The following is a 57,671-nucleotide window of genomic DNA, read 5'->3' on the forward strand; positions in this document are numbered from 1 at the left end:
TTCATTAAAGGCGGTAACTTCTACACCACCAGAAAAACTGTCAATATCAATTTCAAAATAAACCGACATGGCTTTTGCCCAAGCTTGCGTTAGTTGACTCCTGCGCGAGTTGTGGGTGCAAATAAAATTGAGTTTTGCCACTTCATTATTGTCATGTTTACCCTGAATGTAGTTAATCAAGGGTTGAAGAACAGCTTTGCGTTCTGGTGAAATAAGATCTACCGAAATTGAAGAAGTGAAGTCTTCAAGAATCGGTAGAAGTTGTGTGATGGGATTCTTTGTCATGATTAGGTTGATTTATGGATTAGCAGCATCCACCACCCGGTGTGCATGCTCCAGCAGTTTGAACTTCGCTTAGTTTGACTTTTGGCTTTTCAGCAGGAATACCACATTTGTCCATTGCCAAGCAAGCAGTTTGTTTTGTAGTCAAAAGGAAGTTAGTGCCATTGAAGTCTAAGCCATACTTGCCAATAGTAGCACCTTGATATTCCACCTCAATTTCTAAATCCTTCAAGCCAAGAATTCTCTCTGAAAGCTCAATAATATGAACTAGTTTTTCTGGGTGAAGTCTGTGATCATAGTCATTGGCTTCCCAAAGTTGAAAATTGGCTACTTCTTCAGTTCTTACTGTGCCACCACAATCAATGAAATGTTTGCTGACTTGTCCGACCTCTGTTACGTGAAAGTGACTCGGAACTAAGCTGCCATCAGGCAATTCAAAAGCGATTTGATCTAAGGCGCTGAGGTGATTTTTGATTTCTGAGATTTTCATAATATTATTTATTGCAATGTTACGATTGATAAAAACTATTTTTTAGCAACACCCGTCAGGGGTATCGAAGTTTGGGTTTAAAAACTGACTGAATAACTCTTGCATGTTTGCCCAAGCTTCTTGGTCAATACAATAGCAAACGCTTGTTCCTTCTACATTTCCTTTGATCAATCCCAAGTTTTTGAGCTCTTTCAAATGTTGGGAAATGGTAGGTTGCGCCAGACCAATTTCTTCCACTAAATCACCACAAACACAAGTGTTCATTTTAAAAAGGTGTTGAAGAATAGCGACCCTGGCCGGATGACCAAAGGCTTTCGCAATCATGGAAATCTTGTTTTGCTCTTCAGTAAATATTTCAGACTTAGTAACGCCCATGCTTAATTATTTATTCATTGCAATATTACGATAGAGTTTTGGTTTCACAATACACTATTGCTTATTTTTTAAACACAGCTCGCTGATTGCACTGATTCCCCCTTAGAAAAAGGGGGCTAGGGGGATTAGATGGATGTTTTTTGACACTAAAATCAATCCTCCCAACCTCCTTCTCCAAGGAGGAGTGTTCGCACTATTATGCAGCATCTGCTAGAAATAAGCTTAGAAAAAAGAGGTTAGTGGGATTGGCTAACTTTTATAATAATTGTTCTTATGGTCGAAAATCTTATTCACCCATAACTCTTAACCAATTTACCAATAACTACCTCTCCGCCCATCCCTCTTTCAAATACCTAAATGCATTCTCAAGGGCTTCTTTCGCTGGGGTAGGGTTAAAGCCTAATTCTTTTCTGGCTTTACTGATGTCATAGTCAACCTTTAAACCATAGAACATATCTAGGTAGTGACGTTGTAATAATGGCTCTTTTCCAGTGATTTTACTTACCAACTCCATTCCGCCTGCCACCATGTAAAGCAAGAATTTTGGCACTTTCTTGGGGATTCTAAGTTTGAGTTCGGGATAGAGATTTGCTGCAATTTGAACCGATTCTTTCACTGTAGTATGTTTCTCATTGGCCAGCGTATAACGTTCACCATCTCTGCCTTTTTGCATGGCATTGTAGCTACCCATTGCTACATCTTTCACGTCAATCCAGTTGAGCGAAATATTAGTTTCTACAGGCACATCACCTTGAAGAATCTGCCATACCAATCGGTTGCTGTAATTCAAGCGATGCGCCACACTACCAATCATGGCAGAAGGAAGCACCAACACCGTTCTGATTCCATATTCTTTCCCCAGCGAAAGTGCCAGTTGGTCAGAGTCGTTTTTTGATTTGTAATACCAGCTATTACGGTCGTCATTATAGCCGTTTTTCTCTTGTGCCGGAAGAATGGAATGGTTCAACGCTGCAATTGAACTGATGTACAGAATACTCTTAACGCCTGCTTCAGCGGCTGCTTCAAATAGGTTTCTGGTGCCAGTGACATTATTCTCATACACGTCCTTTTGTGGATTTTTTGACCACATTTTGAAAGTGGCCCCTACCGCATACAGGTGAGTAACACCTTCAAATGCCTTAACTAAGGAAGCTTTGTCCATTAAGTCGGCATGTTGCACTTCGCAGTCTAATTGGTTTAAAGCATCTGCGTTTTTTAGGTTTCTCAGCGTAGCTCGAACCGTATGTCCTTTAGAAAGTAGAAGACGAGTCAAATTATAGCCCAAATGGCCGTTTGCTCCAGTAACGAGCAATATTTCTTTGTTCATGCGTGGCTTTCTGAAAGGTGAATATGCAATGCGTCTTTTTGGTAAACCATAGCCCTATAATGCTAAAATACACTGAATTGTTTCGAACGATATTGATGTCAAAGGGATCAGGTGCTTATTGAATTTTCGCCAAAAGTAGAGATTATAAATTCCGGAATGCGTTTTCTACCTCATTATGGTCTGCGAGTCTCAATATTTTTATCGAGTTTTACACTGTGCTTTCAGATTGATGGCATACCTTAAGTCAATTGTTTGAAAGATCTTCTACTCATTACACCTCCATTCACCCAGCTGAATACGCCTTATCCAGCAACGGCTTACCTCAAGGGTTTTTTAAATACCAAGTCGATTTCTTCCTTTCAAATGGATTTGGGTATTGAAGTGATTTTGGAATTATTCTCGAAGGAAAGTCTTCAATATTTATTCATTTACGCTGAAGAGAACGATCGAATCAATACTGAAAATTCGGAACGAATTTATGCTTTACGAGAGGAGTACCTGAATACGATAGAAGGCGTAATATCCTTTCTACAAGGCAAAAATCAAACTTTTGCTCGTCAGATTTGCTCTGAATCCTTTTTGCCTGAAGCAGCAAGGTTCGAACAAGTAGACGATCTGGATTGGGCCTTTGGTGCTATGGGGATGCAAGACCGCGGCAAGCATTTGGCGACTTTGTACCTTGAAGATATATCTGATTTCATTATTGAATGTATTGACGAGAACTTCGGTTTCAGTCGCTACGCGGAAAGGCTTGGTCAAAGTGCCAATGCCTTCGATGAGCTTTATACGCAACTCCAGGCTCCGCTCACTTATATCGATAAAATCACTATTAAAATCTTGGAGCAGAGGCTGAAAATACACAAACCTAAACTGGTTTGTATTTCGGTCCCTTTCCCCGGTAACCTGTACAGCGCTTTCCGCTGTGCGCAGTTTATCAAGACCAATTACCCCGCGATCAAAGTGTCGATGGGCGGTGGTTTTCCCAATACCGAATTAAGAACGGTGAAGGATGTACGCGTTTTTGACTTCTTCGATTACATTACCTTGGACGATGGAGAACTACCGATTGCGCTTTTAACTTCGAACATACTGAATCCAAAGCCTGAAAATCCAGACTTCAATATCTTTAAAAGAACTTTTCTGAAGGAAAATGGAGAAGTGGTTTACAACGACAGTTCCATTCAAAACGATTTTCCGCAGAGCCAATTGGGTACACCTGATTATATAGACCTATTGCTCGATCAGTACATTTCAGTGATTGAAATTGCCAATCCAATGCACAGTCTTTGGAGCGATGGCCGATGGAATAAGCTCACCATGGCGCATGGTTGCTATTGGGGGAAATGTACTTTCTGCGATATTTCCCTTGATTATATCAAGCGTTATGAGCCGCTCACCGCCAAGCTTTTGGTAGACAGGGTGGAAGAATTGATTGCGCAAACAGGGGAGAGGGGATTTCATTTTGTGGATGAAGCTGCACCACCAGCCTTGATGCGAGAAATGGCGATTGAGATCATCAGACGCAAGCTTACCATCACTTGGTGGACAAACATCCGCTTCGAAAAGAGCTTTACAGCCGATCTTTGCACTTTGCTCAAGGCATCGGGTTGCATTGCGGTTTCTGGTGGTTTAGAAGTTGCTTCCGACCGACTTTTGGCACTGATTGATAAAGGCGTAACGGTGGAACAAGTAGCCGCAGTCACCAGAAACTTCACAGAAACGGGTATTATGGTGCATTCCTATTTAATGTATGGTTACCCAAGCCAAACCGTGCAAGAAACCATCGACAGCCTTGAAATGGTACGCCAGATGTTTGAGTTAGGGATTATTCAGTCTGGTTTTTGGCATCAATTTGCGCTGACTGCCCATAGTCCTGTTGGGCTCAATCCTTCGGAATACGGAATTACACCCAATTACAAATCCATTTCATTTGCGAATAACGATGTGATGTTCAAGGACAAAACAGGAATTGATCATGAGCAATTTAGCTTTGGTTTAAAGAAGTCACTTTTCAACTTTATGCATGGCATTGGTTTCGATATGCCGCTTCAAGAGTGGTTCGAATTTAAAATTCCAAAAACAAAAATAGCGCACGACTTCATCATCAACAGTTTGGAAAACGAACCGATGCTAGTGACCCGCCCAACAGCCAAAATAGTATGGCTGGGCGGAACCCCTTTGGTTTCTTTTCAGGCCAAAACCAAAAAAGGAGTAACTCGAGAAAGGGCACAGCTCACCTTTTTCACCAAGCGAGAAAGTTTCGACATCACCACCGAGCGCGAAAAAGCAGAGTGGCTTATTCACATCCTAGAGCAGTTAAAAATTGGTGCTGAACCTCTGCTGACTTACGCACAAATCAAAGCCGACTACGAAACCCATTTCGAGGACTTCGAACTCTTTTGGGTATCTAAACCCATTAATACGCTCAGAGAACAGGGTTTATTGGTGTTGTAGTTTATCTACCTTTCGTTTTCTTCAAAGCTGGTAACCACGTCAAGAAGATTTCTCCACAAATGATTGGTACAAATGAAAAGAAGTATTCATTTACAGTTCTACCAAATGTTGGGTCGTCTATTTGCCCGAATAAAAAGTCTAATGGAACAATTCCTCCTATTCTTACCGCTATGAATGATAGCACACAGATGTAGCTTCTAACCATGAATTGTTGATGGGCTTTAATGTTTTTGTTTTTTATACACCACCATGCTGAAAATGTAGTGAAGAGAACCAAAACAGCTAAAATGAGAAGCGAAACCCGACAGGTTACACATGTGCTTATTAATGATAATCGAAGGGCAGATAACCCTGCAATGAAAGCTCCAATAATATATATTTTACCTGAAAGCCTGTGAAAGGTCACATATTTGGTTCTAAGCCATTTTGAAAATTGAAATGGCCCTAACAATAGGGCTAAGGTGCCACCTATTAGGTGTGTACTTACCCAAAGTGGATTACTGGTATAACTGTCACTTCTATATCCTGTGAAATAAACACCTACATTTTCGATAAAAAAATAGATGGATAAACCTATGATGATTATCCATGAAATGAAGGATAGGAATCGTTCAACTTGTTTCATTTAGTACAAAGGTTTTGGTTGTTTGTCATTAAGCTCCAGCGCTTTGGAAGGCCAGTGAAGTTAAGAATACTTTTTGGCTTATTGATAGCGTAAGTTTATGCTAAGCGACACGGTAGCCTTGACTTGTGAAGTGTGAAATAACGAAGCCTAGGAATCTATGGTGTATTCCTACCAGATGTATGGTTACCCAAGCCAAACCGTGCAAGAAACGATTGATAGCCTAGAAATGGTGCGTCAGATGTTCGAATTAGGGATTATTCAGTCTGGGTTTTGGTATCAATTTGCGCTGACTGCCCATAGTCCTGTTGGGCTTAATCCTTCGGAATATGGAATTACACCCAATTACAAATCGATTTTATTTGCGAATAATGATGTGATGTTCAAGGGCAAAACGGGGTTGGACCATGAGCAATTTAGCTTTGGGTTGAAGAAGTCGCTTTTCAACTTTATGCATGGCATTGGTTTCGATATGCCGCTACAAGAGTGATTCGAATTTAAAATTCCAAAAACGAAAATAGTGCGAGACTTCATTATCAACAGCTTAGAAAATGAGCCCATATTAGTGACCCGATCCACCGCTAAAATTGTATGGTTAGGAGGAACCCCGTTGGTTTCTTTTCAAGCCAAAACGAAAAAGGGAATTACCCGAGAAAGGGCACAGCTCACCTTTTTCACCAAGCGAGAAAGTTTCGATATCACCACAGAGGGTGAAAAAGCAGAATGGCTTATTCACATCCTTGAGCAACTAAAAATTGGTGCTGAACCTTTGCTCGCCTACGCACAAATCAAAGCCGATTATGAAACCCATTTCGAAGATTTCGAACTCTTTTGGGTATCTAAACCTATCAATACGCTCAGAGAACAAGGTTTGCTAGTTTTATAAAGTTTAACGAAAAGAACGCGGAGTAACGCCCTTTCAGGGCTGAGATCAGCTTAATGCTTGCACAAACTCCAAGCCCCGTTGGGGCGAGACCTTTGTAGCCCCAACGGGGCGAAATATCAAAGGAATGGGTATAGCCCATTCCTTATCAGTATATAATTATTAAGTCCTGAAAGGGCGGAATAGTTTAGTTCCTTCGCTTCTCATCGGCAAAAGATCCTGCGAACGGTACCCCTCAGTATGAAAAGGAGAGTGCAAATAGCTTGCTTCTCAGTCATCCCTGTAGGCCCCGAGAAGTTCGGGGTTTTTCAGTAACACAATGGCTTTAACCATTTTGGCGAACAGAGTCTTTGATTAATAGTTTGTCGCAAGTTCTGCCAAAGGACAGATAAATCGGAGAACATGTGACAGGGTCTATATGGTAAGACAGCCTTAAACACTAAACTCTAAACTCTCCAACATCCTTTTAAACTCACTTTGGTAATCGGCTTTAATCTTAATTTTTTCACCAGAAACCGGATGTTCAAATTCTATTTCAATGGCATGGAGCAGCATTTCGGTTAAATTCCACTTTTCTAGAAAGAGCTTGTTCTGTTTGTTGCAGCCATGAGGGCGGTCGCCAATAATGGGATGAAGGATGTGGGCGAAATGCTTTCGGATCTGGTGCATTCGACCTGTTTCTGGATATACTTCCACCAAAGAATAGCGTGAGGTGGCATGCTTACCAAAAGCTACGGGCACTTCCGTGCGTTCTAAGGTTTTGTAGCGGGTAATGGCCTCTTGCGTTTTACCTTTGTCGTTGGTCAGTGGGTAATCAATAAGTCCTTCATCCTCCGTATAACCCCGAACAATGGCGTGATATGTTTTGTCAACCGTTCTATTTTCAAACTGAGACTGTAAGTGGGTGAGGCTTTCGGGGTTCAGCGCAAACAAGAGGACGCCAGAAGTCTTTCTATCCAGTCTATGAGCAGGGGAAACCTTCTGCCCAATTTGGTTTCTGAGTTCTTGCACCGCAAAAACATTGGTATTGGTAGCAATAGGGGATCGATGTACCAGTAAGCCATTGGGTTTATTAATGGCCACCATCACTTCATCTTGATAAAGAATTTCTAGCGGTGTTGAATCTTGGGGGACTTGAGTAACTTCTTCCATATAAAAAAGCCTGAACCTGAATGTAAGTTGGTTTCAAACTGAATGATGGAAAGGTATCTTAAAGCCCATTTAATTTCAAGCTTTAAGGCTTTCTATTTTGTCGTAGGTTCGTTTCCCTCTTTTCTGGTGAAGATGTACATCCAAAGTATTCGGGAAAATTTGTAGTTGGGGAAAATTAAAATCAAGATTACAGCGACAATGACACCCATTGTGCCATCAACTGAGAGGTTTAGGTTGAATATTTGTATAATTATAAAAGTTACCAAAGCTTCTGCCATGGTAATTCCGTAACTCATGAACATGGCACCATAGAAATAACCCGGCTCACGCTCAAACTTATAGTTGCAATGGGGGCAGTTTTCGTGCATTATTGGCCCTTTTAGTTTGAGAATGTTTCCATTGGTGATAAAAACTTTCCCCGTTTCACATTTTGGGCATTTGCCTTTCCTTAGTGCGGTGAATCTGCTCATAGGTTATCAATTATGCCACAAAGGTAAAATGTACTGTTTAAATAAGCTGTTACAAAGAACGCTATTAATAGGACAATCAAGACATTTTTATGAAATTGCACCATGCCGAATATTCCTGTATTACATCTCGATCAATTTTTGCTCAGTCAAGGAAATGGGGTGTATGTGAATGATTTGAAAAATCATCTTATCGATCACCATAGCATGATTTTTCTTCCGCATAAGCATGATTTCTACTTAAATGTATTGTTTACTGAAGGGACAGGAGTTCACGAAATAGACTTTCAAAGCTATAATGTGGGGCCGGGGAGTTTCTTTGTTTTAACCCCGGGCCAAATGCACCAATGGAAACTGTCAGATGATGTGAAAGGCTATGTGTTTTCTCATTCCAAAGAGTTTTACCTGCTCAGGGACAATCAGTTTGAATTGGACAGATTTCCCTTTTTCTATTCGAATCAAAATACACCTGAAATTATTTTAGATGCTGAAAAGCGGGCTTCTTTGGCAGAGATTTGTCAAACCATGCTGGAGGAGTTTCATGAGGATAGGGAGCATAAATCTCTTCGAATCCATGCGTTGATTACTTTGATTTATGTGGCTTTAACCCGCGCTTATAGCTCTTCCAGCAATAAGGTGGAAGGAGTTTCTCGATATGGCAGCACAATCAAGACTTTCGAACAACTGGTTGAAGCGCAGTTTTTACATCGTAAATCGCCAACGGAATATGCTGAATTACTCAATGTTTCACTAAAACACTTAAACCGAATTTGTAATCAAGTTTTGGGAATCTCCGTCAGTCAAGTGATTACGGGGCGCGTACTGCTGGAGTCCAAGCGCTTATTGATGATCAAGGATTTGAGTATTGCTGAAATCGCAAATAGGTTGGGTTATAACGACTATTCCTACTTCTCGAGACTGTTCAAAAAGAACACGGGTCAGACCCCTCAAGAGTTTAGGAAGAGTTATATTATTTAAGGGATGAAGGTTAAATTATTCTATTCTCGCACTTTGTAAAGTAAACTCGGGGGTTTCTACAACGTTGCTGCGGTGCAATGCCCTGTCTTGAATTTGGAAAACTATCTTAATTGTGTCAGTTCTAAAAACAGGAAGAAAAAGCCCTGATTTCATATCGTACTTAATTACTCCTTCAATGGGGCCAGCGTTTTTAGATACTGCTGAGCATGGATCATCTTCATTTGAAAGGCATGGGATTCGACTATCGAAAGGAATTTCTCCACACAAGGTAATTCCATTGGCCGATTCTGGTATTCTTCGAAAATTCAACTCTTCATATGTACCGTTCTTTTTTACAAAAAAATCAATAAAGAAATTGAAACGGTCTTCATTCAATTCTATTCTTAGGGTATCTGTAACGGTACCATTACCATTCAAATCAAGGCCATTGTCTCCTTCTCCAGCTTCTCTAATGTAATCTACGCAGGTAAAGGGAGGGTCTTCTGGCCTTTCACCAAACTTTACGATCTCTCCATTGGGGTAAGTGACAAAGTCATAATCGGGCCCAGTATCTCCTCCATCAATGCCGATGTCGCCATCACCATCTGAAATATTGAATGACAAACTCAGTTGGCCAGTTCTAATTTCAACGCCAGCAGAACCAATCACTTCAACTATTTCTTTGAACTCTACCTTATTAAAGCCAATTGAAGGCTCTAAGGGTAAATCTGGGGGGCGATTACAGGCCAGTACAAGCCCAAATAGCGTAATTGAAAGAATGATTTTATAATGTTTTTGAAAACTTAACTCCATCAGCTTTTATAACTCAATACAATTATAAGCATATTTGCCCTAATGCTCTATTAAGGGCCGATTGATTAACGAATGGATGCTGTGAAAAGTTTATATGAGCAAGTTTTTTCTGTCGATGAAAACTCATTTGAAGCATTGGCCTTGGATATTTTCAGGGCTCAGCACGAAATGAATTCTATTTATCGGGATTTTGTGAATCACTTGGGCGTATCTCCTGAGTTGGTCACTAAGCTTGAGCAAGTCCCTTTTCTCCCCATTGAGTTTTTCAAAACGCATACGATTAAATCAGGCGATTGGCAATCTGATGTTTGCTATGAAAGTAGTGGGACTACGGGCCAAATCACCAGTAAACATTGGGTGGCCGATGAAGAATTTTATTTGAAAATAGCTGAACAGATTTTCGCTAAAACCTATGGTGACGTAAAGAATTATACGGTTTTGGCCTTGCTTCCTTCTTATTTAGAAAGGAGTAATTCTAGCCTTGTAGCGATGGCCAACAGGTTTATTCAAATTTCAAAAGACCCATCTTCTGGCTTCTTCCTTAATAATTCACAAGAACTTTATGACACACTTCTAAAATGTAAAGCCGAAGGTAGAAAGACGATTTTGTTGGGTGTCACTTTCGGCTTGCTTGATTTCGTTGAGCAGTTTCAAATGGATTTCCCTGAACTGATAGTGATGGAAACAGGTGGAATGAAGGGCAGGAGGGAAGAGCTGGTTAGAGACGAGGTGCATGAATTTTTGAAAGCAGGGTTTGGCGTGGAGAATATCCATTCAGAATATGGAATGACTGAGTTGCTATCGCAAGGCTATTCACAAGGAAAAGGGATTTTTCGTTGCGGTTACACCATGAGAATTCTAACGAGGGACATTAATGACCCGCTTACGGTAACGAATCAAGTGCGCAGTGGTGGTATTAATATTATCGATTTGGCTAATCTACACAGTTGTTCCTTTATCGAAACCAAGGATTTGGGCAAGGTATATTCAGATGGTACATTCGAGGTGCTTGGAAGGCTCGACAATTCGGATGTTCGAGGTTGTAATCTAATGGTGGGTTGAAATATTATCTACTTCAACCCGTTCTGATTGAAAATTGAGATTTTACTATTGAAACCATAATAAATTTTTAAATTTGCTATTCAAAATTGAGTGATGAAGAGATTTAAGTTAGTAGCCCTTTTGTTAGCAGTTGTGATTCTTGGCGTTTCGTCTTGTACCCAAGCTGCGTGCCCTGCCTATACTAAGGCAGATATGGAGTATCAAAAGGACGTGAAGAAAGCCCGTTTCTAATTATACAAGGTACTTCTTTACATCTTCGGCACCAATCACATCACCAGCCATAATGATCAATCGTTCGGTTACGTTGCGTAATTCACGAATGTTCCCTGACCAATCGTATTTTTGAAGTTCTTCAATCGCGCTGTCGTCAATCGCCTTCTTTTTGTTGCCGTATTCGTTGGCAATGTCTTGCAGAAATTTATCTACCAAAAGCGGAATGTCTTCTTTTCTATCTTTCAAGGCAGGTACAGCAATAAGAATTACGCCCAATCTGTGATACAAATCTTCACGAAAACGACCTTCAGCAATTTCCTTTTTTAAGTCTTTATTGGTGGCCGCCAATACACGAACATTCACGTTGATGTCTTTGTCGCCACCCACTCGGTTAATCTTGTGTTCTTGCAAGGCACGTAATACTTTGGCCTGTGCCGAAAGGCTCATGTCTCCAATTTCATCCAAGAAAAGTGTTCCGTCATTGGCTTGTTCAAATTTACCAATGCGCTGTTTGATAGCAGAAGTAAACGATCCTTTTTCGTGTCCAAATAATTCACTTTCAATGAGTTCAGAAGGAATTGCAGCGCAGTTGACTTCTACAAATGGCGCTTTTGCACGATTGCTTCTTTCATGAACTCCATGAGCGACCAATTCCTTACCCGTTCCATTTGGGCCAGTAATCAAAACGCGGGCATCGGTAGGGCCTACCTTGTCCATCATTTCAATAATGTCTTTCAAAGCGGCAGATTCACCCACCATCTCATACTTTTTGGAAAGTCGCTTTTTGAGGGTTTTGGTTTCCGTAACTAAAGATGATTTCTCTAGCGCATTTTTCACCGTAAGCAAAAGTCGGTTTAAATCTGGCGGCTTCGGTACAAAGTCAAAAGCACCCATTTTCGTAGCGTCCACAGCTGTTTCTATGGTGCCATGTGCCGAGATCATGATGAACTGGGTGTCGATGCCTGCCATCTGAACGCGCTCCAAAAGCTCAATTCCGTCCATTTTAGGCATTTTAACATCGCAAAGGGCAATGTCGTATTTGTCGGCAATAAGTTTCTCTAAACCTTCCTGGCCGTCTTTGGCTTCATCGATAGTGTAGTTTTCGTATTCAAGAATTTCGCGCAAGGTGCTGCGGATACTTTGTTCGTCATCGATGATTAGAATTTTTGCCATTTTCTGATGGGTTAGTGTTTTGGAAAAATTAGATTGACATTCTTCGTGCCAACAATAAGCGAAATTAATGTTTCTGCTTAGAACTCAAATGGAATTATATGCGGATTGCTAATATAAACCCAAAGAGAAAAAAAAGATACAAGCCGATAAGCCGGGTTCTGTTCCTCAACTAGGTCAAGGCCCTTATCATTTATCTAGCCCCGTCATTACTGGCGGGATCCATCTGCCTACCCTCCTGCATTGGGCGGGAACCCTCAAAAGCAGGTATATGTGACATTTCACCGCATAGAGTTTACCTGGTTTCACTACAGCATTACCTGTACATACTTTCTGTTGCACTTGTCCTCTCCGCTTTCGCTAAAGCTAAGGCGGATGACGGCCGTTAGCCGCTATGCTTCCCTATGGTGCCCGGACTTTCCTCTCCGATTTTGATTACTCTAGTCGCAGCGATAAGGTGGCTTGTATCGGGGGCAAAGGTAGGGAAGTATTGCGAATAGACCTTTTAATGGTTGATAAACAATTCGGTTAAATCCATGGTGTAAGCTTCTGCATCGCCTACCGCAACAAAGGCTTGAGTGCTACAGTTTTGGGGCTTGAGTTCTATTGTTTTGTTCGTCCCTTCGCTACTTATTCTGAATTTACCACCCGTCATTTGGCCAACTCCTGATTTAAAACAATTGGAATTGTAAGTGACTTGGGTAAACGAATTGCTTTCAAAACTCACATTATTTCTATTCAAACCTGATTTTTGAAATTCAGTAACAAAGTAAAATTCGGTTTCAGTGATATCTGTAAAGTCCCATGTAGTGTTTCTTTCAGAACTGTAAGTATAAGAGCTGAGGTCATCGAAGGTTAAAATGCCATCATCAACTGTTGATTGAATTTCAGCATATTGCCTGTGCGTATCTCTGTTGTTTGTTATTGTTCTATTGCCTGATACGAGTACACTTTCGTATTGATAGTTTTCTAGTGTGATTTCTACTCTTCCAAAAACATTTTCTTTTCGTTCAAAGAGGTTAGCGGTCACTTTGCCAGCCTTAAACCTGCCCATTTCATCCCTACAGCCTGCGCCAAAATCGATAATCACTTGGGTGTTGTTATTGGTGGTAGTTTTTACTGCACAACGGGTTCTGAATTCGTAAGGGTTGTTTAATTCATGGGTTTGGGTTCCTGCAGCTACACCACGAGTGAGCGTGAAATTGAAGAGCTGAGAGAGTACCATTTTCTCAATATCATCATCAATAAACTCGGCAATAATTTCTGTGACTACTTCTGAATCATATTTTGGAGAGGGGAGCTCTTCTGGATCTTGGCGACATGATATGCAGGACATAGAGAGTAGAAGCAAGCCGTATTTCAGAGTTTTCATGATGGTTTATTAAGGCTGATGGTTAAATAACTCATATTCTAACGAATATATTACGCTACGCTTGAATTATTTAAATCAATGCGTAAGTGTATAGAATTGACTTTTTGGAAGTTCATAGTAGACTTTATGACTTTAATAGTTTTGAAAATATTTTGAGTTTCTGTTGCGAAGAAGATTTTTTTCTATTATTGTTGCAGTGTACTAGTTATCTAATACACTAAAATATGATCTCAGTTAAGAACTTATCATTTCATTACGCCAAGAAAAAGGAGCTATTTCATGAACTCAATCTTGAGTTGGGTCAAGGGAATATTGTTGGCTTATTGGGGAAGAATGGGGCGGGCAAAACAAGTCTCATTAAAATACTCACGGGTTTGCTTTACCCCAAAGCTGGTGAATGTCAAATGCTAGGGGAGACTCCTTCAAAGCGTAGTCCTCAGTTTTTAGGCAATGTTTATTTTCTGCCCGAAGAAATTGAAGAGTCTAACCTTCGAATGGACAAGCATGTGGCCCTTTATGCACCATTCTATCCCAAGTTCGATCATGAGGCATTTGCTTCAAACATGACCAGCTTCGGGATCGATCCATCCGAGAACCTTAAAAACTTATCCTACGGCCAGAAAAAACAGTTCTACATTTCATTCGGTCTAGCTTCTGGCTGTTCGTTGTTGGTATTTGATGAACCCACCAACGGATTGGATATACCTTCGAAAAGCGTATTCCGAAAATTGGTGGCCTCAAGCATGACGGATGACAAGCTTATTCTTATTTCTACCCATCAAGTGCGTGATTTGGGGAATCTAATTGACAGGGTTTTAGTGCTTAATAATGGCGCCATTATTTTCAACAAGAGCACGGAAGACATTTCTAATCAATACGACTTTGTGTCCACCGATACAGTTCCAGATTCTACCCAATGGCTCTACCATGAAAGGGGCTTAGGCAACGGAAAGGCCATTGTTCAATCACAAGGAAACCTGGAATCAAAAATTGATTTAGAATTACTCTTTTCTGGCATTGTTGCTCATCCCGAAAAATTCAAAACAACAGCTCATGAATAATTCAACGATTAGTCTGCAAAGGTTAAGCAGCTTAGTAAAGCTCACACTTCATCTCAACCTAAAACGAATGCTCTATACTGCCTGTATTGGTTTGGGCTTTGCCATATTATTTATAGTGATATACTGGAATATGGATGTTTACTACAATGATATGGTCTTCAGTCGACATGAATACTTGTTTGTTCTGTCACTCTATATTTCAGGCTTTATTTTCACTGGTAGTTGCTTTATTCGTTTCCGCTCTAAGCAAGGAACTATTGACTATTTAATGCTCCCAGCCAGTAATACAGAAAAGTTTATTAGCGAGTTTTTACTTGCCACTTTGGTTTACCCCTTGTTCTTTTTACTAAGCTATTGGCTGTTTTCAGTTATCGTGAATGGTGTTTTGAATAATATTTCTCAAGCCTTTTTTATGCCTTTTAGTTTCAATATAGCACCCTATGGTTTAGACTTTATGGTTTACTTTTTCATTCAAACCATATTTCTTTTTGGGGCAGCCTGTTTTCAAAAGATTCCTTTGATGAAAATAGTATTATGGGCTTTATTGGTTGCTGCCATTATTGCTTTGTTATTCTATACTGCTTGGTTGAATTTTGATTATTCGAAAGGAACTGATGAACTGGCAATGAATAAAATCTTCTATAGTTCACTGGTCTATAACTGGCACTTTTTAACAATTCCAGTTGGCCTAGTTTTCTGGCTGTTGGCATTTTTGAAATTAAAGGAAAAAGAGGCTTAAGATGGAATTCGAAGATAACAAATCCATATTCCTTCAAATAGCTGATATCATGCTTTCTATGATTATCAGGAAGCAATGGAAAGAAAATGAAAGAATTCCTTCTGTACGTGACTTGGCTGTGGAGTTGGAGGTAAACCCGAATACTGTAATGCGCTCTTATACCCACCTTCAAGAATCTGAGATTATTTATAACAAAAGAGGAGTGGGGTATTTTGTAGAGAAGAATGGCTGTGCGAAGGCCAAAGGGCTAAAGAAAGCTGAATTTTTGACCCAAGACTTACCGCAAATTTTTGATAAAATGGATGTATTGGACATGTCCATGGATGAAATAGTTGAATTGTTTAACAACCGAAAATCATAATTATGAAGGCGTCTAAATTGGTACTCACTATTTTCTTTGGGTTTATTTTTATTACGGTTGCTTACTTGTGTTTCTACATGCTTTCCACAAATCATAATAGAGGAACGAAAGATGAAGTTCGTTATGATTCTTTTGAAACTCCTTTCAAACACTTGGTGGTAGAAGATGGCTGGCGCCTATCTGCCTTTATTGGTGATGACCCTGTGTTGTTTGATGATCTACACTGGTTTACAACTGATTCAGTTAAGATCAAGGAGGTTGAGGCCAAATTGGCCTCAAACGGAATGCTGATGACACAGTATTACCCTGTTTACGATGACAAAGAGCTTCTAAGTAGAATTGAGATTAAAAATGACACTTTGTTCTTTAGGAAAGTGAAAAGGATAACGTCATCTATTCGAACGATCAGGTTGAATTTGGTTGGTTTGAGCAGTGTGAAGGTTTCAGGAAAAAGCTCGGTTTCAATGTATTCTAAAAAGAGGTATACTGAAAAGAACTACTCTGATGAGAAGTATTTTAATTTGGGACGTTTTACAATAAACACTAGTGATCAATCATCTGCAAGTGCTAATCGATTAGTTTTTGATCAACTAACGGTACGGTCGCAGGATTTCTCTCAGGTGAGTCTAGAATATATGTTCCTTAATTTCCCTCAAGGGATAAAGGAGGTGCCACTTAATTCTGATGTTGAACTTTCAGACAATGCCACATTGAGAATTCGTCAGAAGGAAATCCTTTTAACTAAATATAAAATTAGTGACGAAGCTGTAATTCATTACCCAAACAAATCAATTGAAACGGTTTATGGTAAAAAGGATTCTAGATACCTGATCGAACTTAATAAGCAAACCAATGCATCTTCGACTTCTTCGAATTAAACTCGAATGCTGGTGCAGGAAGGTGAATACCATCTAAGATAAATAGCAGCGTTTTGAGCCACTTTTTATCGGTTTTAATGTAAGAAAGGTCGAAATCTATGCCCAAGTAAAGCTGACGGTAACTGTCAAAACCAGCTTGGTCGTTTTGGACAACTCTGGCGCGGATCATGTCTTCCGCCCCAAAACCAAGACCCAAGTTCAGCCATTTCGGGAAATTAGACTGCTTTGCAAAAGCATGAATATCTATACTGAACCAATAGGTTTGGCCATTGTAATCCTTAAAGAGTTCTTCGGCCAGCCCATTGCCTAAAAGGTGTCGGCTTTGCTGCGCTAAAGCGGTTCGGTGAAAGGAGAACTTGGGTTTTATACGTTGCTCGTTCCATAGTAAATCTTGTCCAAGGAAGAATGCTGAGCCGGCTGTATTGGCGATCATGTCGCCATAGGAAAAACCGAAATCAGGCGAAAACCCGTCCAATATTTCGATAGGAATGAGTAATCCAGTTCCAGCCACACTTGCCCAAAAAGCAGCTTTTTTCTCTTCAACGCCTGCCCATTGCAAAAATCCATCGCCAATGCGCGAAAACTGATAGGTGGAATAGAAATGCCCAAATTTATCTACCTGATGCCATTCTGCATTGTCATTGAAAAACTTGAACCTTTCGAAGCCTTGTTCTTTATACCAAACCTGACTGAGCCCGATTAATGTTGCCCCGTAAGTAACGCCACTAACGGTCAATACGGTGTTTAGCCGTTTATTTGGAATGCTGTCATTTTGGAAGGCATACGCTTTTGCCGTGAGCAGAAATGAGAATAGTAAAAGGGCAGTAAATCGCATGGGACAAAGGTAAAACGATTAAGTGTTCTTTTGGAGTGATTTTGAGAATTTAGACCCTTCCTGCGTCAGGGAAAGAAAACAGTCGTCTTTAGGCATTCGAAGCTAAGCCTTTACTTCTTTTTTCTTCGAAAAGAAAAGGACTTTCAACAACCCTAAGTTTACAACAATAATGAGGAGCAGAGCAGGTAAGCCACCTAAATTGGAGAGCATTTTTATGCCGTCAATTCCAGCCATACTTACCATGGTAAATGCCACGGCTCCAATGGTCAATCCCCAAACCACCTTAATGAAAATTGGTGGAGAAGGAGTTTCTGGAGAAATGCCTGTTGAACTGATGCCGCCCATGGCTTCAGTATTCGAATCTGCTGCGGTAACGTAAGAAAGAAAAGCAGTAAATAGAAACACTACGGCCACAATATTACTCCATGGCAATTCTTCAAATACCCGATAAATGATAGATTCTGGCCCTGCTGCTTCTAATAGTTCACCCAAACCAATCCCTTGGTTGATTTGCATATCAATGGCTGTTCCACTAAAAATGGACATCCAAATTACGCCAAACAGGCTGGGTAAAATCCAGTTGACCACCATAAACTGCTTTATCGTATAGCCATAACTCAATCGCCCAAGAAAGAGGGCAGTAATGGGTGCCCAAGCTAACCAGTTGGCCCAGTTAAACGATGTCCAGCTTTTAGGCCACGGGTCATCAGGGTGAAGCACCGAAATAAGGTTGAACTCTGGCAGGTTCTGAAAGTACAGCCCCAATGACTTAATGCTCTGAACCAATATACTTCCCGTAGGGCCAAACACGAATATGAAAATGGCTAGAATGATAAAGATCCGAATATTGAGGTCGGATAGAACACGGATGCCTTTCATTAAACCTGTAATGGCGGAAATGACAAAGGCGGCCACAATGGTCAGGGTGATGATCAATAAAACCGTGTCGGATTGATAACCAAAAAGGCTTTTGATTCCCCCAGAAAGGGTGAGGATTCCTGCACCTAATGAAGCCGCCATGCCGGCTACTAAAGCATATAGACAAATGCTATCAATGCCAATCCCCAACCATTTATGTCGGTTTGGGCCGATAAAAGGGTAGAGGGTGGATTTTAGACTAAAAGCTCTTTTCTCATTGTAAAAAGCCAAGGCAAACATGATGGCTGGAATGGTGTAAATGGCATAAGGTGTAAACGTCCAGTGCAAATACATGACAGATAATGCATAACTGCCAGCTGCTGGAGTATTGGCTTCAACGCCACTAAAACTGGGCGGTGACATCACATGGAAGATAGGTTCGGCTGTTCCCCAGAATATAATGCCCGTGGCAATGGTAGTGCAGATAACGATTGAGAACCATCGCCATTTGGTTAGTAAAGGTTTGGCGTCTTTTCCACCAATTCTTCTTTTCGAAATGGGGTGAAAAAAGATAATCAGGCAGGTGAGGAGCATCATTAAGGTGCCCAAGCTAAAAAGCCAACCAAACTTATCTAGAATGAAATTATTGATGTTGGAGGTGATTTCCAGAAATTGCTCTACATCCACCAAGCTATAAATGAGCGCTACCAAAAGCAGAATAAACGGTGGCCAAAACACCTGATGTCTAAAGCTTTTAAAAAGGGATTTTAATTGATGAGATGAACTGATGGTAGTATTAGTTTATTATTTAATTTAATAATTCTACTCTTCAAAGTATTCAAAAGCGTCTATTATATCCAGATAAACACCATCAAAACCAGCGGCTAAAATCTTTTTAAGGTAGGAGCTTTCATTACCGTAAATAATGGACTTCCAATCGCTGTCCCAATATTTCACTTTGTAATTTCCTTTCCATTCTGGGTTTTCAGGAGTCAACCATTTTGGTGAAGTGTTATACCAATCCTGTTGCCAATAATAACGGTAATCTTCCGCTTCACCAATGGATAAATATGAAATGACTAACCTACTTCCGCCATTAGCTTTGATTTTAAGTCGACTAACTTCATTAGCGCTGAAAGCCACAGCATCAAAGAAAAAGTCTATGATGATAAGATCATAATTTGTGGCTTCCATGGCGCTTATGAATGATTCCTTGGAATTGAAGTCCTCTGGATTGATGATGAAAATAAAGTTTTTGGCTTTAGAGATAAGGTCAATGTTTGAGTTGTTTTCGGCATAAATAGGGGAGGGATGGCTTGGGATATTGTTGAGCAAACGTTCATCTGCAGAGAAGGAAATAAATTCATTGGAGTGATTTTTCACATATGAATCATCCATTTTTGAATGAGTATAGCAGTAGTCAGTCACCAATATTCTGTTTCCTGACTTCTGTGAAATCTTAAGAAGGTTAATCAAACGATTGCTCTCGCTATTAGATGTTGATGTATTAACTCCTTCATAGCCATAAAATAAGCTCTCTTGCCCATTTGCATCTATGGCATTCAAGTAAGTATGATTGACAACACCGTTTTCTTCACTGACCAATTCAATTCCATTTTGTGGAATAATCAAAAAATCAGAATCAACCGCTTTGGCATATTCACTGATTTCTATCACGAAATTTCGCATTTCCTGTCTGTAATTTAGGGACGTATCTTTACTATCGTCTTTATCATTGCAAGAAGGAAGCATTGCGCTAAAGACTAAAATTAAAATGGAGTGAAAATAACTTTGCTTTATGAACATTGATTTGAGTTTAAATTATGACTCTTTGAATTTGGACTTACACTATTCTATAACCTGCTTTTTTGGGTTTCGATGCGCTATAATAATGAGAGCAATCATGATATGCATCGATATCGTTGAGGCTTTTATTGTACCAAGGTCTAATCCAACTTTGTCTAAAGGATTAGTTAAGAAATCTCCAAAAATTACTTTGCTATTCCCCTTATGGAGATACAAGATAGAATAAAAGCGAGGATGAAAACTATAGATTACAGGTTTATCAATGACCGAAGATTGATTTTCTCTTCAATATAGAGAGGGGTTAGTGAGCCCTTAAACACTGAATCATTTAAGCCTGGGAACTTAGTTATTTAGAACTAGGGCTTTTTATTTGTGCTGCTATTCAAGCCCTTTCCGTCATTCAAAGTGTGTTTACCGCTAGTGTATTTGGTGGGCAGGCTATAGTTTTAATGAGTAAATTATTGTTTTAAAACCTTCAGCCATGAAAAAGAACTTATTCTGTAGTACGCTTATTTGCTTGGGCCTACTGCTCTCATCAGGCTTATTCGCCCAAAAAACTAATTTCACAATTGCGGACGCCATCAACGTAAAGTCGCTTGGTAGCCAAACACTTTCGCCAAATGGTCAATTTTTGGCGGGTACTATTTCGGATGGCCGAAGCAGGTTCGGTACTGACCATTTTAGATTTCGCGACCCAAGCTATTTAAGAACCAGCGCAGGTGAATTGGTGATTATAGATACGAACACGGGGGCTGAATCCCGGCCGTTTACAAGCCCTGTAATGGTGACAGGCTTGCAATGGACTGATGATGCTGGGAAACTAGTTTTCTTTCAGCAAAAAGAGGATAAGATGACCATTGCTTACTTTGATATGAAGAGCAAAAAAGTGAGAGAAGTAAAGATGAGCGACAACAGGTTGCTGACCACTAGTAATGGCATGGAACTGTTACCAAATGGAGATGAGGTGATTGTTGGCGTGAGAAGAGAAGGTTGGATGAATAAGGCCATGGCTGAATATAAAGAAGCCACCGAAGGTCCGATTGTGGTTTATGATGGCAATGCGCCTTTCTTGAAATGGGATAAAATCAATGTAACCAACGGGCTAACCGAAATTGTAAAAGTGAGCTTAAAGTCCGGTAAAGTTGAGAATGTGTTGCCTGAATCGGATTATGGTGGGCTAAAAGTAGATGCCGAAGGACAGTACTTGTCATACACGGAGAGTTTCCCAATAAAAACCACTTATGATAGGAGTGAAGGCGGAACGGAATATCAGGCGGGATTTAAAGCGTTATCCTCCAGTGGTGATCCAACCATATTTTATAAGCGAACAAAAAAACGTAGGTCTTTTAGTTGGGACGATGAAGGTAGTCAGTTTGTATGGACAGATTCTGGCAACGTGTACTTACAAACTATTGAGGCGTTTTGGGGAAATGATCCAATTAACCTTACAAAGGGCAAAGCTTTTGAAGATAAAGAGCAGAAGAAAGCAGTGAAATTTTCCGTAATGCAATGGCATCCTCAAGGTGAAAAGCTTTTATTGAGTTCAAGCAAAGGCTGGTGGATAATAGACAGTAATGGTGAAAACCTTAAAATGGTGTACGCCTTGCCTGAAGACAAAGAAGAAAAGAAGAATGCGCCTAATAGAAGTGTGGTAAAATGGTCGGAAGATGGTAATTACCTCTATGTTAGCTATTCAGAGAAAGACAAATGGAATCGCGGTATCCAACGCTATAACATCAACAGCGGACAGTTTGAGAACTTGATGAGTAATAGTAACCTTTATAACGGTTGGCGTTTTGCAGATGAAGGAAACACTGTGGTGTATAGTAAATCTGATGGAGATTACCCTTCTGATGTGTATGTAAATAAGCTTGATTTCAATTCAGAAAAGCAATTAACAAACCTAAACCCTTGGGTTGCCAATAAAAAATGGACTAAGACTGAATTGATCTCCTACCGAGATGCTGATGGTGTTGAGCTTCAAGGCATTCTATATTATCCAGTGGATTATGACCCGAATAAAAAGTACCCTTTAGTCCTTGAAGTTTATGAGACTTTCTTTGACAATGGTTATCGTTCTAGTTTAAATTTACTAGCCAACCAAGGCTATTTCGGTTTAAGGCCTTCTGTAGATTTAGAGCAGGGTTACCCAGGGGAAGCTTGGCTAAAAGGGGTGACTTCGGCCATTAATAAATTGGTGGACGAAGGAAAAGTGGACAACGACAAAGTGGGGATTCAGGGCACTAGCTATGGTGGTTATGCAGCTTCATTACTCATCACCCAAACCGATCGATTTGCTGCTGCAATCAATATTTCAGGCAAGGTGAATATTATAAGCTTTCTGGGCGATAGCCCTAAAATTGGCACTAGAAACTATGCTGCGGCCGAAAATGGGCAAGACAGAATCGGTGGGTCGTTTTGGGACGAACCATTAAAGTATTTTCAAACTACAGCCGTGTATTTTGCCGATAGAATTACCACACCACATTTGCTGCTTACTGGCGAGGGCGATTGGAATGTGCCGGGCACCAACACCCGTGAGCTCTATTACGCCATGCGTAGGCTAGGCAAAGATGTAACTTGGGTAAACTATATGAATGGAGGGCATGGCGCAGGTGGTGCCAGTAATGAAAGTGATTATCATGACCAATGGAATAGGATTTTCGCTTTCTACGAAAAGCATTTCAATCCAAAAGAAGAAAAGAAAGAAGGTGATGCCATAGAAGCGGGTCAGGGAAATTAATCAAGGGATTTCCACCAAGGTTCGTTAGGCTCATTACTCATTACGACTACCTCGCCAATTTGCGGGGTAGTGGTTTTTTGACCCAATCGTTTTGCTGCTGCTGTGCTGCGTTCAATAGGGTCTTTCCAGGTGTGTAAAGACAACGGAAAGCCAGCCCAATGAACGGGCATCATGATGTTTGATTTGGAATCAAGCGCAGCCTGAACCGCTTCTTCAGGGAACATGTGAATGGCATGCCAACGCTCGTTGTATTGGCCGCATTCCACAAAAGCCCAATCAAATGGGCCCAATTTATCACCTACAGTTTTAAATACATCGCTTTCACCGCTATCGCCTGTCCAGTAAATGGAATTTTTGGATGTTTTAAAAACCCAGCCACCCCAAAGTGATTTGGCCCTGTCGGTTAAGCCACGGCCAGAGAAGTGGCGGGAAGGAGTGAAGGTCATGGAAATTCCTTCGAATTCAATATGATCCCACCAATCGAATTCAGTGATTTGATCGCTTGAAACACCCCAAGCTTCTAAATGACGCGCCACACCCAAAGCCACAAACCAGGTACTCACTTTTGACTTCAGTTTTTTAATGCTCGCCAAGTCCAGGTGGTCGTAATGGTCGTGAGTAAGTAGTATCGCGTCAAGCTGTGGTAATTGGTCGATGATGGCTAAAGTGTTTTCGCTGAATCTTTTGGTTTTGAAAGGCGCAATAGGCGAAGTGTCTGGCCCAAGCATAGGGTCAATGAGGATATTCTTTCCATCTAATTGCAACAATACTACTGAATGCCCATACCAGACAAACTTTGGCTTTTCTGGCTCGCTTTTCCATGTAGAATTGTCGAATGGTATGACCGGAATGGGCTGCTTTGGTTTTCGCAAATGACTGTCCCTAAACTGCTCCTTCATTAACCCAATTATGGAACTAAAGCTCATGTCCATTTCGGTAAGGGTTTCATTCACGAATTTCTTGCCATCCCATTGTTTGGATTGGGCATAATGAGCCTGATGTGTTTGCGTAATCTTGCCTCCAAACTGAGGGTTGAAATTGAGAAAGAGCAACAAGGCAATAATTAGGGCAGCAAGAATAATGATAAAGAGCATGGGGTAATTTAAGGAAGATTAAGGCGGATATTTATAAATCGAGTTTTTGTCTGTTAGATCTAATTTTAGAGCTGCTATTTTTTCTCTGTGCTAAACCACCGAATAGCATAGAAACACCACCGAAAAATGGGCCATATACAACTAAAAAGTTGTCTCCCAGATTTATTAAACCCGTATAGGTGGCAATTGTTACCCCGGCACCAAGAAGAGCCAAGATGGCCCCAGCAATGATAAGTTCTGTTGACCTGTTTTTTGAGTTTTTAGTAAAAGCGCTATTGAGTATGTGGTTATCAACCAGTTTTACTATGGCTCTAATGTCTTCTTCAGGGATGTTATTGGGCTCTAATTCCTTTCTTATTTGGTCAATTTGAAAGTCTGGGCTTTGAGACTTCTCTATGTAATAATCGATAAGTTTGGCTCTGCTCATTGGTCGTTTTTCAAAAACTCCATTATTCTTCCGCTCCAAGTAAACCTAACTGAAGCGTCTATTAGCTCTTTCGTTTCCATGTTATATGAAGTTCCGTGTAAGTACGCCTCAACCAAATTGTAGGAGACTTCATGAATCAACTCACCATTATTGCTTTCACTGAGTTGTTCAATACCAAATTCACAGTTACATCGAAAATCCAATAATTCACCACTATCAAAGATGATTTCCTTCTTTTCGTCAAGAACGATAAAGTGCCAGTTTTCGGGATACCCTGTATCATAATTACCGTCATAACCAGATCGTTTAGCCACAAACGTTAGCGTTTGTTTTTGTGCCGAAAAGCTGAAGTTATAGCCCAGAAAATCATGAAGTTTAATATCAGTATAATAGGTCTGTCCATTTATAACTACCTCACTCCAAACCTCATGAGTAATTGACCATTTCTTTGTGAAATCCCTTAGAACTCTTTTGCGGTGACTTGTAATGGTTTCAATAAATGAGCTCTTCATGAGTACCCCAGCTATATCTTCCTTTCCTTGAGGACTTGAATTTTTGAAGAGGACGATAGGCTGTTCACCAACCACTAAATATTCAGTGCGGTCGGTTTGGTTGAGTGTTATTTCAGGCTCAATGACCTTAAGGTCTGTTGAGAAGTAGCTAGAGTCTGTGCTTTTTAGCGTATAAACCCCTGAAATAAATTCGCCATATTCTTCATCATAAACTCTTTCAGTTTGAATTTGGGCAAGCAACTGTGCTGAAATAAACAGTAGGCAAATTGAAAGGACTCTTTTCATTTGATGGGCTTTCGAGCTAGAATATCTTTATCGTTTTGAATATAGTTAAAATGTGAGTTGAGGCACTGACTATTATGTTTAAATCTCTAATTACTTTAAATAATCAAGTGTATTGACCATTTCGAATTTAGGGCTTCTTTCAAGTAATTCCTTTAAAAACGATGCGTGAGCCGCCCCCATGAGAATGAAAACTCTGTCGTCTTTACCCATTGGGATTCGGTTAAGGTTTGAGTAAATTCTCAGGTTTCTTTGATAGAATTTAGCGGCTTCGTCTGCACCCTCAAAGCCATCTTCAGTGCCTACCTACAGCAGATTATCCGCATTGATGTTGATATTGAAATCAAGTGTTTTTGGATGGTTGTAAAACCTCAGTTTTTCTAAAAGCGGTAGGTGATCAAAGTTTTTGTCAAGTTCCGCCAACTCAGGCGAACCTTTAAATGGATTGTTCATGTAATCTCTGTAAGTAGCAGAGTCGATAGTGTTGACGATTTGCTCTCCGATCAAGTAGTTATAATCCATGTAGCTGTCAATTCCATAGAGCTGAGTAACATTATTCAATCTAGCTACATCAAAAGCCATCATGCTTTTTTCTCCATAATTGGTGTTCAATTGAGACGGGTCTTTTAGGTATTCCTGATAAGCTTGATTGATTTCTGCATCGTATTGAGGATGGTTTTCGATACAAATAATGGTCGGTTTAAACTCGGATAGCATTTTGGAAAGGGCACGAATCTCCTCCTGTATTTTACGGTCATCTTCATCAAAATCTACCTTGTTAGCATCAGAGGTATACCCAAAATGGAAGGTGGCCACATTTAGGACTTTGATTCTATCTGATGTTTCCTGCGTTGCCTCAGATTGTGTTTCAATAGTTTTCTTTTGGTTGCAACCCAATAGGGCTATAAATAGCAGCGATAATAATAGGGTAGTTGCTTTATGCATGAAATACTAAGATTTGATCTAGTTCAATTTTGCGCGGAAGATCTTGAAAAGTCTTCCATGAACCAATGATATGGATTAATAAAGTTGGTGGGGAGTCATAAAACCGAAAAGAATCAGGAGATAAATTTAAGGGATACCGAGACAAACTCGGCATGACACTCCGAAAATGCTTGACCTAACCATTATTCTCTCCGAAGTTCCAGAGACTAGGTAAAGGGGAAGAAACATGGAATCAGTTAGTTTCTTAAGTGGTCATGAACTCACGAACCTTGCTTAATATTCTTTGCAATTCCATTTTATAGATATTCACATCAAGACTCTCTGAAGTTCCATCTTTAAAGCTCATCTCAATGCCGTAGTCTAATCCTTTCAAGGATCTTCTATGATAGAATGCCAGAAAAGAGGAGTCATATGATCTACCTCTGATTGAAGTGAGTTCACTAATTTTGAATTTCTTGGTTCTGGATAGTTGGGGTAAGATTGAGGTGTTTAGGTGGTAGAAGTATACACGGTCTATTGCAATATCTTGCTTGCGAGCTAATAAAACTGCCGTGAAGGTTACGAAAGTCAACACATACCGGATGTATTCATATGGCGCTTCAAACTCCCAAATAAACAATTGAATAGTCAAAACCGAGGCAATGAATGCTCTGCTAAACCAAAGACTGGGTTTCGAAAAGTTATTAGTTCTATGTAAAAAATGGTGGTTCAATTTTGGCTATTTATTCGAATTTAGCGCTGATGGCTAAGCTTTAACTCATTAATTAAATGTCTTTTTATTATTCTAAGAGTACGAAAATAAAGAAGCAATGGCACAGTACTTACTAACCCAAGTAAAAGCATTCCCATTAAGGCTCTAGGAATAAGGTATTTTAGCTCATTGGTTTCTTGTATGACGATTTCCGTTAGGATTCCAAAACTCAATATCAAAATGAATGTGAGGAATACTGTTCGACCTATTACATTCATTTTTGAGCTAAATTGAATTTCTGTGCCTTGACTTCTTGGTATCAAATTACCTTTAATAGTAGGGTAGAAAATACCAGTAGAACCAGCCGCAGAATCATAAACCCATAATTTGAATGATTCATTTCTTAAATAACCAGTAACCCTATCATCATGTTTTGCAAAGAAGATCTGTGAAAAATGTGTTTTAAAAGCATCATCGTCTTCGTCTTCAATAATTAAACTGAGTTTCGATTTCAATTCCTTTAAATCATAATCTGTAAAGAACTTCTTCCTCATAAACTAGTTCGAACTGATAACTGATAACTGATAACTGATAACTGATAACTGATAACTAATCCCTCTTAACCAATAACTACCTCCCTCCAGTCTTCTCAATTGTCAAGGTTCTATTCTTCTTCTCAAGGGCTTTGTTGAATTCCTCGATATCATTTTTCTTGATTTTCTCGAACTGTTTTACAGCGTTTTGCAAGCGTTCATTTAGAATTTCAGAAACTTCTCCCTGCTGATTGGTAGGTTTGAAGTCGATGCCGCTGCCATTGATATCGCTGGCCAGAGCACTTAAACGACCATAGAGTTTCATCGGAGAACGGAATGCATCTTCACGTGCTCCTGTCAAATGGATGTCGTAAAGCTTACTAGCAATATCTTCAGCAATGGCTTTTAGGCGAATCGCCTCTTTCTGAATTTTCTTGTCGCTTTCTTCGGCAATAATGGCCTCCAATTCGCTGCGCAAAACTTCTACCGCATTAATGCTGCTCACTGCAATGTTCATGGCATCGCGCAGTTGCAAAGAGAAGTCCACTTGTGCTTGAATATCCGCAATGGTTCCTTCAGAGAATGGGTCTTTTAACACGTTGAACTCTTGGACGATTTCCTTTTGTAGGTTATCATTATTGTCCATCATTTTAAGCACCGCCTTGTATTTGCCGGGCACTACTCTTGGCCCCAACTGACCTGCATTCAAGTCCAAATCCCAAGTAGTTAACGGACGCCAGCCTTCACCATTCAATTCCACCCACGGACGGCCAGGAGGCTGTGTTCTCAGTTGTGGTCGGTAAGTAGATTCATACCTGAGGTTCCAAACGGTGCGGTTTACACCTGCATCTTTAGACGGTTCCATGGTGCGGATCACATCTCCAGTCATCGACTGAATTTCCAACAGCAGTTGGCCATCATGTTTCTGCGGTAAATAGTAATTGATGATGGCTCCATTAGGCGGGTTCTGCCCTGAATTATTGCTTGGCCCATCGGTTTTAATACTTTCTCTTGAATTGAAACGGTAAGCATCGCGCATTTCAAAAACCTGTGCTTCGTTGCCCAGTCTGTCTGCGTTACGGATAGCGCCTAAGTCATCTAAAATGTAATAACCACGGCCATAAGTCGCCACTACCAAATCGTCAAAATGCTCTTGCACTTCCAACCAGTATACCGGGGCAGGAGGAAGGTTGTTTTTTAATCGTGTCCAAGTTTTTCCATCGTTATGGCTGATGTAAATTCCCTTGTCGATGCCCGCATAAAGCATTCCTTCTCTTTTTGGATCTTCCTTCACTACATGCACGAAACTAGACTCTGACTTCGGAATTCCATCTGAAATTTTCGTCCAGGTCTTTCCGTAATCAGCTGTTTTATAAATGTATGGATCGAAATCACCCATTTGGTGCAAGTCAACTGAAATATAGGCCGTACCTGCATTGTATTTGGAAGGCTGAATATTGGCAATGGTTCCCCAAGCCGGCATACCTTTGATATTGGCAGTAAGGTTTGTCCATTTTTTACCAGCATCGCGGGTCAATTGTACTTGGCCGTCATTTGTTCCCACCCATATTAAACCTGCTTCTAAAGACGATTCTTCAATAGCAAAAAGGGTAGCGCCATCAAATGTCATCAAGTTGTCAATGGCCACTCCACCAGAACTTTCTTGGTGACTTTTATCATTCAATGTCAAATCTGGACTGATGATTTGCCAGCTTTGACCGCCATCGTCAGATTGGTGTACAAACTGGCTTCCAACGTAAACTCTGTGTTTCACATGGGTTGAAAAACTCAAAGGGAAATTCCAGTGCCAGCGGTATTTCATGTCTTTTGGTGCCCAGCCATAACCTGCTTCTGGCCAAACGCGCACTTCTCTGGAATAGCCAGTGCGTAAATCATGTCTTTCTAAACCACCGTCATAACAACCTGACCAAACAATATTGTTATCGTTCGGGTCTGGCTTCGCGAAGCCACTTTCGCAACCTCCAACGCCTTTCCATAAGCCCAAAGGAATGTAGCCTTGCAGCGAATTACTCGGCCCCATGTATGACCATCCGTCTTGTCTGTTTCCGAATACATTGTATGGAACTTGATCATCCACTGAAACGTGATACATCTGAGCAATCGGTAATACTACCCGCTGAAAAGAGCGTCCATGATCTAATGTTATACTCGCACCCCCATCGTGGGCTACCATCATTCTATCAGGATTGGTGGGGTCAATCCACATGTCGTGATTGTCACCACCACCGCTCGGAGGCCTTCTTTCTCTGGTTTTACCGCCATCTAGCGATTGCACAAAACGGACGCTCAGCGAGTACACTTCATCTGGGTTTCCTGTACCCACTGCAATTCTAGTATAATAAGGCGCACGCTCGTTCCAATCATGATCTTGGCTCATCAAAGTCCATGTTTCGCCTTTGTTATCCGATCTCCAAAGTTCAGGGCTATTGATTTCAAATAGGGCATACACCACATTTGGATTGCTGTAAGAAACGGCCACTGCGGTTTTCCCCACAGGTCTTTTTTCTCCTCCGGGAAGTCCATTTAAGTTCATCGGCTCCCAAGTGTCACCACCGTCCATAGAGCGGTAAATGCCACCACCATTGCCACCACTGTTCAAGCCCCATGAGTTAATATGCACAGACCACATGGCAGCATAGAGAATGTTTGGGTTTTTAGGGTCAATGGCTAAGTCGGAAGCTCCTGTGTTCTCGTCAATGAAAAGAACCCGTTCCCAAGTATCGCCACCATTTTTACTGCGATAGATGCCTCGTTCTTGTTGGGGGCCGTAAGTGTGACCTAACGATGCAGCATAAATTATCTTGGCATTGGTGGGATGAACAATTACGCGGCCGATACGGCCTGTTTTTTCTAAGCCTTTATGTTCCCAGGTTCTACCAGCATCAGGGGAAAAGTAAATGCCGTTGCCCATGGCATGTGCGGGACGAATGAGGAATGTTTCACCTGTTCCTACCCAAACTTGCTTGGGGTCGGTAGGGGCTAAAGCTACTGAGCCTATAGAGGAAATGTCTTGATCATCGAAGATAGGACGCCAGTTAAGCCCGCCATTCTCGGTTTTCCAAAGTCCGCCAGAAGCTGCACCAATGTAATTGACCATGGGATTGCCCGGTTCGCCAGCAATGGCGATAGTACGATTACCTTCTGGGCCAATAAAGCGAAAGCGTTGAGAACCGAATTGGTCATCTAGGCTGGTTTGAGCCGAAACGAATAGTGGACCAATAAAAAGTAAGGCTAAGAGAATGAATTTGTTGGTGCGCATAGTAAGGTTGTTTCTTCAGCAAAAGATAGAAAATATTATTAGGATGAACCGACAGAAATTTATTTGTGGTCAAACAAGGGTTTCATATTGATTACATATTAAAAAATAAACATGTGTAAATATGTAAATAATAATAAATTAAAATATGTTTAATTATTAATTATTAATTTCGAAGCCCTGTTCAATTGTTTTCCCATTGACAGCGAATAGGAGGGTGTATTTTCCTCTTGGAATGAATTCGTCAAAATTAACGAAATAGGGTTGGTCGCTTTCTACGGATTTAAGAATTAAATCCCAGCGATACTGGTTAATTCCTTTTTTACCGGCCAGCTCTTTTGTCCAGATAATGCTCTCTTTTTCATCCTTAATCATCAAACTGACTTTTGCCGCAGTGGGCAGGTAATAGCTGATTGCGGTTCTGGTTAAGGTTTCATAATCAGGGTTTCGATGCGTGTCACCATAGGCAGGTCTTTTGAACTCAGGTAGGTTAAAAAGAAAGGCTTCTTGGTTGTTTTTAGGGATTTCATGTACAGGCTTTAAATTTACCTTGTACAGCCCACGGCCATGCGTGGCCACCACTAAATCCATGCTTTTTCTATTGATTTCCAAATCTCCCACAGCTACTGCTGGTAGGTTTTCGCCTAAAATGGACCATGAATTTCCTCTATCTGTTGAAATATAAACGCCTTGATAAAGCCCAGCATAGAGGATATTTTCATTGATCGGGTCTTCTAAAATAACATTGGCAATTTCGTTGGGTAGATTGTTCATCAGTGGCTTCCAGTTCGCACCATAATCTTCCGAAACATAGAGGTAGGTGTTTAAATCATCATAATTCAAACCCGTAAGTGCCACATAAACTCTAGAGGCTTTGAACTGCGAAGGCACAATGCTGCGGATGTAATTATTGGGTAAGCCTGTGGAATGCTCCTCCCAATTTTTGCCATCGTTTTTGCTTACCCAGAAAGCACCTTTGTCAGTGCCCATGTAAAGCAGCCCTTTCTTAAACTTCGATTCCACCAAAGCGCCCGCAGCAACAGACTTCTTTTGTGGATTAGCCGAAATAGCTAAATCTCCACTTATTACTTCCCAGCTGTCTCCTCGATCCACACTTTTAAAAACGAAGTTTCCAGCATGGTAAAGTGTTTTATTGTCGTGAGGCGAAATGAAATAAGGGGTTACAAAGTTGAACTCAAGACTTCCCGCATGGTCTTTTGGTAGCCGTGGTTTGATAGAAACGGAAGTCCCAGCGGCCATATCCTTCCTTCTGGCTGCACCATTTTGCATGCTGAAATAGACCGTATTGGGGTCTGTCGGGTCAACGCAAGTGACGCAGCCATCGCCACCACTCCAAGCATCTACCCAAATGTATTTCCAGTCTTTATGGTAACGTGGGTCATATTCTGAAGAGGGGCCGTAGACACTGGCATCATCTTGCACACCGCCATAAATCATATAAGGCTCTTGTTCGTCCAATGAAATGTCATAGAATTCACCTGTTGGAATATTGTTGTGATGAAGCCAGTTTTTGCCCTTGTCATAAGTGGTGTATAGGCCGCCATCATTCACCAAAGCCATGTGGTTTGGGTTGGTCGGGTTGATCCACAATTCGCAATGATCTAGATGCAGAGGATCAGCTGCGCTAGGGAAAAGGTGATAGACATCTCCACCCACATAATCGAAGGTTTTACCACCATTTGTGCTGTGTGCCATGCGCGGGCCGAGGCCATAGATTTCATCATCGTTTTGTGGGTTCACGTACATGTCGGCAAAATACCAACCAATGGTGGAGAAGAAAGGGAGCCCCTTTTCATGTGTCATTTTCCAGTTTTTACCGCCATTTACACTTTGAAAGAACTTGGCGGCTCCTTCGTTTTGGTCGCGGTTTCTATGGTCCATTAAAGCATATACCTTATCTGGGTTGGTATATGAAACGGCCAAGCCAATTCGTCCCACATTGGCGTCTTGAATCATTCCGTTTGTTACTTTCTTCCACGTTTTTCCAGCATCCTCACTTTTATATACTCCGCTGCTCGACCCGTTCACTTCTGGGCTATGCTGCCACATGGAAGCGTACATAATATTAGGATTGGAAGGTGAAATCACAATGTCATTTCCTCCCGTTTGATCATTGACATAGAGCACCTGCTGCCATGTTTTTCCACCGTCTTCCGTTCTGTAAATTCCTCTTTCAGCATTGTCAGACCAGAATTTACCCAGTACCGCAACCAAAGCAATGTCTGGATTGGTAGGGTGAATAGCGATTTCTCCAATGTGCCATGAGTCGGAGAGGCCAAGGTGTTTCCAGGTTTCACCAGCATCGTCAGATCGATAAACGCCTGTGCCAGGCATCGTAAAGTTTCGAGGCTTTTTCAGGCTTTCACCAGTCCCTAAATAGAGAATGTTGGGGTTGGAAGGAGCGAGAGCAACATCTCCAATTCCCAAAGCCGCTTGATTTTCAAAAATGGGTTTCCATGTAAGTCCGTTATTGATGGTTTTCCAAAGATTCCCAGACCCAAAAGCTACATACATTGTTCCTGGATTTGCGGGATCAACCTGAATGGCATCTGCCCTTGCTGAATTGATGGTGGGGCCGATTTGAATCCATTCTAGACCAAATTCAGTTTCCGCCTTCATACTTTGGTAATCCTTAAATGAAGCCATTAAAGGGTTTTGGCTTTGCTGTGCGCTTAGAGGTGAAAGCGAAAAAAACAGCAGTGCAATGGCAGGAATGATAACGTGAAATCTTTTCATATCGGACTTTTGCATGCCTCAAAATACGTAAAACATAATTCAGCTTAAATGAAAGATTGATTGATGGTGAAATGATTTTTTATCTTTATGTTCCAATAGGATCCTTCAACTCGTTCAGGATAAGAAAGATGAGCGTATAGGATTCTTATTTGTTAGATTAAATATCAAAACATGAAACGACTCTATCTTTTACTCACGTTTTTTTGCATGTCATTTTCACTGTCAGCGCAATATGGAAATGGGAGATACACTTTCGTTTTTTTGAATACTAACCCCAATAAAGCCGAGCTCTCTCAAGCAGAAGTGGATTCTTTACAAGCTGGGCATATGAATAATATCAATCGCTTAGTGAAGGAGAAGAAGATGATCGCTGCAGGGCCGTTTTTTACTGGCGGTGGTGTTTTCTTATTCGATACCGATTTAGAAGCAACGCAAGCCATTCTTAGTTCTGACCCTGCCATTGCTGCTAATCGCTATATATTGGAGGTTTTCTCCACCGATCCTATCCCTCATAATGCTGTAAAGAAAACACTTTGCACACTTTGGGATAAAAATGAAGCCGATGTAGAAATGGCCATGAACTACTATTTTGTTCGATACAAACCCAATAAGGCGGATGAGAATGTTGCAGCTGTTAAAACCAATCGTTTCACTGAAAATTTAATCGGATCTGTTTCAAAGAAAAGTGGCCGAAACACCATCATAGGTGCTTTAAATCTCAATGACAATGAAGGTCAATTGATTTTTTATCAGTCCGATATTGAAGGCGGAATTGAATCTGATTTTGCAGCACATGAGCTGGTAAAAAAGGGTTTAATGACTTATGAACACGATCAGATTTATTTCCCGAAAGGGGTGTTTTGCGAAAAATGAAATTGAAAATTCTTTGATTAGAAAAACAATCTACTTTCCTTTGAACCAACAATGAGAGCAAATACTATTATTATCACCCAAATTATTACTGTCGTGAAAACATGATGGGAGGGGATGATATAGTTTAAAATATCGAGCGCCTTTCCCAATCGGAAAGGCTTTTTTTTTGTACTCCTGTGTCATCCTGAACTTGTTTCAGGATCCGTTAGAAAAACATAAACATAGAGAAGTAGATAAAAGACAAAGAGATTAAGCATAGATGTTAAAGTACGCAGTCATTATTACAGTAGTCATTATTACCACCCGGACGGGGTGAAATAGGATACTATTGTCAATGCATTAGAAGCCTTTTTCACCCCGTGAGAAAGGCTTTTTTCATGCCTTAATGTCAAAATCAGCAACTGAAAACAGTCAGAAAGCAGGATGTTGAAGTTGTAAGTAGTCTTGATGTAAGATGTTGAAATACAGGGTTTATCAAAAATAATAACCATGCATTGAGATTGTAGAAGTAAAAAAATTCATAACCAGAATGAAAAAGAGGCAAGATAATTTTAAACCATAAAATGATGTATTACGGATCAAATACCACAGTTTTTTTAGACGGCCAGTGGCTGAAAGCCTCAGAGGCCAGCGCTAGTTTGTACAGCCAAAGTATGCACTACGGAAGTGGTGTCTTCGAAGGTATTCGGGCTTACGATGTCGATGGGACCCCATCGGTATTCAAAGCAGAAGCGCATTATGAAAGGTTGCTGAGTTCAGCGGCTGTTATGCACATGCCTTTTGATTATTCGGTAGACCAACTGACAGCGCTCACTTACGAGTTGCTTGAAAGAAATCAGCTGACTGATGCCTATATCCGTCCCTTGATTTATTTGGGTGAAAACATGGGTTTGGGCCCAGTGGATCAATCTCATTTGTTTCTCTGCGCTTGGGAATGGGGGCGATACTTAGGTGATAAAAGCCTGAATGTAATGGTTTCTTCCTACGAAAGACCGAATCCTCGTTCTGTGCCTGTTGCAGCCAAAGTGACGGGGCATTATACCAACTCCATTTTAGCCACTACGGAAGCCAAGCGTAAAGGCTTTGACGAGGCTTTGCTTTTAGACGAAAACGGTTCAGTGGCCGAAGGCAGTGGTGCCAATTTCTTCTTTGAACATGATAAAGTGCTTTACACACCACCATTGGGGAATATTCTTCCAGGAATCACTAGAGAAACGGTAATGGACATTGCCAGAGAACTAGGGTACGAGGTAGTGGAAGCCTATTTTCCTCCTGAAAAAGTGAAGGGAACCGATGGCGCCTTCTTTACTGGAACAGCGGTAGAAGTTGCTGGAATTCGTTTGCTCGATGGCAATCCTTTTCGCTTGCCTTGGGAAGAAACTATCGGCTATCAAGTGGCCAAAGTCTATCAAAACTTGGTAAGAAAGCCTTCAAAAACACAATTAGTAAATACCTGATGGAACTCAATAAATACAGTAAACGACTCACGCAAGACGAAACCCAGCCTGCCTCGCAAGCCATGCTTTATGGCGTTGGTCTATTAGAGGCCGATATGAAAAAGGCACAAGTGGGAATTGTGAGCATGGGCTATGATGGCAACACTTGCAATATGCACTTGAATCAATTAGCAAGTCAGGTCAAAGCAAGCGTTTGGAATAATGATTTGGTGGGTCTGATTTATCATACCATAGGCGTCAGCGATGGCATTGCCAATGGCACCGAAGGCATGCGTTATTCGCTGGTTTCCAGAGAAATCATAGCCGATTCCATTGAAGCGGTAGCTGGTGCGCATTATTACGATGCCATTATTGCCGTGGCTGGTTGTGATAAGAACATGCCGGGTTCAGTGATTGCCATGGCACGACTCAACCGTCCTTCCATTATGCTCTACGGTGGTACCATTGCCTCAGGCTGCTATAAAGACAAGAAACTCAATATTGTTTCTTCATTTGAAGCGTTGGGAGAACGTTTTTCTGGGAATATCTCGGATGAAGATTATAGGGGAGTGATTAAGAATTCTTGTCCTGGAGCGGGAGCTTGCGGTGGAATGTACACGGCCAACACGATGTCCTCTGCCATAGAGGCTTTGGGAATGTCATTGCCTTTCAGTGCCTCAAACCCTGCCGTAAGTGGTGTGAAAAATCAGGAATGTGAAGCCATTGGCAAAGCCATTAAGAACCTTCTTGAACTGGATTTGAAACCCAAAGACATCATGACGAAGAAGTCATTCGAAAATGCGATTCGGGTGGTGATTGTTTTGGGCGGCTCCACCAATGCGGTAATGCATTTGTTGGCCATGGCCAAAAGCATAGATGTTGATTTGACACTGGCTGATTTCCAGCGACTATCCGATACTACTCCGCTCTTAGGTGATTTGAAACCCAGCGGAAAGTACTTGATGGAAGACCTTTTCCAAGTAGGCGGAGTACCTGCAGTCATGAAGTATATGCTAGAAAAAGGCATGCTTCATGGAGATTGCATGACTGTAACAGGTAAAACTGTAGCAGAGAACTCGACTGATGTTCCTTCATTGAGTTCAGGTCAGCAAGTGATACGCTCAACTGAAAACCCAATTAAACCTCAAGGCCATCTTCAAATGCTTTTTGGCAATTTGGCAGAAGGAGGTTCGGTAGCGAAAATCACAGGGAAAGAAGGGGAAAGGTTTGAAGGCAAAGCCATTGTTTTCGATAACGAATTTTTAGCAATTCAAGGAATTAGAGAAGGAAAAGTGAAGGCGGGTCATGTTGTGGTCATTCGGTACGAAGGACCAAAAGGCGGACCAGGAATGCCCGAAATGCTCAAGCCAACCGCAGCCATAATGGGGGCTGGTTTGGGGAATTCCGTGGCATTGATTACCGATGGCCGATTTTCAGGAGGAAGCCATGGTTTTGTGGTAGGTCATGTGACTCCAGAAGCCCAAGAGGGCGGTACTATTGCCGTGGTTCGAGATGGCGACCCAATTACCATCGATGCCATTCAGAATAGAATTTCATTGGACATTCCTTCCAAAGAAATAGCCCAAAGGAAAGCGGAATGGAAAGCCCCGGCCTTAAAAGTAAGCCGAGGAGCCTTGTATAAATATGCCAAAACCGTAGCCTCTGCTTCAGAAGGCTGCATAACCGATCAGTGATATGTATTTAGAAGCTACACTTACTCCACCAGTAAAGGAAACGATGCGTACTTCGGGCGCAGATGCGGTGCTCAGGTCATTTATTGCTGAAGATGTTGATTTGATTTTTGGCTATCCAGGTGGCGCGATAATGCCCGTTTACGATGCGCTTTATCATTATCAAGAACAAGTGCGCCATGTGTTAACTAGGCATGAGCAAGGCGCCATTCATGCAGCACAAGGTTATGCCCGCGTAACAGGAAAAGTAGGGGTGGTGCTCGCCACTTCTGGCCCTGGCGCTACGAACTTAATCACCGGAATTGCGGATGCAATGATTGATTCAACTCCATTGGTCTGTATTACGGGACAAGTTGGCTCGCATTTATTGGGCACAGATGCTTTTCAAGAAATTGACATCATCAGTATTTCGATGCCAGCCACGAAATGGAATTATCAGGTAACAAAAGCCGAACAATTGCCAGAAGCGCTTTCCCGTGCGTTTTACATTGCTCGTTCTGGCCGACCTGGACCAGTTTTGATTGACATTACCAAGGATGCGCAATTTGAAATGTTTGATTTCGCTTACCGCAAATGCAAACAGATTAGAAGTTATACCCCCGTTCCAACTTTGAATTTAAACCGAGTAGGAGAGGCTGCTGATTTGATCAATTCAGCCAAGAAGCCACTGGTGGTTTTTGGGCAGGGCGTAATTTTGGGCAATGCAGAAAAGGAATTTAGGCAGCTAATTGAAAAGGCCAACTTACCCGCTGCAACCACACTTTTAGGGCTTTCTGCACTTCCTTCAGATCACCCATTGCATGTGGGGATGTTGGGAATGCACGGTAATTATGCACCCAATGTCTTGACTAACGAATGTGATGTTTTGATTGCCATTGGAATGCGTTTTGACGACCGCGTTACAGGTGATTTGAGCCGTTTTGCCAAGCAAGCCAAGGTGATTCATTTTGATATTGATCCCTCCGAAATTAATAAGAATGTCCAAGCCGATGTAGCGGTATTGGGCGATTGCAAGGAAAGCTTACGAGCATTGATTCCACTGGTGTATGAGCGCTCTCATCAAAACTGGTTGCAAGAATTTGAGGTATTGAAAGGAGTGGAGCAATGCAAAGTTATCGAACAGGATTTAAAGCCGACCTCTGGTTCAATTTCCATGGGAGAAGTAATTCATCAGGTGAATTTACAAACTGATGGCAATGCGGTTTTGGTTACTGATGTAGGGCAACATCAAATGGTAGCCAGCAGGTATACGCAGTTCAAGCAAAGCAAAAGCAATATTACTTCTGGCGGATTGGGCACGATGGGCTTCTGTTTGCCCGCTGCTTTGGGTGCTAAACTGGGTGCGCCTGAGCGCGAAGTGATTGCTGTTATTGGTGATGGCGGTTTTCAAATGACCATTCAGGAATTGGGTGCCATTTTTCAAACCAAAGCGGCAGTTAAAATTATCATTCTCAACAATTCATTTTTGGGCATGGTGCGCCAATGGCAACAGCTCTTTTTCGATAAGCGATACTCTTCCACCGAAATGGAAAACCCTGATTTTGTGGCCATCGCCAAGGGCTATGGGATTGAAGGGGAATCGATTAGTGAGCGAGAAGATTTGCCAGCCGCTGTCAGTGAAATGCTTCAACATAAAGGCAGTTTCTTATTAGAGGTGCATGTAGGTAAAGGAGATAATGTATTCCCAATGGTGCCCACGGGCGCTTCGGTGTCAGAAATCAGATTAGAATAATATGGAACAAGCATATACACTTTCAATTTTCTCAGAAAACAGTGTGGGGTTATTGAACCGCATCACTTCCATACTGACCAGACGGCATTTAAATATTGATAGTATTAACAGCTCTGAATCAGAGAGTTCAGGGATTTATCGATTTACAATTGTAGTGAAAACCACCGAGGCTCAGGTAAAGAAACTTGTACTTCAACTTGAAAAGCAAGTAGAGGTAATGAAGGCGGTGTACCATACCGATAGTGATACGGTATTTCAGGAGATCGCTTTGTATAAAATATCGACAAGGTCGATTTCAGAAGGGAATCTGGTAGAAAAGCTGATTCGAGATAACAATGCTCGGATACTTTCTGTGGAATCGGATTTCATGATTATAGAGAAAACAGGGCATAAGGAAGAAACGCAGGAGTTGCTCGACTTTCTGAGTCCTTATGGTGTACTGGAGTTTGTCCGTTCAGGGCGAGTTTCAGTAACGAAGCCGATGGGTGAATTGGAAGGGATTTAGAGTGAGCGGAGAGATTGCTTCGTCATCAAGCTTTTGGCAAAGCTTAATTTCTCGCAATGACGGCCAGAGATGTATCAGAAGGATTTAAACAAAATTAGAAACACTAAAAACAATAATAATGGCAAAGATCAACTTTGGCGGGGTAGAAGAAAACGTTGTGACCCGCAATGAATTTCCGCTAGCAAAAGCACAAGAAGTATTATCGAACGAAACGGTTGCGGTAATTGGTTATGGCGTTCAGGGCCCTGGGCAATCGCTCAATTTGAAAGACAATGGCATCAATGTAATTGTTGGGCAAAGAAAGGAATCCAAAACATGGGACAAAGCTGTGGCTGATGGCTGGGTGCCGGGAGAAACACTCTTCCCAATTGAAGAAGCACTAGAACGAGGAACAATTATTTGCTATTTGTTGTCCGATGCGGCTCAAATTGCAGTTTGGCCTACAGTGAAAAAACACCTGACTGCTGGTAAAATGCTATATTTCTCTCATGGCTTTGGAGTGGCATATAGTGAAAAAACGGGCATTATCCCTCCAACAGATGTTGATGTAGCTTTGGTAGCACCAAAAGGTTCGGGTACTTCATTGCGTTCACTTTTTGTGGAAGGAAAAGGACTGAATTCTTCCTTTGCCATTCACCAAGATGCCACGGGTAAAGCCAGAGATCGCGTCATTGCTTTGGGTATTGCAGTGGGGTCTGGTTACCTTTTCGAAACCACTTTTTACAAAGAAGTAACCTCTGACCTTACAGGCGAGAGAGGGACATTGATGGGCGCCATTCAAGGCTTGTTCCAGGCGCAGTATGAAGTGCTTCGGGCAAATGGACATTCACCTTCTGAGGCCTTTAACGAAACGGTAGAAGAAGCAACGCAGTCCCTCTATCCGCTTATTGCTGATAATGGTATGGATTGGATGTATGCTAATTGTTCGACTACCGCACAGCGCGGTGCTTTGGATTGGAAAGATAAATTCTATGCTGCTACAAAACCTGTTTTTGAGCAGTTGTACAAGTCCGTTACGGATGGCGTAGAAGCCAAAAACTCTATCGATTCTAACTCTCAGTCAGATTATCGTGAGAAGCTTGAAGTAGAATTGGAAGCTATCCGCAATTCTGAAATGTGGCGTGCGGGTAAGGCAGTAAGAGGTTTAAGGCCTGAAAATGTTCCCGTTCCTAAACCAGAAGAGGCTTTGGTTTAGGTTTGACGGAAAGACTGCTTTACGCTGTCTAAGTGTGAAGTAGTCTTTTGGTTCTAATAATGGTATAAGGAAGAACGAAAAATGTACAAAACCTCCCATGCTTACTCCCCAAGCTTAGAAAACATAAAGGCAGCCCAAACGATCCTCAAAGGAATTGTTACGCATACGCCCTTAATGCCCAACTTTACCTATTCAGATAAATTTGGGGCGAAAATCACGTTTAAACGTGAAGACCTTCAGGTGGTGCGTTCTTACAAAATCCGTGGTGCTTACAATAAAATTAGCGGGCTGTCGGCTGAAGAAAAGGGCAGTGGTGTGGTATGCGCCAGTGCTGGAAATCACGCCCAAGGCGTAGCGCATTCTTGTCAATTATTGGCGGTGAAAGCCACCATCTTTATGCCAGCGCCTACACCAAGGCAAAAGGTAGAGCAAGTCCGCTTTTTCGGAAAGGAGTTCGTAGAGATCGTGCTCGTTGGAGACACTTTTGACGATGCCCAAAAAGAGGCGATTTCATTTTGTGATCAGCACTCAAGCATTTTTATCCCTCCTTTTGATGATCAAAAGGTAATTGAAGGTCAAGGAACTGTTGGCTTGGAAATTCTAGAGGATTGCGGCAATCCGATTGACTATCTTTTCTTACCCATTGGTGGAGGAGGGTTGGCCTCTGGTGTTGCTTCTGTGTTTAAAACACTCAGTCCGCAAACGAAGATTATCGGGGTAGAACCTGCTGGCGCACCTGCCATGAAGAACTCAATGGCTTTAGGCCAAAACACCAAACTCGACAGTATTGATAAGTTTGTTGATGGCGCGGCCGTACAGCAAGTAGGCGATTTGACTTTCGAGATTTGCCGAACGCATTTAGATGCGGTGGTGACAGTTCCCGAAGGACTGATTTGCAGCACTATGCTCGAACTGTATAACCGTGATGCCATTGTGGTGGAACCTGCGGGTGCATTGTCTGTAGCCGCTTTGGCGCAGTTTGCCGAAGAGATCAAAGGCAAAAATGTGGTGTGTATCCTCTCTGGATCATATAACGATATTTCTCGCACCGAAGAAATTCGTGAGCGCTCTTTACTTTACGAGGGATTGAAGCACTATTTCATTGTACGTTTTCCACAAAGAGCGGGCGCATTAAAAGAGTTTTTGGTGGAAGTCCTCGGCCCAACTGACGATATCGTTCATTTTGAATACACCAAAAAGACCGCACGTGAAAAAGGACCTGCCTTAATTGGAGTAGAACATCAGCATAAAGCCGATTTTAACGGGCTAATGCAACGAATGAAAGAGAAGGACTTGAATTTTGAGTACCTGAATGAAAGGCCTGATCTATTCGGTTTTATCGTTTAGGGGGCTTATTTCCCTAATATAGCAACAGCATAATTTCGGTTGATTAACTCATTGGCTGTGCCTATTACATTTTCAGTTTTGTCACTAATGCTGATAAGCTTAAAGCTTGATTTACTTACTAAGTCTGAAAGGTCTTGATTGTTGTAGAGCTGGAATTTCTCTTTAACAAAGGGAAGATCCTTCATAAATTCCTTTTGCGCAAAAGCGATTACAAACGTACCATTGGGTTTCATTACTCTATAAATTTCTTCTAAGAACTGAAGTGGCTTTTTCCAGAAGTAAATGGTATTCGCTGTCATGGCCTTATCGAAGGAATTGTCTGGAAAAGGAATGGTGATGCCGTCATAGCGTGTAAACTCAACTTTTTGAGGCTTTAAATATGCCTTATTCTTAAGTTCAGCTTCGGTTTTCATGGTTTCCGAAATTTCAAGGCCATGGAACTGAATATTTTCGGCTTGTTTTAAAATTAGGGGTAGGTGGTGGCAGTTACCGTGTCCGATCTCAAGAACCTTGTTACCGCTGGCGATGGCCAAGGCATGGATGGATGAAGTGATCATTCCCAGGTTAGTGGAATGCATGTTTTGGCCTACATCAATTCCAAATTGCCCGTTGGGGTGGCTCAACTGACTTTCTATTTCAGAGAGTTGTTCCGGTGTTAGGTTTTCCAATGTTTTGGTACGTTACAGTAAATGTTCCATTATCGATACGGAGTATTGAATAGATGGTTTTGTTTCAATGATTCATTAATAATACAGTCATTTACCGTATCATTGAAATAGAATGACGAATTTTTCAGCCATAGTGTTAGCAGCAGGGCTTTCTTCTAGAATGAAAGGAGGACATAAACTTCTAATGCCTATGGAAGGAAAGACCATTTTTGAACGTAGTTTGAAGTCGATTACAGAAGCTAATTTTTCGGAAATCATTGTGGTTTTAGGGAATGAAGCCGAAAAGATCGAAAACCTGATTCCGAAAGATAACAGACTTAGAACATTAATGAACCCCACTTTTGAACAAGGAATGACTTCTTCAATTCAAGTGGGAGTTACGGAAGCCACAAGCGATGTATATGTTATTTGTTTGGCGGATATGCCATTTTTGACAGCGGCAGATTATAACCAGTTGATGAATCGTTTCAGGGAAGAGAACGGGAAGAATATTCTTGTTCCGCTGTACATTGGTCAGAAAGGTAATCCTGTATTTTTTGCCAGCGATTATCAAAAGGAAATTCTGGAGCATACCGATCCTAACGGTTGTAACCAGATGGTCAAACTAAATTCAGAAAAGGTAGACTTCTTTGAAACCAACAACCTTCGCTTTACCTTAGATATTGATACCCAAACCGATTTAGATAAGTTTACGAATGCTGAATAAAGAAGAGCTCATACGCTATAACAGGCAAATCATTCTGCCTGACTTTGGTATTGAAGGACAAGAGAAACTTAAGTCCTCCAGTGTCTTGGTGATTGGGGCTGGGGGCTTGGGGATTCCTAACCTTAGCTATTTGGCTGCAGCAGGAGTGGGGCGAATTGGCTTGGTGGAGTTTGATGAAATTAGCCTTTCTAACCTGCAGCGTCAGGTGATGTACAAGACTAAGCAAGCGGGCGAATCGAAAGGAAAATCGGCTGTCAAGGTGATTCAAGAATTGAATCCAAATGTGAAAGTTGAACATTTTGAAACACGATTGGATGCTGAAAATGCCTTAGCTATTATTCGTGATTTTGATTTAGTAGTGGATGGCAGCGACAACCTGCCCACACGATACTTGGTCAACGATGCCTGTGTGCTGCTGGGTAAACCCTTGGTGTATGCCGCAGTTTTTCGCTACGAAGGCCAAGTGAGTGTTTTCAATGCCCAACGAAAAGATGGTAGCCGAGGGCCAAATTACCGTGACCTTTTCCCTACACCGCCACCTCCCGAAATGGTGCCCAGCTGTAACGAAGGAGGCGTATTTGGCGCACTCACTGGCATCATAGGTGCCATGCAAGCCAATGAGGCCATTAAGCTTTTAACTGGTCTAGGAATTCGATTAGATGGTAGGTTGTTTCTATTTGATAGCCAGTATTTTACCACAAGGTTTTTAAACATTAAGTCGAATCCTGAAAATCCGCTTTCTGGTGAAAATCCTACGATTACTAAATTGATTGATTATGAGGCCTTTTGTGGCTTGAGTGAAGCCAAAAACGAGGCTGATGAAATCACAGTTCAGGAGTTACATCAGTTGATTGAATCGGGAAATGCTCCCTTTATTCTGGATGTCCGCGAACCCTATGAATATGTCATTTCTAACCTTAAAGGGCTGAATATTCCATTGTTTGAGCTGAGAGCTGAGTTTGGTCGGTTGTCTCAAAATGAAACAATAGTTATTCACTGTAAAAGTGGGCAACGCAGCAGAAAAGCCCTTGAATTACTTAAAAAGGAAGGTTTCTTAAAATTAAGGCACTTGAAAGGCGGAATATTGGCTTGGCAGAAGGAGATTGATAATAGTATGGAAATCTATTGATTCATGGACTACGAATTGATCTTCTTCTTTTTCGCAATCGCCTTTTTGTATTCCTCCGTGGGCTTTGGTGGCGGCTCCAGTTATTTGGCCATCCTATCCCTTTATAGCTTTGAATATCGACTGCTGCGCAGCATCGCTCTGGTGTGCAATCTTATTGTGGTAAGTGGCGGCACCTACCTCTTCGCGAAGCAAGGCCATATTAAATGGAAGAAGACTTTACCACTGGTTTTGATCAGTGTGCCGCTGGCATTTCTTGGGGCGAGAATTCCTTTTAAGGAAAATGTATTCTTCATTCTTTTGGGTTCAACCTTGGTCATTGCTGGTATCATCATGTTGTTGGAAGATTACTTGAGGAAGGTGAGTATTGAGAAAGCATCAAAAGAAAAGAAGGACATGCCAATCGTGAATGGAGCCATTGGTGGTGGTATTGGCTTGTTGGCGGGTTCCGTAGGGATTGGAGGCGGGATTTTCCTTTCGCCTTTGCTGCATATTATGCATTGGGACAAGGCCAAAACCATTGCAGGTACTGCTAGTTTTTTTATCCTGATTAATTCAGCATCAGGTTTGGCGGGGCAACTCAGTCAGGACAATTTGACCTTTGACTTTGAAATGATTTTATACTTGGGCCTTAGCGTTTTGGTAGGAGGGCAATTGGGCTCCAGGCTTTCGGTTTTTAAGCTTTCGCAGAAAAAGGTGAAAATGCTCACTGCATTCTTAGTGTTATTTGCTGGCGGACGCCTATTATTGAAGTACCTTGTTTGAAAAGAGATAAGATGAAAATTGAAGTGATTGCTTTTGGCATTGCGAAGGATATTCTGAACGGTAATCAGGTCACGCTAGAAATGGATGAACAGAGCTCTGTGGCCGATGTGCGCCAAGCTTTGGTTGATCTCTATCCTGCGTTCCAAGGGCTTGCTTCTCTGCAATTGGCCGTCAATGCCGATTATGTGAATGATGATTATTTGATTAAAGAAAATGACGAGGTGGTGCTAATTCCACCTGTAAGTGGCGGATGAAAACACTGATTCATATTACTTCTGAAAAACTCGACCCTCAAGCTTGCTTAGCGGCTGTCTCTTATCCTGAGTGTGGGGGCATTGTCAGTTTTGTAGGCACCGTGCGCAATCAAACCAAAGGCAAACCAGTCCTCAAATTAGAATTTGAAGCCTATGAGAAAATGGCATTGAAGGAAATGCAGAAGATTGCTGATCGAGCCAAGGCTAAGTTTCAGGTAGAGGAAGTGCTGATTCATCATCGCGCAGGTTTGGTGAAAGTAGGAGAGGAAGCCGTGGTGATTGTGGTGGCTGCTCCACATCGAAAAGCGGCTTTTCATGCCTGTGAATACTGTATTGATACCCTAAAAGAAACGGTACCCATTTGGAAGAAGGAGTTTTTCGAGGATGGTGAAATCTGGGTTTCCGCGCACCCATGATTTTTTAGCTAGGCTTTATTCCGTTTTCATCTTTAAGAACTTTTCTAAATCCTTGTTGGATCCATAGAGCACGAGGATGTCATCTTGTTCGAGCATAAAGTCTGGTGTTGCAACGCCCTGAACTTTCGACTCAGTTTTAGTTTTACCCAAAATACTCTTCACCTCTTTTTTTCTAATGGTAGTCAATACCAAGAGGTTGAAATTCTCTCTGAAACGCACTTCTTGAATTGTTTGCCCGATGTGTTCTTCAGGTACATTGGCTTCTATAATACTATAGTCTTCGCCTAATTCGTATGAGTCTACGACATTTTTCATGCAAAGCTTTTTGGCCCAACGTTCTGCGGTTTCTTGCTCAGGATACACTATTTCATCTACCCCTAATGCTTTAAGTACTTTTTCGTGTAGTGGGTTTATTGCTCTGCTGATCAGTCGTTTAACCTCAAGGTTTTTGAATATGGCGGTCACCATTATATTTGAGCCTTGGTCTTCGCCAATGGCTATGATTACGATGTCGGTATCTTTTAAGGGCAAGCCTGCTACGGTAAACTCATCGGTGGCATCCATGCAAATTGTATGAGAAATTTTCTCTTTGAACGTGTCTACCTTTGACATTGAAGTGTCAATTCCAATCACTTCATTCCCTTGAGCAGTCAGTTTTTCAGCCAACGAAGCTCCAAAATTCCCTAATCCAACTATGATGTATTTCATTGATTGAAGTTTTAATTGATCGTAATTTCTTCCGTAGGATACCTGTAACTCTTGTGCTTTACTTTATCCATAATAGCAATCATAATGGATAACATGCTTACTCTACCCACAAACATGATGATAACGAGCACAATCTTGCTCACACTGGTTAAATCGCCCGTAATGCCCAAGCTTAAGCCTACTGTACTGTAAGCCGAGAAGCATTCAAAAGCAATTTGCATGAGCGTTTTATCGCCATCGAACATTGAAATGACCATGATTCCAAACCCAATTACTACTAGGGAAAGGGATATAATAGCATAAGATCTTCTCACCGATATATCGGATATTTCTCTTCTGAACACTTCAATTTTCGTTTTCCCTCTGGCAATACTCAGAATGTTCAGGGTGGCTATGGCGAAAGTACTGGTTTTAATCCCCCCGCCGGTTGAAGAAGGCGATGCGCCAATCCACATCAATAGCAATGTCATTACTAGGGTTGGGAAGCTCAAAGCAGCCATATCCACGGAGTTAAAGCCAGCGGTTCTAGGCGTGGCAGCACCAAATAGGGCGGTCACTATCTTACCGAAAAAGCTATGTTCGGCCATTGTGTTATTGTACTCCAGCATAAAGAACAATACAAATCCAATGGCTGTCAATGAGATTGTTGTGATTAGGTTAATCCGGCTGTTTAGGTTCAGTACCCAAGGTTTGTAATTCTTTAGTCGACTTGAAAAGGTAAACACCTGTGACAAACGATACTTCAAGTAATTCAGAATATTGACCACAATTGGGAAGCCCAGGGCACCCAAAAAGAAGGTAGAAATTAATACAATTTGTAAGAAGTAATTGAATTTAAAGCCTACGTCATATACGCTATTGCTGAGCGTGGAAAAGCCTGCGTTACAGAATGCTGAAATAGAATGAAATACAGCGAAAAATATTTGGCTGTATTGAGACTCAAAAGTGCTGGGATCCAAGCTGAAATAAATCAACGAGGCTGATAACATTTCAATGCCAAAGGTGATAATGAGCACATATTTTAAGGTGGAGAAGACTTCACTGAGCTTTTTTGAATTGCTCATATCGCCCAGTGCCAATTGGTTTTCATAGGTAGAGCCGCCTTTAAAGAAGTAGCTGAAGTAGCTGGCAAAGGTCAAAATCCCCAAGCCGCCAATTTGAATTAGGCATATGATAATAATCTGCCCAAATTCCGTGAAGTAGCTTCCAGTGTCCACTACGATAAGACCTGTGACACAAACTGCACTGGTAGAGGTGAAGAAGGCGTCAATGAACGAAATCCCATCATAGGTGGCTCGTGGGAGCATCAGAAGCACCGTGCCCAGTAGAATGATGACCAAGAAACTGATAATGAACAATTGAGCTGGGTTGAGCACCGTCCGCTTATAAATGAGCCTTAACTCTGAAAATTCCCGAATAAAGGTCAGGATTACGGCAGACTTAATCAGGTTGTCATTGAATAGTATGGGGTGTAGCTTGTGGCTTGACCCATGGATTAAATGAAGATAAAGTACAGTGAGGGTGATGAGTACGCTAAGGATATCGAAGATGAGTACCTTAGTCTTTTTCTGGTTTTTTCGCTCAACATAGCGAAGCGTGATTGATGTCAGTCCAATCCCCAGTACTACAAAATAATAGCTATTGATGATACTTTGAGATAGGTCTGATTGGGTATAGCCAAAGTCGGCAATAAAAACCACGATTCCTGAAAGACTAATCCAGAAAGCGAGGTGATCAAGCCGCTTTAAATTGAAATGCATTATAAAAACATCTTCTGCAAACCAGCCCAAATGGCCTTTTTCAAGGCCACAGTTGCTTCTATTTCGCCAAGGTCGTCCGCTTTCATGTAGAACTTCTTACGATCTTCTTTGACTTCGTAAACTGGGCTGTTGTTATAACTGTCTAGTTTTTTAGAATTGAAGACTAAGACATGACGGTGGTTAAACTCATTCAACATCGCTTCAATTTGTGCTGGAGAAGCTTCTTTCACATTCACCAAAAGCACATCGTCTAAACTTCGTTTTACGGAAGTCAATACCTTAAGGAGGAAAGCTTTTTTCTCAGCTTCCAATTGAGGCTGTTCAGCTTCAAAAAAGATGAGGCAATGCTTGAGATTATTGCCTTCAGTAGGGAGGGGCTTGATGTAAACGGGTTTAGCCTCTTCCACCACGGGAGCTGGTGGGGACGAAATAACCTTCTCAACAGGAGTTTCTGCTACCTCTTCCGTCTTCACTTCTTTGGTAGGGGTTGGGCTGGCTTTTTCAGTCTTAATCTCTTGGGTTGCCGCTGGCGCAACATCATCTTTAATCAGATAAATTTCTTCAGTAATAAAATGAGAAAGGAATGAGATCTCCTCAGCCATGGCGCCAATTGGTTATTTTGATAAATCTAACAATTGTCTAGTGAAATATAGACTATGATCCAAAGAAAAGACTTTTCAGCTCTGTCGCTTCGTCTGGCTTCATCCTTTTGGCCAAAACCAAACGGAGTTGTCTTCTCCTTAATGCTCCTTCGTATTGCTCCTTTTCTTCAGCAGTTTCTGGAACGAGTTCTGGTACATCAATCGGTCTTCCACTTTGATCTACCGCAACAAAGGTAAAGTAGGCACTGTTGCTTTTGAATTTACGTCCAGAAGGAATGTTTTCAGCCCATACTTCGCAATATACCTCCATAGAAGAGTTGAAAGCACGGGTGACGTTGGCAGTAAGCGTCACTACATCTCCCAAAGCAATAGGCTTTCCGAAGGAGATGTTATCGGCAGAGGCAGTAACCACAATACGATTAGAGTGCTTTTGCGCTGCGATGGCAGTATTAATGTCCATCCAGTGCATCAGTTTGCCCCCCATAAGGTTGTGGAGTGTATTGGTGTCGTTAGGAAGTACTAACTCCGTCATTGTTACGCGTGAATCTTTGGTGGTTTTTGTCTTTACTGCCATAACTTCGTTTTATGCTGCAAAGCTAATGCGGTAAGATGAAAGAATGGAATGGAATTTCATTTTTATAAATTAAATAACCATCATATTTAAATATGATGGTTATTTAATGTTTATTTTTTCCAACCATCGTCACCGAGTAGGGGCACGAACTTGAAATCGTGGAAAACTTCTTTGCGAAGCTTGTTGCCCTCCAGTCGGGTAAGCTTTAGCATTTGCTGGGTTTTGGCATTGCCCACAGGAATGACCAAGCAACCGTTTACTTTTAGCTGGTCTATGAGCGCATCGGGTACAGTAGGAGCGCCTGCAGTGACGATTATTTTATCGTAAGGAGCAAACCTTGGTAAACCCAGCGATCCATCTCCATAGAAGAAGTTAGCCTTGTAGCCCATTTCGGGTAGGGCGAATCTGGTACGCTCATAAAGCTCCTTTTGATACTCAATGGTATACACTTCGGCACCAAGTTCTAAAAGGACTATGGACTGGTAACCTGAACCCGTTCCTATTTCCAAAACCTTATCGCCTGATTTTATATTCAGTAATTCAGTTTGAAAGGCTACGGTATAAGGTTGAGATATGGTTTGCCCAGCCCCAATGGGGAAAGCTTTATCTTCATAAGCGTGCTCTACTAAGGCATTTTCGAAGAAAAAATGGCGTGGAATTTTCCCGATCGCGTCCAAGACCCGTTCGTCTTTAATGCCTTTGGAGCGAACCACTTTGACGAGCTGTCTTCGCATTCCCTTGTGTCTGTAACTATCTTCCATATTGAAGAAACCGTATTACGGTTTGCACTGCTGATTTGAATTGATCTGTGTGAAAAGGGAGAAAGCGCCAAAAATCAATTTCTTAACGCTTTCTTTTTGAATGATTTAGCTCAATTTACCTTATTCGGTAATTGAAATCAAGTAGTAATTCTTTTTCCCTTTCTGAACCAAGAAGTACTTCTCCTGAAGTAAACGAATGGTTGGTTTAGCATTCATGTCTTCTATTTTTACTTTGTTGATGCTCACTCCGCCATCTTGCAGCATTCTGCGGGCCTCACCTTTAGATTTAAAGATCACCTCTTGCGTCACTACAGAAAGCAAGTCAATAGCGTTCTCTGTTTGATCTAAGTCCGCTTTAGACACTTGTACCTGAGGAACTCCTTCAAATACTGAAAGTAATGTGTCTTCATCTAAAGACTCAAGGTCTTCGGTGGTAGACTTTCCGAAAAGAATGTTAGACGCCTTAATAGCTGTTTTTAAATATTCTTCAGAGTGAACCCTAAGAGTGATGTCTTCCGCCAAAGCCTTTTGTAAAGTTCTTAAATGCGGTGCTTCATTGTGTTCAGTTTCCAGAGCCTCAATCTTTTCTTTCGGAAGAAGGGTAAACACACGAATGAAATTCGAAGCGTCTTCATCAGACGTATTCAACCAAAACTGGTAGAATTTGTAAGGGGAGGTCTTCTTCGGATCCAGCCAAACGTTTCCGCCTTCTGATTTACCGAATTTAGATCCGTCTGCTTTTCTAATCAAAGGAGCCGTCATGGCAAAAGCCTCGCCTTGCACCTTTCTTCTGATCAATTCAGTACCCGTAACAATGTTGCCCCACTGGTCTGAACCACCCATTTGCAATTTGCAATCGTAGTTTTGGTTCAAGTGAAGGAAATCGTAGCCTTGAACGAGTTGGTAAGAGAATTCAGTGAATGACATTCCGCTTTCCAATCTGTTTTTCACAGAATCTTTGGCCAACATGTAATTCACAGTGATGTGCTTGCCCACTTCTCTGATAAAATCAAGGAAGTTGAAATCTTTGAACCAGTCGTAGTTATTGACGAGTTGCGCAGAATTTTCACCGCAATCAAAATCTAAGAACTTGCGAAGCTGTTTTTTCTGTGAGTCCAGGTTATGGTTTAAGAGTTCTTCCGAAAGCATTGGTCTTTCAGATGATTTCCCTGAAGGATCACCCACCATACCCGTAGCACCACCCACCAAAGCGATAGGCTTATGGCCTGCCTTCTGAAGGTGCACCAAAAGCATTACAGGAACCAAGTTGCCAATGTGCAATGAATCGGCAGTAGGGTCGAAGCCAACATAACCTGTGGTTTGCTCTTTATCTAGTTGTTCTTCGGTACCGGGCATGATGTCGTGGATCATGCCTCTCCATTGTAGTTCTTTGATGAGTTCGCTCATAGGTTTATTTTGAATCGGGAGCGCAAATATAGAGTTTGAAAGGAGAGGTTAAAAGGTAGAAACAAAAAAAGCCTTAGATTTCTCTAAGGCTTTTTGCGGAACGGACGGGACTCGAACCCGCGACCTCCTGCGTGACAGGCAGGCATTCTAACCAGCTGAACTACCGCTCCAATATCTTTGTTTGTAATCCCTTTCGTTTAAGGTGATGCAAAAGTAGTATACTGTTCTTGATTTACAAACATCAGGAGCTAAAAAAACGAACTAATTTTTCGAATATTCTTCAACTGTTTGGTCTTGAGTAGGATAAAAATCTCTACAGTGAAGATTTATTTTGATGGCGAAGTGATCTTTGGGCTTTAACTCATCAAATCTATGTCTTTTTTTCCTTTAGGCTTTATTGATTTGATCTAGGTAAATCACTTAGGTAAATAATTTATGAGTTTCACTGAGTTTAATAAATTCTTATTCGTTCTCCTTTGTAATGAAGAATAATTGAAGAGGCTCAGTTATTCCGTATTTCCTCAACCTGAAAAAATGAAGCTCATGTAACGTATTTACATGGGCTTATTTTTCACCCCAATTATAGGGTATGATTTATAAATCACCTCCCTGTTTCTTAACTTGGTATTGTAAATTCAAAAAGAAACCATGGGAACAATTATACAGCAGCAAGAAACAGAGAATAAGGGTAGTTTTTATTTTGAAAAAGAGGGAGAACGGCTAGCTGAAATGACTTTCTCGAAAGCAGGACCCGATAAAATCATTATTGACCATACAGAAGTAAGCGATACGCTTAGAGGTACAGGTATGGGGTTAAAGTTAGTTGAGCATGCCGTGGAGTATGCACGTAAAAATAAAGTCAAAATCATTCCACTGTGCCCTTTTGCAAAAGCTACATTAAAGCGTAATGAGGAATGGAAGGATGTACTATAGTTTCTACCAAGAAGAAGTTTTTAAGTCTCTAGTGGCCTGAAGAATGTCTCTTCTACTTACTTGGCCTTTGATTCTACCGTTTACATCGACTACCGGAAACCTTCTGTAATGCGTTCTAAGGAACTTTTGAGCGCAGTCTAAGACATCCATGTCAACAGATACTGTAGCTACGTTATTGCTCATGTATTCTGCAACAGTAATCTTTCCATGATGAAGGTTGTGGTAAGCTTCGTCTACCATAATTCTCATACAATCAATCTCTGAAAGTATTCCAATAATTTTTCCTTTCTCATCAATGACGGGTGCGCCTGAAATGTGCTTGTCTAAAAAGATATCCATAGCATCTGCTATGCTTTGTTCAGGGCTGAATGAAATAACCTCGTGGGTCATGTAATCGGTAACTGGGCGGTACTGCTGAACGCCTTTGGGTACCTCTGGTGCTTTTACTCCTTGGAAATTCATATAGTTTCGAATTTAGTGATTTTGAATATTTGTCAAATTGAAGTATAATATACTGTAAATCAGTTAAATATCAAAACTATAATTTAGTGTATGTTGTTTTGGTGTAATTAATATTTTGGTATACTCTTTTGCGTTTTTAGACTTTGTACCAACAAAAAAGGAGTTTATCACAAGATAAACTCCTTTTAAATATCAAGTAAAACTTAATTATCTTTTATCAATAGAAGTGTAAGACCTTTCGTTGTAACCAGTATATACTTGTCTTGGTCTTCCGATTGGTTCTTTGTTCTCACGCATTTCTTTCCATTGTGCAATCCAACCAGGAAGTCTACCCATCGCAAACATTACTGTAAACATGTCGGTAGGGATGCCTAAGGCTCTGTAGATAATACCCGAGTAGAAGTCCACATTTGGATATAGTTTTCTTTCTACGAAGTAAGCATCGTTCAAAGCTTCTTCTTCCAAACCTTTGGCGATTTCTAAAATAGGGTCATTAACTCCTAATTTTGCCAAAACATCGTCTGCCGCTTTTTTGATGATTCTAGCCCTTGGGTCAAAGTTTTTATAAACCCTGTGTCCGAAGCCCATCAAACGGAATGGATCGTTTTTGTCTTTAGCTTTCGCCATCCACTTTTTAGTGTCTCCACCGTCTTTTTTGATGCTTTCAAGCATTTCGATTACCGCTTGGTTAGCACCACCATGTAACGGTCCCCAAAGGGCATTGATTCCACCTGAAATGGAAGCATATAAACTCGCATGAGATGAACCTACCATTCTTACAGTTGAAGTAGAGCAGTTTTGTTCGTGATCAGCATGTAAGATCAATAACTTATCTAAAGCATTCGCAACTACAGGATCAACCTCATAAGCCTCCGCTGGGTTAGAAAACATCATCTTAAGGAAGTTGCTACAGTAGTCCAGACTATTGTCTGGGTAGTTTACTGGATGCCCAATTTGGTTTTTGTATGACCAAGCTGCAAATGTTGGCATTTTAGCAAGCAAACGGATAATACTCATGTCCACTTCTGGCGCTGCTCTATTAGGGTCTAAAGAAGCAGGGTAGAAGGCTGTTTGAGCACAAACCAAAGAAGATAATACGCCCATAGGGTGAGCAGTTGAAGGAAATCCTTCTAGAATCTTTTTGATGTCTTCATGTGCCAATGTGTGGTTGGTGATGGTTTTGGTAAAATCTTTATACTGTTCTGGGGTAGGGAGTTCTCCGTAAATCAGAAGGTATGAAACTTCAAGGAAGGTAGACTTCTCAGCTAACTCTTCGATTGAGTAACCTCTATAACGTAGAATTCCTTTTTCACCATCAAGGAAAGTAATGGCGCTTTTGGTTGAACCTGTATTTTTAAATCCTGGGTCGATAGTGATCACGCCACTTTCTCCTCTTAGAGAAGAAATATCTATGGCTTTCTCATTTTCGGTGCCCTCAATTACCGGTAGTTCTAATGTTTTACCGTCAACTTTAATCTCAGCAGTACTTGACATTCTATAAAGTGTTTTACTAGTTTGGGGTGCTTTATTAGGCGAGCGAATTTAATGTATTAAACACTTAAATGAAACTCTTGTTCCCTACTTTAGTTATTTTTAATTGTTACCCCCTAAAATTAACGGTAAGCCCTCATCTCCTTGACCAATAATAACCACTTTTGAGTTGGGAGATTCAGCCAATTTCAACGTTGCTTCAATGCCACGCATCTTTAAAAGGCTTGGTGTTAAGCTATTGTTAATAATCTTATTGGCAGCAGATTCACCTTCAGCGGCAATTCTTTTTCTCTCCGCTTCACTCTTTTCTTTGTCCAAACGGAACTGATAAGCCAAAGCTTCTTGCTCTTGCTGTAATTTACTTTCAATGGCTTGCTTAATTTTGTCCGGAAGGTTGATCGAACGGATAAGAAGCGCTCTCATTTCAATGTTATTAGACTCACTGCCTAATACTTCTGCAGTTTCTGTTCGAATTGCAGTTTCTACTTCTGGTCTTTTTGTAGAGTAAATTTCTTCGGCAGTGTAACGGCCCATTACTTGACGCACCGTGGAGCGTACTTCTGGTGTAACCAAAGTATTCACATAACTCTTTCTGAAACTTTCATAGATATAGCCAACACGCTCAAATTTAGGGTAAAAACGAACCGACACATCTACTTTAATACTCAAGCCGTTTTTGTCGAGCACATCCATGGTTTCTTCCACTTGGGTTTCAGCTACATCAAAAACAATCAGTTCATTCCAAGGCGCTTTTACATGAAAGCCTTGAGTAATCACATTGTCCTTGTCTAAACCTCCAGAGAATTTTTTAAAGAGAATGGCTCTCTCATTGGCTTGGATGGTATAAAAAACGCTGCTTGATATTGCAAAAAGAATGATCACCGCAATGACTGTGATGACTATTGCGGGTAAATATTTTCTGTTGTCCATAATATAGTTGTTTATGTTTAAGAGCCAATCTGTTTGAGGTTGGCTTCAATAATGTCTAGAATTTGTTGGGCTACTTTCAATGCTTTGTAGCCATCTTCTATGGTTACGATGGGTTCTGTGTTATTGTTTATTGCTTGGTTAAAAGTGAATAGTTCTTCACGGATGGCATTGGTTGGGTGAATCTTCGGGTTTTCAAAAATGATCTCCTTTTTGCTCTTGCCTTCACCTAGGTCCAAGATCATAGAAAAAGGGCCTTCTTCTCCCGTGGCTTCTTGCATTCTCACGATTTCAGACTTCTTTTCAAGGAAATCTACCGATACATAAGCGTCTTTTTGGAAGAAACGTGATTTGCGCATGTTTTTTACTGCTATACGGCTAGTCGTAAGGTTCGCTACGCAGCCATTTTCGAATTCTAAGCGCACATTGGCAATGTCTGGTGTATCACTGACTACAGCAACCCCGCTGGCCGAGATATGTTTAACTGGAGATCCAACAGCGTGTAGAATGACATCAATATCGTGAATCATCAAATCGAGCACTACAGGAACATCCAAACCTCTTGGGTTAAATTGTGCCAATCGGTGCGTTTCAATAAACATAGGCTGCTTAAGGTAGGCTTGAGCAGCGACATAGGCTGGGTTGAATCGTTCTACATGGCCTACTTGAATTTTTAGTCCCTTTGCTCTTGATAGCTTGATAAGTTCTTCGGCTTCAGCAATCGTATTGGTTACTGGTTTTTCAATAAACACATGTTTGCCAGCATCCAAGGCTTGCTTGGCACAATCGAAATGAGACAAAGTAGGAGTGACGATATCGATTACATCAACTACCTCAAGTAATTCAGCAATAGTGTCATAGGCTTTAATACCATGCTCTAGCGCCACTGCTTTTGCATTTTCTTCCGAAGCGTCATAGAATCCCACGAGCTCGTATTCGGGAATGTCTTTGATGCATTTGATATGAATTTTGCCGAGATGACCGGCACCTAGAACGCCAATTTTGAGCATGAGGTATGGTTTTTTGAATTGTGGCAAAAGTAGCCATAAAAATATCAGGCTCTAAGGAAAGGCGCTGTTTTTGGGTATCTTGTCTTTAATATCAGTTTCCAGTGGGTGATAGTTGTCCCTGAATTATTTTTTAATTGAACCTTTCCATCATTTATGCGACTCCTTATTAGATTTTTATGAAACGGAGTTCAGACCAAATTTTTGATGAGTTGCTTGTTTTGCGCTGCCAAGACAAAGACCAAACTGCGGTTGGCCTGTTATGGAAACGCTGGCAGCCTAAAGTTTTAAGCTGGTCATATGGCTTTTTGAAAGACCAAGATCAAGCTTATGAAATTGCTCAAGAAAGTTGGGTCTCTATTATTAAATGCATTCACAAACTGAAAGATCCTGCTTTGTTCCGGTTTTGGGCTTATAAGATTGTTCAGCGAAGGGCAGCGGATTGGATTAAACAGCAGCAGCGCGAAAGGAACAGTGTACATCAGTTTGAGGTTGAAAATATTTCACCTTCAGAAGCTGAACCGCAGGGTCAAATGGAGCTTATGTTGGCGGCCATTCATGACTTGCCTCAACAGCATCAGCAGGTCTTACGGCTTTTCTATTTGGAAAAGACTCCGATAAAAATCATTGCTCAAATACTCGATAAGCCGGAAGGCACAGTAAAGTCGAGTTTATACCATGCACGAGAACAGTTAAAAAAGAAACTTAAATACGAGAGTTATGAATGATTCAGAAAAAGAAATGGATGATTTAATCCACCAAGCGCTTACTAAAGAAGAGGCTGCTTATTACGATCAGTTAGGAGAACAAAACATGCCTCAGATGATTTTAGGCCTGTTTAAAGGAAAGAACAGCTGGATTACTCTAGTTATGTTTGTATTCAACTT

Annotated in this window: 57 protein-coding genes, 1 tRNA gene, 1 other RNA gene and 1 pseudogene (2 of these 60 running past the window's edge); 26 read left to right on the forward strand and 34 right to left on the reverse strand. The window is 41.3% G+C overall.

The window, feature by feature from the left end:
* From AWN68_RS06580 to AWN68_RS06595, 4 genes are all read right to left on the reverse strand, one after another.
* Nucleotides 1-285, reverse strand: the 5' portion of a protein-coding gene (locus AWN68_RS06580) for a low molecular weight phosphatase family protein (RefSeq protein WP_068413049.1). The gene continues 348 nt to the left of window position 1, outside the view; 285 of the gene's 633 nt are visible here — the first part of the coding sequence; it begins with the start codon at nt 283-285; its stop codon lies beyond the left edge, outside the window.
* 19 nt (nt 286-304) lie between these two features.
* The gene (locus tag AWN68_RS06585) at nt 305-772 is read right to left on the reverse strand and encodes a DUF6428 family protein (RefSeq protein WP_068413051.1); all 468 of its coding nucleotides are present in this window, start codon (nt 770-772) and stop codon (nt 305-307) included.
* 42 nt (nt 773-814) lie between these two features.
* The gene (locus AWN68_RS06590) at nt 815-1,147 is read right to left on the reverse strand and encodes an ArsR/SmtB family transcription factor (protein ID WP_068413052.1); all 333 of its coding nucleotides are present in this window, start codon (nt 1,145-1,147) and stop codon (nt 815-817) included.
* Nucleotides 1,148-1,469: 322 nt separating this feature from the next.
* Entirely contained in the window at nt 1,470-2,474 is a 1,005-nt protein-coding gene (locus AWN68_RS06595) for an NAD-dependent epimerase/dehydratase family protein (protein ID WP_068413054.1), read from the reverse strand.
* A 252-nt stretch (nt 2,475-2,726) separates the two neighbouring features.
* Between AWN68_RS06595 and AWN68_RS06600 the strand changes: the two genes are divergently transcribed.
* Nucleotides 2,727-4,928, forward strand: a complete 2,202-nt coding sequence (locus tag AWN68_RS06600; protein ID WP_068413056.1) for a B12-binding domain-containing radical SAM protein — start codon at nt 2,727-2,729, stop codon at nt 4,926-4,928.
* A 1-nt stretch (nt 4,929) separates the two neighbouring features.
* Here AWN68_RS06600 and AWN68_RS06605 read toward each other — a convergent pair whose 3' ends face one another.
* The gene (locus AWN68_RS06605; protein WP_068413058.1) at nt 4,930-5,553 is read right to left on the reverse strand and encodes a DUF2306 domain-containing protein; all 624 of its coding nucleotides are present in this window, start codon (nt 5,551-5,553) and stop codon (nt 4,930-4,932) included.
* 157 nt (nt 5,554-5,710) lie between these two features.
* On the opposite strand from AWN68_RS06605, the gene AWN68_RS06610 reads away from it, so the two are divergent.
* Nucleotides 5,711-6,040: a hypothetical protein gene (locus AWN68_RS06610; RefSeq protein ID WP_068413061.1), complete on the forward strand. Its 330-nt coding sequence runs from the start codon at nt 5,711-5,713 to the stop codon at nt 6,038-6,040.
* Nucleotides 6,041-6,070: 30 nt separating this feature from the next.
* Entirely contained in the window at nt 6,071-6,436 is a 366-nt protein-coding gene (locus AWN68_RS06615; protein ID WP_068413066.1) for a hypothetical protein, read from the forward strand.
* A gap of 429 nt (nt 6,437-6,865) precedes the next feature.
* Here the strand turns inward: AWN68_RS06615 and AWN68_RS06620 are convergent, their stop codons facing one another.
* Both AWN68_RS06620 and AWN68_RS06625 read right to left on the reverse strand, forming a co-directional pair.
* Nucleotides 6,866-7,585: a pseudouridine synthase gene (locus AWN68_RS06620; protein WP_068413071.1), complete on the reverse strand. Its 720-nt coding sequence runs from the start codon at nt 7,583-7,585 to the stop codon at nt 6,866-6,868.
* A gap of 92 nt (nt 7,586-7,677) precedes the next feature.
* Nucleotides 7,678-8,055, reverse strand: a complete 378-nt coding sequence (locus tag AWN68_RS06625; RefSeq protein WP_068413077.1) for a DUF983 domain-containing protein — start codon at nt 8,053-8,055, stop codon at nt 7,678-7,680.
* Nucleotides 8,056-8,157: 102 nt separating this feature from the next.
* Here AWN68_RS06625 and AWN68_RS06630 point away from each other — a divergent pair, with 102 nt between their 5' ends.
* Nucleotides 8,158-9,030 carry an AraC family transcriptional regulator gene (locus AWN68_RS06630; RefSeq protein WP_068413080.1) on the forward strand — a complete coding sequence of 291 codons (873 nt, stop codon included), beginning with the start codon at nt 8,158-8,160 and terminating at the stop codon, nt 9,028-9,030.
* A 15-nt stretch (nt 9,031-9,045) separates the two neighbouring features.
* Here the strand turns inward: AWN68_RS06630 and AWN68_RS06635 are convergent, their stop codons facing one another.
* Nucleotides 9,046-9,822, reverse strand: coding sequence for a hypothetical protein (locus AWN68_RS06635; protein WP_068413083.1), 777 nt, complete (start codon nt 9,820-9,822; stop codon nt 9,046-9,048).
* 72 nt (nt 9,823-9,894) lie between these two features.
* Here AWN68_RS06635 and AWN68_RS06640 point away from each other — a divergent pair, with 72 nt between their 5' ends.
* Together AWN68_RS06640 and AWN68_RS19065 are read left to right on the forward strand one after the other, a co-directional pair.
* Complete coding sequence (locus tag AWN68_RS06640) at nt 9,895-10,884, forward strand: acyl transferase (RefSeq protein ID WP_068413086.1); 990 nt, start codon at nt 9,895-9,897, stop codon at nt 10,882-10,884.
* A gap of 93 nt (nt 10,885-10,977) precedes the next feature.
* Nucleotides 10,978-11,115 (forward strand): hypothetical protein, encoded by a 138-nt coding sequence (locus AWN68_RS19065; protein ID WP_172796044.1) that lies wholly within the window; start codon nt 10,978-10,980, stop codon nt 11,113-11,115.
* Here the strand turns inward: AWN68_RS19065 and AWN68_RS06645 are convergent, their stop codons facing one another.
* The 3 genes from AWN68_RS06645 to AWN68_RS06655 form a co-directional block, all read right to left on the reverse strand.
* Nucleotides 11,116-12,270, reverse strand: coding sequence for a sigma-54-dependent transcriptional regulator (locus AWN68_RS06645; protein ID WP_068413089.1), 1,155 nt, complete (start codon nt 12,268-12,270; stop codon nt 11,116-11,118). It abuts the gene before it with no gap.
* Nucleotides 12,271-12,401: 131 nt separating this feature from the next.
* Nucleotides 12,402-12,736, reverse strand: an RNA gene (gene rnpB, locus AWN68_RS06650) — RNase P RNA component class A.
* Nucleotides 12,737-12,772: 36 nt separating this feature from the next.
* A complete protein-coding gene (locus AWN68_RS06655; protein WP_068413092.1) occupies nt 12,773-13,639 on the reverse strand; it encodes a hypothetical protein in 867 nt (288 codons plus the stop codon).
* 224 nt (nt 13,640-13,863) lie between these two features.
* Between AWN68_RS06655 and AWN68_RS06660 the strand changes: the two genes are divergently transcribed.
* Genes AWN68_RS06660 through AWN68_RS06675 form a run of 4 tightly spaced genes read left to right on the forward strand, consistent with a single transcriptional unit; the run spans nt 13,864 to nt 16,678 of the window.
* Nucleotides 13,864-14,700 carry an ABC transporter ATP-binding protein gene (locus AWN68_RS06660; RefSeq protein WP_068413093.1) on the forward strand — a complete coding sequence of 279 codons (837 nt, stop codon included), beginning with the start codon at nt 13,864-13,866 and terminating at the stop codon, nt 14,698-14,700.
* Nucleotides 14,693-15,439 carry a hypothetical protein gene (locus tag AWN68_RS06665; RefSeq protein WP_157716112.1) on the forward strand — a complete coding sequence of 249 codons (747 nt, stop codon included), beginning with the start codon at nt 14,693-14,695 and terminating at the stop codon, nt 15,437-15,439. Before AWN68_RS06660 ends, AWN68_RS06665 begins: the two co-directional genes overlap by 8 nt.
* Before the next feature lies 1 nt (nt 15,440).
* Nucleotides 15,441-15,800 (forward strand): GntR family transcriptional regulator, encoded by a 360-nt coding sequence (locus AWN68_RS06670; protein ID WP_068413096.1) that lies wholly within the window; start codon nt 15,441-15,443, stop codon nt 15,798-15,800.
* Nucleotides 15,801-15,802: 2 nt separating this feature from the next.
* Nucleotides 15,803-16,678, forward strand: a complete 876-nt coding sequence (locus AWN68_RS06675; RefSeq protein WP_068413097.1) for a hypothetical protein — start codon at nt 15,803-15,805, stop codon at nt 16,676-16,678.
* Here the strand turns inward: AWN68_RS06675 and AWN68_RS06680 are convergent.
* From AWN68_RS06680 to AWN68_RS06690, 3 genes are all read right to left on the reverse strand, one after another.
* A complete protein-coding gene (locus AWN68_RS06680; RefSeq protein ID WP_068413098.1) occupies nt 16,638-17,513 on the reverse strand; it encodes a DUF2279 domain-containing protein in 876 nt (291 codons plus the stop codon). The genes AWN68_RS06675 and AWN68_RS06680 overlap by 41 nt on opposite strands.
* Nucleotides 17,514-17,615: 102 nt before the next feature.
* Complete coding sequence (locus AWN68_RS06685; protein WP_221405708.1) at nt 17,616-19,109, reverse strand: BCCT family transporter; 1,494 nt, start codon at nt 19,107-19,109, stop codon at nt 17,616-17,618.
* An 84-nt stretch (nt 19,110-19,193) separates the two neighbouring features.
* Complete coding sequence (locus tag AWN68_RS06690) at nt 19,194-20,177, reverse strand: endo alpha-1,4 polygalactosaminidase (RefSeq protein WP_068413104.1); 984 nt, start codon at nt 20,175-20,177, stop codon at nt 19,194-19,196.
* Nucleotides 20,178-20,658: 481 nt separating this feature from the next.
* Between AWN68_RS06690 and AWN68_RS06695 the strand changes: the two genes are divergently transcribed.
* Nucleotides 20,659-22,920 carry a S9 family peptidase gene (locus tag AWN68_RS06695; RefSeq protein WP_068413105.1) on the forward strand — a complete coding sequence of 754 codons (2,262 nt, stop codon included), beginning with the start codon at nt 20,659-20,661 and terminating at the stop codon, nt 22,918-22,920.
* Here the strand turns inward: AWN68_RS06695 and AWN68_RS06700 are convergent.
* The 8 genes and pseudogenes from AWN68_RS06700 to AWN68_RS06735 all read right to left on the reverse strand — a co-directional run bounded on the left by AWN68_RS06700 (nt 22,917) and on the right by AWN68_RS06735 (nt 33,438).
* The gene (locus tag AWN68_RS06700) at nt 22,917-24,014 is read right to left on the reverse strand and encodes an MBL fold metallo-hydrolase (RefSeq protein ID WP_068413106.1); all 1,098 of its coding nucleotides are present in this window, start codon (nt 24,012-24,014) and stop codon (nt 22,917-22,919) included. The genes AWN68_RS06695 and AWN68_RS06700 overlap by 4 nt on opposite strands.
* A 31-nt stretch (nt 24,015-24,045) precedes the next feature.
* Nucleotides 24,046-24,441 (reverse strand): hypothetical protein, encoded by a 396-nt coding sequence (locus tag AWN68_RS06705; RefSeq protein WP_068413113.1) that lies wholly within the window; start codon nt 24,439-24,441, stop codon nt 24,046-24,048.
* Complete coding sequence (locus tag AWN68_RS06710; protein ID WP_157716113.1) at nt 24,438-25,238, reverse strand: hypothetical protein; 801 nt, start codon at nt 25,236-25,238, stop codon at nt 24,438-24,440. The genes AWN68_RS06705 and AWN68_RS06710 overlap by 4 nt, the downstream gene beginning before the upstream one ends.
* 90 nt (nt 25,239-25,328) lie before the next feature.
* Nucleotides 25,329-26,180 (reverse strand): annotated as a pseudogene (locus tag AWN68_RS19175) (DUF5694 domain-containing protein).
* A 244-nt stretch (nt 26,181-26,424) separates the two neighbouring features.
* A complete protein-coding gene (locus AWN68_RS06720; protein ID WP_068413118.1) occupies nt 26,425-26,811 on the reverse strand; it encodes a hypothetical protein in 387 nt (128 codons plus the stop codon).
* 101 nt (nt 26,812-26,912) lie between these two features.
* Nucleotides 26,913-27,425, reverse strand: coding sequence for a hypothetical protein (locus AWN68_RS06725; protein WP_068413119.1), 513 nt, complete (start codon nt 27,423-27,425; stop codon nt 26,913-26,915).
* 76 nt (nt 27,426-27,501) lie between these two features.
* Entirely contained in the window at nt 27,502-30,684 is a 3,183-nt protein-coding gene (locus tag AWN68_RS06730; protein ID WP_068413120.1) for a WD40/YVTN/BNR-like repeat-containing protein, read from the reverse strand.
* A 156-nt stretch (nt 30,685-30,840) separates the two neighbouring features.
* Nucleotides 30,841-33,438 (reverse strand): VPS10 domain-containing protein, encoded by a 2,598-nt coding sequence (locus tag AWN68_RS06735; protein ID WP_172796045.1) that lies wholly within the window; start codon nt 33,436-33,438, stop codon nt 30,841-30,843.
* A 171-nt stretch (nt 33,439-33,609) separates the two neighbouring features.
* Here AWN68_RS06735 and AWN68_RS06740 point away from each other — a divergent pair, with 171 nt between their 5' ends.
* From AWN68_RS06740 to ilvA, 7 genes are all read left to right on the forward strand, one after another.
* The gene (locus AWN68_RS06740) at nt 33,610-34,311 is read left to right on the forward strand and encodes a YciI family protein (RefSeq protein ID WP_157716114.1); all 702 of its coding nucleotides are present in this window, start codon (nt 33,610-33,612) and stop codon (nt 34,309-34,311) included.
* Between the two features lie 563 nt (nt 34,312-34,874).
* The gene (locus AWN68_RS06745; protein ID WP_245657974.1) at nt 34,875-35,768 is read left to right on the forward strand and encodes a branched-chain amino acid transaminase; all 894 of its coding nucleotides are present in this window, start codon (nt 34,875-34,877) and stop codon (nt 35,766-35,768) included.
* Nucleotides 35,768-37,441, forward strand: coding sequence for a dihydroxy-acid dehydratase (ilvD, locus tag AWN68_RS06750; protein WP_068413127.1), 1,674 nt, complete (start codon nt 35,768-35,770; stop codon nt 37,439-37,441). The genes AWN68_RS06745 and ilvD overlap by 1 nt, the downstream gene beginning before the upstream one ends.
* A 1-nt stretch (nt 37,442) precedes the next feature.
* A complete protein-coding gene (ilvB, locus tag AWN68_RS06755) occupies nt 37,443-39,170 on the forward strand; it encodes a biosynthetic-type acetolactate synthase large subunit (RefSeq protein WP_245657975.1) in 1,728 nt (575 codons plus the stop codon).
* Between the two features lies 1 nt (nt 39,171).
* Nucleotides 39,172-39,675, forward strand: a complete 504-nt coding sequence (gene ilvN / locus AWN68_RS06760) for an acetolactate synthase small subunit (protein ID WP_053222006.1) — start codon at nt 39,172-39,174, stop codon at nt 39,673-39,675.
* 118 nt (nt 39,676-39,793) lie between these two features.
* Nucleotides 39,794-40,870 carry a ketol-acid reductoisomerase gene (gene ilvC, locus AWN68_RS06765; protein WP_068413130.1) on the forward strand — a complete coding sequence of 359 codons (1,077 nt, stop codon included), beginning with the start codon at nt 39,794-39,796 and terminating at the stop codon, nt 40,868-40,870.
* Between the two features lie 81 nt (nt 40,871-40,951).
* A complete protein-coding gene (gene ilvA / locus AWN68_RS06770) occupies nt 40,952-42,217 on the forward strand; it encodes a threonine ammonia-lyase (RefSeq protein WP_068413133.1) in 1,266 nt (421 codons plus the stop codon).
* A gap of 5 nt (nt 42,218-42,222) precedes the next feature.
* Here ilvA and AWN68_RS06775 read toward each other — a convergent pair whose 3' ends face one another.
* A complete protein-coding gene (locus AWN68_RS06775; RefSeq protein WP_221405709.1) occupies nt 42,223-42,885 on the reverse strand; it encodes a class I SAM-dependent methyltransferase in 663 nt (220 codons plus the stop codon).
* Between the two features lie 112 nt (nt 42,886-42,997).
* Between AWN68_RS06775 and AWN68_RS06780 the strand changes: the two genes are divergently transcribed.
* From AWN68_RS06780 to AWN68_RS06800, 5 genes are read left to right on the forward strand one after another with little or no spacing between them, the layout of a single operon-like run.
* The gene (locus AWN68_RS06780) at nt 42,998-43,591 is read left to right on the forward strand and encodes a nucleotidyltransferase family protein (RefSeq protein ID WP_068413140.1); all 594 of its coding nucleotides are present in this window, start codon (nt 42,998-43,000) and stop codon (nt 43,589-43,591) included.
* Entirely contained in the window at nt 43,581-44,720 is a 1,140-nt protein-coding gene (gene moeB, locus AWN68_RS06785) for a molybdopterin-synthase adenylyltransferase MoeB (protein WP_068413146.1), read from the forward strand. Before AWN68_RS06780 ends, moeB begins: the two co-directional genes overlap by 11 nt.
* Before the next feature lie 3 nt (nt 44,721-44,723).
* The gene (locus AWN68_RS06790) at nt 44,724-45,482 is read left to right on the forward strand and encodes a sulfite exporter TauE/SafE family protein (protein ID WP_068413151.1); all 759 of its coding nucleotides are present in this window, start codon (nt 44,724-44,726) and stop codon (nt 45,480-45,482) included.
* Nucleotides 45,479-45,736 (forward strand): MoaD/ThiS family protein, encoded by a 258-nt coding sequence (locus AWN68_RS06795; protein WP_221405710.1) that lies wholly within the window; start codon nt 45,479-45,481, stop codon nt 45,734-45,736. The genes AWN68_RS06790 and AWN68_RS06795 overlap by 4 nt, the downstream gene beginning before the upstream one ends.
* Entirely contained in the window at nt 45,733-46,152 is a 420-nt protein-coding gene (locus AWN68_RS06800) for a molybdenum cofactor biosynthesis protein MoaE (protein WP_068413153.1), read from the forward strand. The genes AWN68_RS06795 and AWN68_RS06800 overlap by 4 nt, the downstream gene beginning before the upstream one ends.
* Before the next feature lie 15 nt (nt 46,153-46,167).
* On the opposite strand, the gene AWN68_RS06805 is transcribed toward AWN68_RS06800, so the two are convergent.
* The 7 genes from AWN68_RS06805 to AWN68_RS06835 all read right to left on the reverse strand — a co-directional run bounded on the left by AWN68_RS06805 (nt 46,168) and on the right by AWN68_RS06835 (nt 52,134).
* A complete protein-coding gene (locus tag AWN68_RS06805) occupies nt 46,168-46,860 on the reverse strand; it encodes a potassium channel family protein (RefSeq protein ID WP_068413156.1) in 693 nt (230 codons plus the stop codon).
* Between the two features lie 11 nt (nt 46,861-46,871).
* Entirely contained in the window at nt 46,872-48,620 is a 1,749-nt protein-coding gene (locus AWN68_RS06810; protein ID WP_068413157.1) for a TrkH family potassium uptake protein, read from the reverse strand.
* Nucleotides 48,620-49,222, reverse strand: coding sequence for a hypothetical protein (locus AWN68_RS06815; protein ID WP_068413159.1), 603 nt, complete (start codon nt 49,220-49,222; stop codon nt 48,620-48,622). Before AWN68_RS06815 ends, AWN68_RS06810 begins: the two co-directional genes overlap by 1 nt.
* Nucleotides 49,223-49,274: 52 nt before the next feature.
* Nucleotides 49,275-49,796, reverse strand: coding sequence for an acyl-CoA thioesterase (locus AWN68_RS06820; protein WP_068413164.1), 522 nt, complete (start codon nt 49,794-49,796; stop codon nt 49,275-49,277).
* A 110-nt stretch (nt 49,797-49,906) separates the two neighbouring features.
* Nucleotides 49,907-50,530: a protein-L-isoaspartate(D-aspartate) O-methyltransferase gene (locus tag AWN68_RS06825; protein ID WP_245657977.1), complete on the reverse strand. Its 624-nt coding sequence runs from the start codon at nt 50,528-50,530 to the stop codon at nt 49,907-49,909.
* Between the two features lie 147 nt (nt 50,531-50,677).
* Nucleotides 50,678-51,964, reverse strand: a complete 1,287-nt coding sequence (tyrS, locus tag AWN68_RS06830; RefSeq protein ID WP_068413169.1) for a tyrosine--tRNA ligase — start codon at nt 51,962-51,964, stop codon at nt 50,678-50,680.
* 96 nt (nt 51,965-52,060) lie between these two features.
* Nucleotides 52,061-52,134, reverse strand: a tRNA-Asp gene (locus tag AWN68_RS06835).
* Nucleotides 52,135-52,612: 478 nt separating this feature from the next.
* Between AWN68_RS06835 and AWN68_RS06840 the strand changes: the two genes are divergently transcribed.
* A complete protein-coding gene (locus AWN68_RS06840) occupies nt 52,613-52,897 on the forward strand; it encodes a GNAT family N-acetyltransferase (protein ID WP_068413172.1) in 285 nt (94 codons plus the stop codon).
* Between the two features lie 3 nt (nt 52,898-52,900).
* Here the strand turns inward: AWN68_RS06840 and AWN68_RS06845 are convergent, their stop codons facing one another.
* The 4 genes from AWN68_RS06845 to AWN68_RS06860 all read right to left on the reverse strand — a co-directional run bounded on the left by AWN68_RS06845 (nt 52,901) and on the right by AWN68_RS06860 (nt 56,787).
* Nucleotides 52,901-53,359 carry a CBS domain-containing protein gene (locus AWN68_RS06845; RefSeq protein ID WP_068413175.1) on the reverse strand — a complete coding sequence of 153 codons (459 nt, stop codon included), beginning with the start codon at nt 53,357-53,359 and terminating at the stop codon, nt 52,901-52,903.
* Nucleotides 53,360-53,566: 207 nt separating this feature from the next.
* Nucleotides 53,567-54,853: a citrate synthase gene (locus tag AWN68_RS06850; protein WP_068413177.1), complete on the reverse strand. Its 1,287-nt coding sequence runs from the start codon at nt 54,851-54,853 to the stop codon at nt 53,567-53,569.
* Between the two features lie 99 nt (nt 54,854-54,952).
* Complete coding sequence (locus AWN68_RS06855; RefSeq protein WP_068413180.1) at nt 54,953-55,780, reverse strand: prohibitin family protein; 828 nt, start codon at nt 55,778-55,780, stop codon at nt 54,953-54,955.
* 17 nt (nt 55,781-55,797) lie between these two features.
* A complete protein-coding gene (locus tag AWN68_RS06860; RefSeq protein WP_068413182.1) occupies nt 55,798-56,787 on the reverse strand; it encodes a Gfo/Idh/MocA family protein in 990 nt (329 codons plus the stop codon).
* 176 nt (nt 56,788-56,963) lie between these two features.
* Between AWN68_RS06860 and AWN68_RS06865 the strand changes: the two genes are divergently transcribed.
* Nucleotides 56,964-57,512, forward strand: a complete 549-nt coding sequence (locus AWN68_RS06865) for an RNA polymerase sigma factor (protein WP_068413183.1) — start codon at nt 56,964-56,966, stop codon at nt 57,510-57,512.
* Nucleotides 57,505-57,671 carry the 5' end (the start) of a DUF6768 family protein gene (locus AWN68_RS06870; RefSeq protein ID WP_068413185.1) on the forward strand. It continues 217 nt past the right edge of the window, so the window shows 167 of its 384 coding nt (coding positions 1-167); its start codon is at nt 57,505-57,507; its stop codon lies beyond the right edge, outside the window. Before AWN68_RS06865 ends, AWN68_RS06870 begins: the two co-directional genes overlap by 8 nt.

It is taken from the genome of Roseivirga echinicomitans (assembly GCF_001592935.1).
In the GTDB taxonomy this organism is placed as follows: Bacteria; Bacteroidota; Bacteroidia; order Cytophagales; family Cyclobacteriaceae; genus Roseivirga; species Roseivirga echinicomitans.

Coding starts and splice junctions, on each gene's coding strand:
- AWN68_RS06810 (WP_068413157.1), bottom strand. CDS start 48,620: ATGCATTTCAATTTAAAGCGGCTTGATCACCTCGCTTTCTGGATTAGT.
- ilvA (WP_068413133.1), top strand. CDS start 40,952: ATGTACAAAACCTCCCATGCTTACTCCCCAAGCTTAGAAAACATAAAG.
- AWN68_RS06780 (WP_068413140.1), top strand. CDS start 42,998: ATGACGAATTTTTCAGCCATAGTGTTAGCAGCAGGGCTTTCTTCTAGA.
- AWN68_RS06655 (WP_068413092.1), bottom strand. CDS start 13,639: ATGAAAACTCTGAAATACGGCTTGCTTCTACTCTCTATGTCCTGCATA.
- AWN68_RS06595 (WP_068413054.1), bottom strand. CDS start 2,474: ATGAACAAAGAAATATTGCTCGTTACTGGAGCAAACGGCCATTTGGGC.
- AWN68_RS06855 (WP_068413180.1), bottom strand. CDS start 55,780: ATGGACAACAGAAAATATTTACCCGCAATAGTCATCACAGTCATTGCG.
- AWN68_RS06590 (WP_068413052.1), bottom strand. CDS start 1,147: ATGGGCGTTACTAAGTCTGAAATATTTACTGAAGAGCAAAACAAGATT.
- AWN68_RS06740 (WP_157716114.1), top strand. CDS start 33,610: ATGAAACGACTCTATCTTTTACTCACGTTTTTTTGCATGTCATTTTCA.
- AWN68_RS06735 (WP_172796045.1), bottom strand. CDS start 33,438: ATGAAAAGATTTCACGTTATCATTCCTGCCATTGCACTGCTGTTTTTT.
- AWN68_RS06825 (WP_245657977.1), bottom strand. CDS start 50,530: ATGCGAAGACAGCTCGTCAAAGTGGTTCGCTCCAAAGGCATTAAAGAC.
- AWN68_RS06710 (WP_157716113.1), bottom strand. CDS start 25,238: ATGAAAAGAGTCCTTTCAATTTGCCTACTGTTTATTTCAGCACAGTTG.
- AWN68_RS06850 (WP_068413177.1), bottom strand. CDS start 54,853: ATGTCAAGTACTGCTGAGATTAAAGTTGACGGTAAAACATTAGAACTA.
- tyrS (WP_068413169.1), bottom strand. CDS start 51,964: ATGAGCGAACTCATCAAAGAACTACAATGGAGAGGCATGATCCACGAC.
- AWN68_RS06640 (WP_068413086.1), top strand. CDS start 9,895: ATGGATGCTGTGAAAAGTTTATATGAGCAAGTTTTTTCTGTCGATGAA.
- AWN68_RS06865 (WP_068413183.1), top strand. CDS start 56,964: ATGAAACGGAGTTCAGACCAAATTTTTGATGAGTTGCTTGTTTTGCGC.
- AWN68_RS06790 (WP_068413151.1), top strand. CDS start 44,724: ATGGACTACGAATTGATCTTCTTCTTTTTCGCAATCGCCTTTTTGTAT.
- AWN68_RS06695 (WP_068413105.1), top strand. CDS start 20,659: ATGAAAAAGAACTTATTCTGTAGTACGCTTATTTGCTTGGGCCTACTG.
- AWN68_RS06675 (WP_068413097.1), top strand. CDS start 15,803: ATGAAGGCGTCTAAATTGGTACTCACTATTTTCTTTGGGTTTATTTTT.
- AWN68_RS06725 (WP_068413119.1), bottom strand. CDS start 27,425: ATGAGGAAGAAGTTCTTTACAGATTATGATTTAAAGGAATTGAAATCG.
- AWN68_RS06690 (WP_068413104.1), bottom strand. CDS start 20,177: ATGTTCATAAAGCAAAGTTATTTTCACTCCATTTTAATTTTAGTCTTT.
- AWN68_RS06635 (WP_068413083.1), bottom strand. CDS start 9,822: ATGGAGTTAAGTTTTCAAAAACATTATAAAATCATTCTTTCAATTACG.
- AWN68_RS06620 (WP_068413071.1), bottom strand. CDS start 7,585: ATGGAAGAAGTTACTCAAGTCCCCCAAGATTCAACACCGCTAGAAATT.
- AWN68_RS19065 (WP_172796044.1), top strand. CDS start 10,978: ATGAAGAGATTTAAGTTAGTAGCCCTTTTGTTAGCAGTTGTGATTCTT.
- AWN68_RS06845 (WP_068413175.1), bottom strand. CDS start 53,359: ATGAATTTCCAAGGAGTAAAAGCACCAGAGGTACCCAAAGGCGTTCAG.
- AWN68_RS06700 (WP_068413106.1), bottom strand. CDS start 24,014: ATGCTCTTTATCATTATTCTTGCTGCCCTAATTATTGCCTTGTTGCTC.
- AWN68_RS06645 (WP_068413089.1), bottom strand. CDS start 12,270: ATGGCAAAAATTCTAATCATCGATGACGAACAAAGTATCCGCAGCACC.
- AWN68_RS06610 (WP_068413061.1), top strand. CDS start 5,711: ATGGTGTATTCCTACCAGATGTATGGTTACCCAAGCCAAACCGTGCAA.
- AWN68_RS06605 (WP_068413058.1), bottom strand. CDS start 5,553: ATGAAACAAGTTGAACGATTCCTATCCTTCATTTCATGGATAATCATC.
- ilvN (WP_053222006.1), top strand. CDS start 39,172: ATGGAACAAGCATATACACTTTCAATTTTCTCAGAAAACAGTGTGGGG.
- AWN68_RS06585 (WP_068413051.1), bottom strand. CDS start 772: ATGAAAATCTCAGAAATCAAAAATCACCTCAGCGCCTTAGATCAAATC.
- AWN68_RS06670 (WP_068413096.1), top strand. CDS start 15,441: ATGGAATTCGAAGATAACAAATCCATATTCCTTCAAATAGCTGATATC.
- AWN68_RS06820 (WP_068413164.1), bottom strand. CDS start 49,796: ATGGCAGTAAAGACAAAAACCACCAAAGATTCACGCGTAACAATGACG.
- moeB (WP_068413146.1), top strand. CDS start 43,581: ATGCTGAATAAAGAAGAGCTCATACGCTATAACAGGCAAATCATTCTG.
- AWN68_RS06805 (WP_068413156.1), bottom strand. CDS start 46,860: ATGAAATACATCATAGTTGGATTAGGGAATTTTGGAGCTTCGTTGGCT.
- AWN68_RS06745 (WP_245657974.1), top strand. CDS start 34,875: ATGATGTATTACGGATCAAATACCACAGTTTTTTTAGACGGCCAGTGG.
- AWN68_RS06860 (WP_068413182.1), bottom strand. CDS start 56,787: ATGCTCAAAATTGGCGTTCTAGGTGCCGGTCATCTCGGCAAAATTCAT.
- ilvC (WP_068413130.1), top strand. CDS start 39,794: ATGGCAAAGATCAACTTTGGCGGGGTAGAAGAAAACGTTGTGACCCGC.
- AWN68_RS06705 (WP_068413113.1), bottom strand. CDS start 24,441: ATGAGCAGAGCCAAACTTATCGATTATTACATAGAGAAGTCTCAAAGC.
- AWN68_RS06660 (WP_068413093.1), top strand. CDS start 13,864: ATGATCTCAGTTAAGAACTTATCATTTCATTACGCCAAGAAAAAGGAG.
- AWN68_RS06840 (WP_068413172.1), top strand. CDS start 52,613: ATGGGAACAATTATACAGCAGCAAGAAACAGAGAATAAGGGTAGTTTT.
- AWN68_RS06680 (WP_068413098.1), bottom strand. CDS start 17,513: ATGCGATTTACTGCCCTTTTACTATTCTCATTTCTGCTCACGGCAAAA.
- AWN68_RS06815 (WP_068413159.1), bottom strand. CDS start 49,222: ATGGCTGAGGAGATCTCATTCCTTTCTCATTTTATTACTGAAGAAATT.
- AWN68_RS06630 (WP_068413080.1), top strand. CDS start 8,158: ATGCCGAATATTCCTGTATTACATCTCGATCAATTTTTGCTCAGTCAA.
- AWN68_RS06800 (WP_068413153.1), top strand. CDS start 45,733: ATGAAAACACTGATTCATATTACTTCTGAAAAACTCGACCCTCAAGCT.
- AWN68_RS06665 (WP_157716112.1), top strand. CDS start 14,693: ATGAATAATTCAACGATTAGTCTGCAAAGGTTAAGCAGCTTAGTAAAG.
- AWN68_RS06730 (WP_068413120.1), bottom strand. CDS start 30,684: ATGCGCACCAACAAATTCATTCTCTTAGCCTTACTTTTTATTGGTCCA.
- AWN68_RS06625 (WP_068413077.1), bottom strand. CDS start 8,055: ATGAGCAGATTCACCGCACTAAGGAAAGGCAAATGCCCAAAATGTGAA.
- ilvB (WP_245657975.1), top strand. CDS start 37,443: ATGTATTTAGAAGCTACACTTACTCCACCAGTAAAGGAAACGATGCGT.
- ilvD (WP_068413127.1), top strand. CDS start 35,768: ATGGAACTCAATAAATACAGTAAACGACTCACGCAAGACGAAACCCAG.